The 55,956-nt window shown below is 59.6% G+C and carries 55 protein-coding genes and 3 pseudogenes (2 of these 58 cut by a window edge); 31 read left to right on the top strand and 27 right to left on the bottom strand.

Annotated features, from left to right (window positions below; all coding sequences use genetic code 11):
* The 4 genes from AC3CBN_RS18355 to AC3CBN_RS18340 form a co-directional block, all read right to left on the bottom strand.
* Positions 1-481: the 5' portion of an AsmA family protein gene (locus AC3CBN_RS18355; RefSeq protein ID WP_488634423.1), read on the bottom strand. It extends 1,679 nt beyond the left edge of the window; 481 of the gene's 2,160 nt are visible here — the first part of the coding sequence; its start codon is at positions 479-481; its stop codon lies off the left edge, out of view.
* A gap of 277 nt (positions 482-758) precedes the next feature.
* A complete protein-coding gene (locus AC3CBN_RS18350) occupies positions 759-1,697 on the bottom strand; it encodes a peptidylprolyl isomerase (RefSeq protein ID WP_488634422.1) in 939 nt (312 codons plus the stop codon).
* A 289-nt stretch (positions 1,698-1,986) separates the two neighbouring features.
* Positions 1,987-3,033, bottom strand: coding sequence for an MBL fold metallo-hydrolase (locus tag AC3CBN_RS18345; RefSeq protein ID WP_488634421.1), 1,047 nt, complete (start codon positions 3,031-3,033; stop codon positions 1,987-1,989).
* A gap of 358 nt (positions 3,034-3,391) precedes the next feature.
* Complete coding sequence (locus tag AC3CBN_RS18340; RefSeq protein WP_488634420.1) at positions 3,392-4,366, bottom strand: oxidoreductase; 975 nt, start codon at positions 4,364-4,366, stop codon at positions 3,392-3,394.
* Positions 4,367-4,467: 101 nt separating this feature from the next.
* Here AC3CBN_RS18340 and AC3CBN_RS18335 point away from each other — a divergent pair, with 101 nt between their 5' ends.
* On the top strand, positions 4,468-5,397 hold the full coding sequence (locus tag AC3CBN_RS18335; RefSeq protein WP_488634419.1) for an AraC family transcriptional regulator: 930 nt from the start codon (positions 4,468-4,470) through the stop codon (positions 5,395-5,397).
* Here the strand turns inward: AC3CBN_RS18335 and AC3CBN_RS18330 are convergent.
* Positions 5,375-6,895 carry a flavin-containing monooxygenase gene (locus AC3CBN_RS18330; protein WP_488634418.1) on the bottom strand — a complete coding sequence of 507 codons (1,521 nt, stop codon included), beginning with the start codon at positions 6,893-6,895 and terminating at the stop codon, positions 5,375-5,377. The genes AC3CBN_RS18335 and AC3CBN_RS18330 overlap by 23 nt on opposite strands.
* A 248-nt stretch (positions 6,896-7,143) precedes the next feature.
* Between AC3CBN_RS18330 and AC3CBN_RS18325 the strand changes: the two genes are divergently transcribed.
* The 8 genes from AC3CBN_RS18325 to AC3CBN_RS18290 all read left to right on the top strand — a co-directional run bounded on the left by AC3CBN_RS18325 (position 7,144) and on the right by AC3CBN_RS18290 (position 14,867).
* Positions 7,144-8,010 carry an oxidoreductase gene (locus tag AC3CBN_RS18325; RefSeq protein WP_488634417.1) on the top strand — a complete coding sequence of 289 codons (867 nt, stop codon included), beginning with the start codon at positions 7,144-7,146 and terminating at the stop codon, positions 8,008-8,010.
* A 165-nt stretch (positions 8,011-8,175) separates the two neighbouring features.
* The gene (locus AC3CBN_RS18320) at positions 8,176-8,382 is read left to right on the top strand and encodes a tautomerase family protein (RefSeq protein ID WP_488634416.1); all 207 of its coding nucleotides are present in this window, start codon (positions 8,176-8,178) and stop codon (positions 8,380-8,382) included.
* Positions 8,383-8,468: 86 nt separating this feature from the next.
* Complete coding sequence (locus AC3CBN_RS18315) at positions 8,469-8,606, top strand: tautomerase family protein (RefSeq protein ID WP_488634415.1); 138 nt, start codon at positions 8,469-8,471, stop codon at positions 8,604-8,606.
* 183 nt (positions 8,607-8,789) lie between these two features.
* Positions 8,790-9,761 carry a LysR family transcriptional regulator gene (locus AC3CBN_RS18310; protein ID WP_488634414.1) on the top strand — a complete coding sequence of 324 codons (972 nt, stop codon included), beginning with the start codon at positions 8,790-8,792 and terminating at the stop codon, positions 9,759-9,761.
* Between the two features lie 105 nt (positions 9,762-9,866).
* A complete protein-coding gene (locus tag AC3CBN_RS18305; protein WP_488634413.1) occupies positions 9,867-10,577 on the top strand; it encodes an SDR family NAD(P)-dependent oxidoreductase in 711 nt (236 codons plus the stop codon).
* A 51-nt stretch (positions 10,578-10,628) separates the two neighbouring features.
* Complete coding sequence (locus AC3CBN_RS18300; RefSeq protein WP_488634412.1) at positions 10,629-10,865, top strand: tautomerase family protein; 237 nt, start codon at positions 10,629-10,631, stop codon at positions 10,863-10,865.
* 120 nt (positions 10,866-10,985) lie between these two features.
* Positions 10,986-12,263 carry an MFS transporter gene (locus AC3CBN_RS18295; protein WP_488634411.1) on the top strand — a complete coding sequence of 426 codons (1,278 nt, stop codon included), beginning with the start codon at positions 10,986-10,988 and terminating at the stop codon, positions 12,261-12,263.
* Between the two features lie 912 nt (positions 12,264-13,175).
* Complete coding sequence (locus AC3CBN_RS18290) at positions 13,176-14,867, top strand: hypothetical protein (protein WP_488634410.1); 1,692 nt, start codon at positions 13,176-13,178, stop codon at positions 14,865-14,867.
* Positions 14,868-15,002: 135 nt separating this feature from the next.
* Here the strand turns inward: AC3CBN_RS18290 and ygiD are convergent, their stop codons facing one another.
* Positions 15,003-15,803, bottom strand: a complete 801-nt coding sequence (ygiD, locus tag AC3CBN_RS18285) for a 4,5-DOPA-extradiol-dioxygenase (RefSeq protein ID WP_488634409.1) — start codon at positions 15,801-15,803, stop codon at positions 15,003-15,005.
* 174 nt (positions 15,804-15,977) lie between these two features.
* On the bottom strand, positions 15,978-16,541 hold the full coding sequence (locus AC3CBN_RS18280) for an ester cyclase (RefSeq protein WP_488634408.1): 564 nt from the start codon (positions 16,539-16,541) through the stop codon (positions 15,978-15,980).
* 221 nt (positions 16,542-16,762) lie between these two features.
* Here AC3CBN_RS18280 and AC3CBN_RS18275 point away from each other — a divergent pair, with 221 nt between their 5' ends.
* The 4 genes from AC3CBN_RS18275 (at position 16,763) to AC3CBN_RS18260 (ending at position 19,443) form a co-directional block, all read left to right on the top strand.
* Complete coding sequence (locus AC3CBN_RS18275; protein WP_488634407.1) at positions 16,763-17,053, top strand: winged helix-turn-helix transcriptional regulator; 291 nt, start codon at positions 16,763-16,765, stop codon at positions 17,051-17,053.
* A 163-nt stretch (positions 17,054-17,216) separates the two neighbouring features.
* Positions 17,217-18,377: an IS30 family transposase gene (locus AC3CBN_RS18270; RefSeq protein WP_488634406.1), complete on the top strand. Its 1,161-nt coding sequence runs from the start codon at positions 17,217-17,219 to the stop codon at positions 18,375-18,377.
* Positions 18,378-18,461: 84 nt separating this feature from the next.
* Positions 18,462-18,908, top strand: a complete 447-nt coding sequence (locus AC3CBN_RS18265; protein ID WP_488634405.1) for a hypothetical protein — start codon at positions 18,462-18,464, stop codon at positions 18,906-18,908.
* 106 nt (positions 18,909-19,014) lie between these two features.
* On the top strand, positions 19,015-19,443 hold the full coding sequence (locus AC3CBN_RS18260) for a hypothetical protein (RefSeq protein ID WP_488634404.1): 429 nt from the start codon (positions 19,015-19,017) through the stop codon (positions 19,441-19,443).
* An 810-nt stretch (positions 19,444-20,253) separates the two neighbouring features.
* Here AC3CBN_RS18260 and AC3CBN_RS18255 read toward each other — a convergent pair.
* From AC3CBN_RS18255 to AC3CBN_RS18225, 7 genes are all read right to left on the bottom strand, one after another.
* Positions 20,254-21,072, bottom strand: coding sequence for an HvfC/BufC family peptide modification chaperone (locus AC3CBN_RS18255; protein ID WP_488634403.1), 819 nt, complete (start codon positions 21,070-21,072; stop codon positions 20,254-20,256).
* Positions 21,069-21,908, bottom strand: a complete 840-nt coding sequence (bufB, locus tag AC3CBN_RS18250) for an MNIO family bufferin maturase (protein ID WP_488634402.1) — start codon at positions 21,906-21,908, stop codon at positions 21,069-21,071. Before bufB ends, AC3CBN_RS18255 begins: the two co-directional genes overlap by 4 nt.
* A 63-nt stretch (positions 21,909-21,971) precedes the next feature.
* On the bottom strand, positions 21,972-22,271 hold the full coding sequence (gene bufA2, locus AC3CBN_RS18245; protein WP_488634401.1) for a BufA2 family periplasmic bufferin-type metallophore: 300 nt from the start codon (positions 22,269-22,271) through the stop codon (positions 21,972-21,974).
* Positions 22,272-22,321: 50 nt separating this feature from the next.
* The gene (locus tag AC3CBN_RS18240) at positions 22,322-23,077 is read right to left on the bottom strand and encodes an alpha/beta hydrolase (RefSeq protein WP_488634400.1); all 756 of its coding nucleotides are present in this window, start codon (positions 23,075-23,077) and stop codon (positions 22,322-22,324) included.
* A gap of 42 nt (positions 23,078-23,119) precedes the next feature.
* On the bottom strand, positions 23,120-23,608 hold the full coding sequence (locus AC3CBN_RS18235) for a DoxX family protein (RefSeq protein WP_488634399.1): 489 nt from the start codon (positions 23,606-23,608) through the stop codon (positions 23,120-23,122).
* Positions 23,605-23,880, bottom strand: a complete 276-nt coding sequence (locus tag AC3CBN_RS18230; RefSeq protein WP_488634398.1) for a BufA1 family periplasmic bufferin-type metallophore — start codon at positions 23,878-23,880, stop codon at positions 23,605-23,607. The genes AC3CBN_RS18235 and AC3CBN_RS18230 overlap by 4 nt, the downstream gene beginning before the upstream one ends.
* Before the next feature lie 41 nt (positions 23,881-23,921).
* Positions 23,922-24,338: an organic hydroperoxide resistance protein gene (locus AC3CBN_RS18225; protein ID WP_488634397.1), complete on the bottom strand. Its 417-nt coding sequence runs from the start codon at positions 24,336-24,338 to the stop codon at positions 23,922-23,924.
* A 323-nt stretch (positions 24,339-24,661) separates the two neighbouring features.
* On the opposite strand from AC3CBN_RS18225, the gene AC3CBN_RS18220 reads away from it, so the two are divergent.
* From AC3CBN_RS18220 to AC3CBN_RS18210, 3 genes are read left to right on the top strand one after another with little or no spacing between them, the layout of a single operon-like run.
* Entirely contained in the window at positions 24,662-25,204 is a 543-nt protein-coding gene (locus AC3CBN_RS18220; protein ID WP_488634396.1) for a redoxin domain-containing protein, read from the top strand.
* Positions 25,205-25,245: 41 nt separating this feature from the next.
* Positions 25,246-25,986, top strand: a complete 741-nt coding sequence (locus AC3CBN_RS18215; protein WP_488634395.1) for a response regulator — start codon at positions 25,246-25,248, stop codon at positions 25,984-25,986.
* Positions 25,983-27,302, top strand: coding sequence for a sensor histidine kinase (locus AC3CBN_RS18210; RefSeq protein ID WP_488634394.1), 1,320 nt, complete (start codon positions 25,983-25,985; stop codon positions 27,300-27,302). Before AC3CBN_RS18215 ends, AC3CBN_RS18210 begins: the two co-directional genes overlap by 4 nt.
* Before the next feature lie 121 nt (positions 27,303-27,423).
* Here the strand turns inward: AC3CBN_RS18210 and AC3CBN_RS18205 are convergent, their stop codons facing one another.
* Positions 27,424-28,236 carry an SDR family NAD(P)-dependent oxidoreductase gene (locus AC3CBN_RS18205; protein WP_488634393.1) on the bottom strand — a complete coding sequence of 271 codons (813 nt, stop codon included), beginning with the start codon at positions 28,234-28,236 and terminating at the stop codon, positions 27,424-27,426.
* A 119-nt stretch (positions 28,237-28,355) separates the two neighbouring features.
* On the opposite strand from AC3CBN_RS18205, the gene AC3CBN_RS18200 reads away from it, so the two are divergent.
* Entirely contained in the window at positions 28,356-29,300 is a 945-nt protein-coding gene (locus AC3CBN_RS18200) for a GlxA family transcriptional regulator (RefSeq protein ID WP_488634392.1), read from the top strand.
* A 384-nt stretch (positions 29,301-29,684) separates the two neighbouring features.
* Here the strand turns inward: AC3CBN_RS18200 and AC3CBN_RS18195 are convergent, their stop codons facing one another.
* On the bottom strand, positions 29,685-30,086 hold the full coding sequence (locus tag AC3CBN_RS18195) for a cupin domain-containing protein (protein WP_488634391.1): 402 nt from the start codon (positions 30,084-30,086) through the stop codon (positions 29,685-29,687).
* A gap of 68 nt (positions 30,087-30,154) precedes the next feature.
* Positions 30,155-31,207, bottom strand: coding sequence for an alpha/beta fold hydrolase (locus AC3CBN_RS18190; RefSeq protein ID WP_488634390.1), 1,053 nt, complete (start codon positions 31,205-31,207; stop codon positions 30,155-30,157).
* 799 nt (positions 31,208-32,006) lie between these two features.
* Between AC3CBN_RS18190 and AC3CBN_RS18185 the strand changes: the two genes are divergently transcribed.
* Positions 32,007-32,690, top strand: a complete 684-nt coding sequence (locus AC3CBN_RS18185) for a type 1 glutamine amidotransferase domain-containing protein (protein WP_488634389.1) — start codon at positions 32,007-32,009, stop codon at positions 32,688-32,690.
* A 309-nt stretch (positions 32,691-32,999) separates the two neighbouring features.
* The gene (locus tag AC3CBN_RS18180) at positions 33,000-33,710 is read left to right on the top strand and encodes an SDR family NAD(P)-dependent oxidoreductase (RefSeq protein ID WP_488634388.1); all 711 of its coding nucleotides are present in this window, start codon (positions 33,000-33,002) and stop codon (positions 33,708-33,710) included.
* Between the two features lie 186 nt (positions 33,711-33,896).
* Here the strand turns inward: AC3CBN_RS18180 and AC3CBN_RS18175 are convergent, their stop codons facing one another.
* Positions 33,897-34,553, bottom strand: coding sequence for an FMN-dependent NADH-azoreductase (locus AC3CBN_RS18175; RefSeq protein ID WP_488634387.1), 657 nt, complete (start codon positions 34,551-34,553; stop codon positions 33,897-33,899).
* Positions 34,554-34,873: 320 nt separating this feature from the next.
* On the opposite strand from AC3CBN_RS18175, the gene pdxR reads away from it, so the two are divergent.
* From pdxR to sugE, 3 genes are all read left to right on the top strand, one after another.
* Positions 34,874-36,295 carry a MocR-like pyridoxine biosynthesis transcription factor PdxR gene (pdxR, locus tag AC3CBN_RS18170; protein WP_488634386.1) on the top strand — a complete coding sequence of 474 codons (1,422 nt, stop codon included), beginning with the start codon at positions 34,874-34,876 and terminating at the stop codon, positions 36,293-36,295.
* Positions 36,296-36,558: 263 nt separating this feature from the next.
* Positions 36,559-37,014, top strand: coding sequence for a carboxymuconolactone decarboxylase family protein (locus AC3CBN_RS18165; RefSeq protein WP_488634385.1), 456 nt, complete (start codon positions 36,559-36,561; stop codon positions 37,012-37,014).
* A 207-nt stretch (positions 37,015-37,221) separates the two neighbouring features.
* Positions 37,222-37,542 (top strand): quaternary ammonium compound efflux SMR transporter SugE, encoded by a 321-nt coding sequence (gene sugE, locus AC3CBN_RS18160; RefSeq protein ID WP_488634384.1) that lies wholly within the window; start codon positions 37,222-37,224, stop codon positions 37,540-37,542.
* Positions 37,543-37,752: 210 nt separating this feature from the next.
* Here sugE and AC3CBN_RS18155 read toward each other — a convergent pair.
* Positions 37,753-38,007: pseudogene (locus AC3CBN_RS18155) on the bottom strand (BamA/TamA family outer membrane protein); the annotation flags it as partial.
* 265 nt (positions 38,008-38,272) lie between these two features.
* Here AC3CBN_RS18155 and AC3CBN_RS18150 point away from each other — a divergent pair.
* The gene (locus AC3CBN_RS18150) at positions 38,273-39,685 is read left to right on the top strand and encodes a DUF1254 domain-containing protein (RefSeq protein WP_488634383.1); all 1,413 of its coding nucleotides are present in this window, start codon (positions 38,273-38,275) and stop codon (positions 39,683-39,685) included.
* A 65-nt stretch (positions 39,686-39,750) separates the two neighbouring features.
* Here the strand turns inward: AC3CBN_RS18150 and AC3CBN_RS18145 are convergent, their stop codons facing one another.
* Positions 39,751-40,494 carry a 2OG-Fe dioxygenase family protein gene (locus tag AC3CBN_RS18145; protein WP_488634382.1) on the bottom strand — a complete coding sequence of 248 codons (744 nt, stop codon included), beginning with the start codon at positions 40,492-40,494 and terminating at the stop codon, positions 39,751-39,753.
* Between the two features lie 273 nt (positions 40,495-40,767).
* On the opposite strand from AC3CBN_RS18145, the gene AC3CBN_RS18140 reads away from it, so the two are divergent.
* Entirely contained in the window at positions 40,768-41,184 is a 417-nt protein-coding gene (locus AC3CBN_RS18140; protein WP_488634381.1) for a PaaI family thioesterase, read from the top strand.
* Between the two features lie 67 nt (positions 41,185-41,251).
* On the opposite strand, the gene AC3CBN_RS18135 is transcribed toward AC3CBN_RS18140, so the two are convergent.
* Both AC3CBN_RS18135 and AC3CBN_RS18130 read right to left on the bottom strand, forming a co-directional pair.
* On the bottom strand, positions 41,252-41,623 hold the full coding sequence (locus tag AC3CBN_RS18135; RefSeq protein WP_488636768.1) for a MerR family transcriptional regulator: 372 nt from the start codon (positions 41,621-41,623) through the stop codon (positions 41,252-41,254).
* A pseudogene (locus tag AC3CBN_RS18130) lies at positions 41,624-41,683 on the bottom strand (hypothetical protein); the annotation flags it as partial.
* A 464-nt stretch (positions 41,684-42,147) separates the two neighbouring features.
* On the opposite strand from AC3CBN_RS18130, the gene AC3CBN_RS18125 reads away from it, so the two are divergent.
* The 5 genes and pseudogenes from AC3CBN_RS18125 (at position 42,148) to AC3CBN_RS18105 (ending at position 45,516) form a co-directional block, all read left to right on the top strand.
* Positions 42,148-42,648, top strand: a complete 501-nt coding sequence (locus AC3CBN_RS18125; RefSeq protein WP_488634380.1) for an SRPBCC family protein — start codon at positions 42,148-42,150, stop codon at positions 42,646-42,648.
* Between the two features lie 154 nt (positions 42,649-42,802).
* Positions 42,803-43,321: a DUF4442 domain-containing protein gene (locus AC3CBN_RS18120; protein ID WP_488634379.1), complete on the top strand. Its 519-nt coding sequence runs from the start codon at positions 42,803-42,805 to the stop codon at positions 43,319-43,321.
* A 98-nt stretch (positions 43,322-43,419) separates the two neighbouring features.
* Positions 43,420-43,491: pseudogene (locus AC3CBN_RS18115) on the top strand (hypothetical protein); the annotation flags it as partial.
* A 69-nt stretch (positions 43,492-43,560) separates the two neighbouring features.
* Positions 43,561-44,337, top strand: coding sequence for an SMP-30/gluconolactonase/LRE family protein (locus tag AC3CBN_RS18110; RefSeq protein WP_488636767.1), 777 nt, complete (start codon positions 43,561-43,563; stop codon positions 44,335-44,337).
* A gap of 804 nt (positions 44,338-45,141) precedes the next feature.
* On the top strand, positions 45,142-45,516 hold the full coding sequence (locus tag AC3CBN_RS18105) for a carboxypeptidase regulatory-like domain-containing protein (RefSeq protein ID WP_488634378.1): 375 nt from the start codon (positions 45,142-45,144) through the stop codon (positions 45,514-45,516).
* A gap of 85 nt (positions 45,517-45,601) precedes the next feature.
* Here the strand turns inward: AC3CBN_RS18105 and AC3CBN_RS18100 are convergent, their stop codons facing one another.
* Positions 45,602-47,200 (bottom strand): hypothetical protein, encoded by a 1,599-nt coding sequence (locus tag AC3CBN_RS18100; protein ID WP_488634377.1) that lies wholly within the window; start codon positions 47,198-47,200, stop codon positions 45,602-45,604.
* Positions 47,201-48,176: 976 nt separating this feature from the next.
* On the opposite strand from AC3CBN_RS18100, the gene AC3CBN_RS18095 reads away from it, so the two are divergent.
* Positions 48,177-49,442 (top strand): IS110 family RNA-guided transposase, encoded by a 1,266-nt coding sequence (locus tag AC3CBN_RS18095; protein ID WP_488634376.1) that lies wholly within the window; start codon positions 48,177-48,179, stop codon positions 49,440-49,442.
* Positions 49,443-49,616: 174 nt separating this feature from the next.
* Here the strand turns inward: AC3CBN_RS18095 and AC3CBN_RS18090 are convergent, their stop codons facing one another.
* The 4 genes from AC3CBN_RS18090 to AC3CBN_RS18075 form a co-directional block, all read right to left on the bottom strand.
* The gene (locus AC3CBN_RS18090; protein ID WP_488634375.1) at positions 49,617-51,359 is read right to left on the bottom strand and encodes a M61 family metallopeptidase; all 1,743 of its coding nucleotides are present in this window, start codon (positions 51,357-51,359) and stop codon (positions 49,617-49,619) included.
* Positions 51,360-51,452: 93 nt separating this feature from the next.
* Positions 51,453-53,729: a TonB-dependent receptor gene (locus AC3CBN_RS18085; RefSeq protein ID WP_488634374.1), complete on the bottom strand. Its 2,277-nt coding sequence runs from the start codon at positions 53,727-53,729 to the stop codon at positions 51,453-51,455.
* 180 nt (positions 53,730-53,909) lie between these two features.
* Positions 53,910-55,154, bottom strand: a complete 1,245-nt coding sequence (locus AC3CBN_RS18080) for an aminotransferase class V-fold PLP-dependent enzyme (RefSeq protein WP_488634373.1) — start codon at positions 55,152-55,154, stop codon at positions 53,910-53,912.
* Positions 55,155-55,166: 12 nt separating this feature from the next.
* The gene (locus AC3CBN_RS18075) at positions 55,167-55,655 is read right to left on the bottom strand and encodes a RidA family protein (RefSeq protein WP_488634372.1); all 489 of its coding nucleotides are present in this window, start codon (positions 55,653-55,655) and stop codon (positions 55,167-55,169) included.
* 243 nt (positions 55,656-55,898) lie between these two features.
* Here AC3CBN_RS18075 and AC3CBN_RS18070 point away from each other — a divergent pair, with 243 nt between their 5' ends.
* Positions 55,899-55,956: the beginning of a helix-turn-helix transcriptional regulator gene (locus tag AC3CBN_RS18070; RefSeq protein ID WP_488634371.1), read on the top strand. 737 nt of this gene lie beyond the right edge of the window; only the first 58 of its 795 coding nucleotides appear in the window; it begins with the start codon at positions 55,899-55,901; its stop codon lies off the right edge, out of view.

Below are 55,956 nucleotides of genomic sequence, written 5' to 3'. Positions count from 1 at the left end.
CGATAGCTTGCAGGTCAAGCTGCCACGCCGATGGTTCCGAACTTGATGGCAGGTTGAAATCCCAGTTGGCCTGTCCCTGCGCATTGCGTTCCAGATCGATGGCCGGCTGTGTCAGGTACAACACCGGAATATCCACGCGATGCGCGATCAACGGGAGCGGCGCGAGGCGGAATCGAATGGAATCAAGCTGCGCGAAATGGGGCTGGCTGGCCCACTCAGGATTGGCGATGCTTACGTCCCTGGCAATGAACTGCGGCCACGGCACGAGAGCGGCCAGCCCGCCTTCGGTTTGCTCGCGCCGCCACTGCACGCTGAGATCACCCTGTATGGTGAATGGACGTCCGATCGCTTCGCTCACCCGCGCGTTGATCGTGGGCTTGAGGCGATTCCAGTCGAATGTTGAGGCCACCACCAGCAGCACCGCGATCAGCATTAGCCAGATGCCGATGATCCACGCCAGTATTTTCCAGCTGCGCCGCATCATCCACTCCTCTTGTGCCTACGCAGACTCCGGCTGCATCCTGCCGACCTGAGTGGTGAAGATGGCGTCGTTAGAGGGCAGTGTCGCTTAGGCAATATTCACTCTGGGCACGGCGATTTCGTGCACGAGGCAGGCTCTTCGGGGTTGTTGGTGGAACCCCAATGTCACCACCAAAGGCGCCCGTTCGTGAGATGGATGCGAGGGGGAATGCCTGGTTGAAGGGGCCGTGTTGACCAAAGCGGCGCCGCGTATTCCGCGGCACCGTGTGAAGCGTGAATCAGGGCGATGCCTTGGTTTCGCGAACCGGAATATTGATGCTGCACAGGTCGATCTTGCCTGCCGGATTGCTGTAGAAATCGTCGCGACGATTGCGCTTGGCGTCGACCAGTGCCGCGAAAGTGGCGCTGTCGGTGCGCAGCACTTCGATTGTGGGTCGTTTGGCTGGCGCCATCTCCGACGCAAGCTGCACTGAGCTGATCGTCTCGCGTTGGTCGGGTTTGTCATAGAAGCCAAGCGGACCGGTGCCGCGCGGCAGGCCGGAAAGAAATTCCATGCCCTGCAACACGCGCCCGACAACGGCCAGGTTACGGTCCAGGCCGCGAGGTGCCTGCCCGATGACAGCGTAGAGCGAGGTGCCGCTACCGGTTTGCGGGTCGGCATCACGTCCCACGCCTACCATGCCGTAGCAATGGGTCAGCCACTCTTGCCCGCTGGCCTTGTCGCGGCCGACGGGAAAGCCCTCGGAGAACCCCACCTCGGGCGCGTAGACGTCGCCGTCAGGCAGCCGCGTAAACGGCAGCTTCGCGTCGATGGTGCGCGTGTATTCCGGCGCCAACTTGGACTTGGCGCTACCTAGCGGCTTGAGCTTGTTCTTGTCGCCGTTGTCGTCGTCTTCCGGGTCGCCCCATTGAGTGACGAAGTTGTCCTGTACGCGAACGATGGCCAGGCCATCGAAATAATGCTCGTGCACGAGGGTGCGAATGTTGGCTGCATGCAGCGGAGTGAAATCCGGCGCCAGTTCGATCAACACCTGGCCTTGCGGCAGGCGCATGAGCAACAGGTTCTGCGGATCTGGGGTGCGCCACTCCTGCGACTGCGACTTGGCGAGCAACTCTTTTGGCGTCGGTGTGTGCTTCGGTTTGGAATCATCCGCTGCGGCGACGGACAGCGTGGCAGTGAGCGCAATGGCGGCGGCAAGGCAGTGGCGCAGCAGCATAGGATCCCCCCGATGTTGGAAAGGGATCACGTTAGCAGAGCGCGGATCGTCTCGGGCAGGAGTTGGCAACCACGGGCGCATTCGAGTGGAAGTGGGCGGCCAGCCAGGAATGACTGGACAAGTCGCCACCCCAGCATCTACTGGGGTGACATCCAAAGACTTGTTCAGAGCGTTGCTGGCGACGGAGCGAAGTGTGCGCGAGTTCGGCCCGTCATCGCGTCGAAGATGGCATCGCCGTGCCTGAAGAATTCGTGCTTACGATTGGCGGTCCGAGCCACGTCTCTTGTGGCTAGTCGTTTGCCGGCAACACCAGGAATTCGGCAGCTTCGAGAGCCGAGCCTTGCCAGTGCCCTGGGGCCACGTCGCGCCACCACGGTTGCACTTCTTCGAAGCGGGCCGGTTCGGCAGGCTCGCCCAAACGCGGCATCACCAGCCCTTCAGGTGCCCTTGCAAGCAACACCTCCGCCGGCTCTGCCCATGGATGCATGGCCAGGTTGAAGGTGCCCCAGTGAACCGGAAGGAGGCGTCCGCTGCCCAGTTGCTTCCATGCTTCCAGGGCGTTGTCCGGGCCCAGATGCACATTGCCCCAGGATGGATGAAACGCGCCGACTTCAATCATGGCCAGGTCGAAAGGTCCGAGTCGTTGGCCTATTTCTGCGAAGGCCGGCGACAAACCCGTATCGCCGCTGAAGAACACCGCGTGGCGCTCACCGCGAAGCGAAAACGAGGACCACAAGGTGGCATTGCGATCGTGCAGCCCTCGACCGGAAAAGTGATGTGACGGTGCTGCGGTAATCGTCAGCCCACCTGGCAGCACGGCTTGCTCCCACCAGTCGAGCTCGATGATGCGTTCGGCGGGCACGCCCCATGCTTCCAGATGCACGCCGACGCCGAGCGAGGTGACAAATGGCACCTGCAATGCTCTCAGTGCGCGGATGCTTGGATAGTCAAGATGATCGTAATGGTCATGCGAGATCAGCACCGCATCCAGTGGCGGCAAGGCGGAAATGTCGACGGGCACCGGCTGGAACCTCTTGGGCCCGAAGAAGGAGAGGGGCGAGGCGCGCGGGCCCCAAACGGGATCCGTCAACACGCGCCTCCCATCGATTTCCAGCAGCACCGTTGAATGACCGAGCCAGGTGGCGCGCAACCCGGTTTCGGTTGGTTGTGCCCAGCCGCCGCGCGGGTCCAGTGCGGGCAACGGTCGCCCCGGCGTGCGCCCTTCGCCGTGAAATACGAAGTCGATCAGCGACGGGCGTTCTTCCACCACGATCTTCGCAGTGGGCGAGTAGGTATTCACGAAGCCGGCGCCCGCGTACTGCGCGGAAGATCGCATGCGTTCAAGCCGCAGCCCAGTAGCATGTCGGGTAAACAAAGCCATCGCTGACCTCCCGGGATGCACCGGTACCGGTGCAGCCATATCACGTGAAATTTCGATCCGCAGCGCCAATCGCTGTCGACGTCGACGAAAGCTGCCTATTACTTATCGGGGCGGCTCGGCGATTTCCAACCCACCGGAGGTTGGTCGTGACGGAGTGCCATGGGTAACGTCGGCGAATCTCCTACGACTTGATGCGTTCGGTTCGCATGACGAAGGTGCAGGTCAGCTCCACTGGCTTCCTGAAAATGGGCGGAGCGGCGAGGAGACAACTGACCGCTATCGCCGGAAGCGGTCGTCGTCTGGACGGATATTTCTAGAAGGCGAGTGCCACGCCCGTCAGCTCTTCGCTCAGTGCGAGGAGCCGCGTTGCCAATGCCGGATCGATCGCCCATGGCGCCACTCCCTGTGCTGCGGCAGTAGATGCGGAGGTCGTCATCGCAGCGATATCAGCATGTTCGCAGTACGCACCACCCATGCCGCTCAACTGATCGCTCACGGCGCACCAGACCAGAGTCGCCGCGCCTTGCTCCACGGTCTTGAAGTGATCGGGCACGATGGGGCGTCCGTTCTCGAACGAGATACCAAAAGACAACAGTTCCTCTTCCGTCAGATGACGAATGAGATCGGTCGACAGAATCGAACCGGGGTGCGCCGAGAACGCACGGATGCCGTGCTCTTCGCCCAGCTTGTCCAGGCCTAGCGCAAACAGCGCATTGGCAGTCTTGGACTGCCCGTAGGCTTTCCATTTGTCATAGTCGCGCCGCTCGAAGTTCGGGTCGTCGAAATCGATGCCGCCGAAGCGATGCCCGGCGGAACTCACGGACACCACGCGTGCATGGGACGCCTTGCGCAGCGCGGGAGCGAGGCGTGCTACCAGCTGGTAGTGACCCAGGTGATTTGCGGAGAACTGCACCTCGTAGCCGCGCGCATCGCGCGTCAGCGGCGTGGCCATCATGCCTGCGGAGTTGATGAGGATATCCAACGGCCGACCTGAGGCGAGAAACGTGGCAGCGAAAGCGTCGATCGAGGCCGGATCGAGCAGATCCATGGCCTCCACCTCCACGCGTGGAATGCCTGCCAATGCCGCTTTCGCCTTGTCGAGTGTGCGCGCCGGTACGACCACGGTGGCACCGCCTTGCGCGAGCACGCGGGTGGCTTCAAGACCGAGCCCTGAATAGCCGCCGGTAATGATGGCCGTCTTGCCGGCGAGGTTCTTTCCCGCCAGCGCCTCGTGCGCCGTCGTACGAGGGCCGAAGCCCGAACGTAGGGGTGACTGTTTGCTTTGCATGGACGGTTTCCTGATTACCAAGACGCCACTTTAGGGCGGCCGTGCTAGACCATCCATGCACTCAGGTCCACAATACTTTTTCGATCGTCCAGGATTTGGCCATGGATACGTTATCCAGCGTGCTTTCGCTGCTCAATGTCCGCAGCGCCATCTCCACCGGTGTGAAGGCCGGCGGCGCGTGGTCGGTTCAGTTCTCCACGGTCGCCGGCATCAAGTTCAACGCGATGGTCGAAGGTCAGTGCTGGCTCGCGCTGGAGGGCGATCACGCTCCGGTCCGGCTTCAGGCGGGTGACTGCTTTCTGCTCAAGGGCGGCCACCGTTTCGTACTGGCGAGCGATCTTTCGTTGCCACCGGTCGACGCGGCCAGCCTGATTGGCAGCCCGGTCGAAGGCATGGCGCATCTGGGCCAGGGCACTGATATGTACGCGATCGGCGGTCGCTTCATCTTCGACCCCGCTGACGCATCCATGTTGATCGATGCCTTGCCACCGTTTGTGCACGTCGAAGGTCGTTCAGCGCATGCAGCCACCTTGCGTTGGGTGCTGACCAACCTGGCCGAGGAGTTGACCAGCACGCAACCCGGAGCACAGCTCATGGGAGAACACCTGAGTCACATCATGCTGGTTCAGGTGTTGCGCTCGTTTCTTGCATCCGACGCCAGGCCGACCACGGGCTGGCTCGCGGGTCTTTCCGATCCGAAGATCGGTCAGGCGATTCGCCTTATGCACGAGGAGCCCGCGCGACGCTGGACACTCAACGACCTGGCGCACGCCATCAATGTCTCCCGATCGGCTTTCGCATTGCGGTTCAAGACGATCGTTGGCGCGGCACCGCTGGACTATCTCCTGCAATGGCGCATGCGTCTGGCGCGTCACGCATTGCGCAACGACAACGCCAGCGTTTCGTCGATTGCATTGTCCTTGGGCTACACATCGGAAAGCGCGTTCAGCAACACCTTCAAGCGCGTCAATGGGCGGGCGCCGTTGCAATACCGGCGTGAACAACAGCTCATGCAGATGTCGCCTGGCTAGAGGAGCGCAAGGTTCCCTGCATGCCTTCCTTCGCGACAAATGCCAGTGCAGGGTCGTCGATCGGCTGCTTCAGCAAGATCCGGCGGTCCATCTCGTAGTTGTGCGTCACACGCCAGGGCAGGTTGCGGCCCTGGCGCGGCATCATTGTGTTGCCTCGGCGCACGTATCCCGACGTGAGCGAGTCCAGGATGGTTTCGTTCTGCATCTCATGGGCAGGCGCACGCGGCGTCACGGTGGCGAGGCGATGCGCATCCATGTAGTTGAGCAGGCGACAGACGTAACTCGCCGCCAGATCCACCTTCAGCGTCCACGATGCGTTGGTATAACCAAAGATCACGGCAAGGTTGGGCGTGTCCTGCAACAGGACACCTTTGTAGGTCATGAGGTCACCCGCTGAAAACTTCTGCCCATCAACGTCAAGTTGCATGCCACCCAGTGCCTGCAACTGAAAGCCCGTGGCCGTGATGACGATGTCGGCTTCGAGCTCCTTGCCGGAGGTGAGCTGGATTCCGCGCTCAGTGAAGGTGTCGATGGTATCGGTCACGATGGACGCTTTGCCTTCACGGATCACCTTGAACAGATCGCCGTCGGGCACTGCGCATAGGCGCTGGTCCCACGGATCGTACTTCGGGGAGAAGTTGCCTAGGTCTACGTCATCGCCAACATGTCGCCGCACACCCTTCAGAAGTAGCGCTCTTACTTGAGCAGGCCATCGCTTGGCTGCCCGGAAGATGAAACGCTGAAGATAGATGTTTCGCTTGCGCGCCATCGCGTAGACAAGGCGTTCGGGGAGAACATGCTGTAGCCACTCCGAAATCTTGTCATGAGCGGGCAGGGAGACAATGTAGCTCGGTGATCGCTGGAGCAACGTAATGTGCGCGGTTTGATCGGCCATGGCCGGAACGATCGTCACGGCAGTCGCGCCGCTGCCAATGACGACAACACGCTTGTCGCGATACTCAAGACCCTCGGGCCATTGCTGCGGGTGAATGAACTGGCCACGATAGCGCTCGATGCCGGGATAGCTGGGCAGGTAGCCGTTATCGTGATCGAAATACCCGGTGCAGGTAATCAGAAAGTCGCAGGTGAATCGACATGCCGTTTCACTGTCCGTATCCACGGCGTTGATCGTCCAGAACCCGTGCTCGCCCGACCAGGAAACCAGCGTTACGCGCGTGTTGAAATGGATCTTGCTGTCCACGCCATAGGCACGAGCCGTTTCCTCCACGTATGAGCGGATGGACGGGCCATCCGCAAGCACTTTCAACTCGTTCCACGGACGAAACTGGAAGCCAAAGCTGAACATGTCCGAGTCGGACCGAACGCCCGGATACCGAAAGAGATCCCAGGTGCCGCCGATGGCATGGCGACGCTCAAGAAGGCCCACCGATTTGCCCGGACATTCCTTGGTCAAATGACAGGCCGTGCCTATGCCGGATATCCCGGCACCGATGATCAAGACATCGTAGTGGACACCATGAGACTGGTCTGCGCGCATGTCGCTAGCCCTCCCACGTTGCGGATGCCGCAACCCCGATAGCGTACTGCGCTTTGCCGTCCCGCGTGCCTCGGCAGGGCTCACCGGTCGATACTTTCTCAGCAGGTGGGCCCGGCGATAGTCCGAGCGGGTGCTTTGCAGACCATTCTTTCACGCATCGGAAGACTGAATGCCGCCGGGCAGCTCTTCGCTGAGGCAGTTCGCGCCCATAGAGTGGATGGCATGAATCATCAGCCGTTCGGTGCGCAATGAGCCACGAAGGTAAAAAAGTCTTTCTGATAACAGGTGTAAGTTCGGGCTTTGGTCGCGCTTTTTCCGAAGCGGCCTTGGCGGCCGGTCATACGGTCGTGGGCACCGTGCGTCGAGATGGCGATCGCGCAGCCTTTGAGGCGATATGCCCCGAAAGGTCGCGGGCTGTGGTGCTTGATGTCACCGACTTCACGTCGATAGATGGCGTAGTGGCATCGATACTCGCGCAGTTCGGCCGGATCGACGTGCTCGTCAACAATGCCGGCTACGGTCACGAAGGTGTATTGGAAGAGTCTCCTCTGGAGGCCATGCGTCATCAGTTCGACGTCAACGTGTTTGGCGCCGTTGCCATGATGAAGGCGGTGTTGCCCAACATGCGTGAACGGCGGTCTGGTCACATCATCAATATGTCGTCGATGGCCGGATACGCGCCGCTTCCGGGCATTGCCTATTACGCCGGCAGCAAATTTGCGCTGGAGGGCATCACGGGTGTGCTGGCCAGGGAGGTCGAGCCATTCGGCATCAAGGTGACGGCGATTGCGCCAGGGTCGTTCCGCACCGACTGGGCGGGCCGCTCCATGGTTCGCAGCGAGCGGAGCATTGCCGACTACGATGCACTGTTCGCTCCCATCAGGGAGGCGCGCAAGGAGAAAAGTGGCAAGCAGTCTGGCGATCCGGTTCGCGCTGCACAGGCGCTTTTGACGTTGATCGAGACCGAGCAGCCACCCGTACACCTGCTTCTTGGCGTCGATGCGCTGACCATGGCGCGAAAGCATCTCACCAGGCTGCTGGCGCAGATCGATGCCTGGGAATTTCTGAGCAGGTCAACCGATTTCGCTTCGCCCTCGTCGCTGCAGGAGTCTTAGGTCAGGCTGACTTACCGATCCTTGCTAATGCTGGCACTGGCTTCGTCCTGAAGTGGCAACTCGGTCTGCTGCAAACGCCGGGCTCTTGTACAAATTCTCTTTCATGCGGACGCCTGCACGCACTGAAGTGCACAGGTTGGATCCCATAAATCATAGGAGGCCGCGATGGCCATACTCACCATAGACATGCGTAACGGTCGGACCGACGAGCAGAAGCGAAAGCTGGTGGCCGCCTTGCTGGATGTTGTCAGCAAAGCCACCGGCGAACCACGCGAAGGCGTGTTCCTGGTCATCCATGAAAGTCGGGGTATCGATTTCGTGGAGGACGGCCATCATCTTCCCGACTACGTTCCGCCATCCGTCAACAGTTGATTTTCACGCACATCCGAGGCCATCCCATGCCACTTATCCAGTGCCATATCACCCGAGGTTTGTCGTCCCGGCAGAAGCATGCGCTCATGCAAGACCTCACCGAGGCTATGCACCAGACGCTCGGAGCCGATCCGAAATTTGTCACCGTCATCATTCACGAGCACGACGCGCCAAACATCAAGGAAATCGACTACGTGCCTCCCCCTGATGACGAGGGGAGCTAGGCCGCCAGGCACTATGGGCGGCCATCCAGCGTTGATGGTCGCCTGGCCCCGAAAGGGGCCTGATCCGTGGCGTTTCCCCTGACTATCGACGTGGTTCGGTCATAGTGCTCAAATCGATACGAGACAAAGGCCTGAAGGGCGACACTCATTCGCCCTTTGGAGCACATTTACGGAGTGCTTCTTATGGATCGTATCGATGCCATGAAAGTCTTCATCGCGGCGCTCGATGAAGGCAGTCTCGCCGGTGCCAGTCGCAAAACTGGCCGTTCCGCTGCGGCGGTGAGCAGGGCAGTCGCCTTCCTCGAGGCGCATGTGGGGGTGCCATTGCTCCACCGAACCACCCGGTCGATCAAGTTGAGCGAAGCAGGCGAGCGATACGCATTGGCCTGCAGAAAGGTTCTGGCGGAATTGGAAGAGGCCGATCGACAGGCAGCGGGCGAACGATCGGTACCCCGTGGCACCCTGACGATTACCTCAACCGTTTTCGCTGGCGCCGAGATTCTGCGTCCCATCGTCGATGCATTCATGGAGGAATTTCCGACCGTCAGCGTGCGCATGTATTTGCTGGAAAGGCCGGTAAATCTGATTGACGAAGGCATGGATCTGGCCTTGCGACTTTCGCATCTGGCCGACTCGACGCTGGTCGCGCATCGCATCGGGGATGTTCGAAGGGTTGTCGTTGCATCGCCGCGATATCTGGCAACACACCCCCGCATCGCCGAGCCCGCTGATCTGGCAAAGCACCAGATTATCGCCAATGCACATATGGGCATGGATTCGTGGAGTTTTCCGGCACTGGAAGGGTCAACGATTCCTCGCTCCGTCTCGTTCACGCCTCGCCTGGTGGTCAATAACGTGCGCGCCGCCATTGCATCGGCCGTTGACGGACATGGTGTGACGCGCCTTCTTTCCTACCACGTGGCGCCGGAGATCAAGCAGGGCTTGCTGCGGATCGTGCTTGCCGATGCGGAGCCCGTGCCATACCCGGTTCACATCGTATCGCCGTATGGGCGTCTGTCCGTGCCAAAGGTACGCGCCTTTGTCGACTTCGCACTGCCTCGCCTGCGTTCGCGCTTCGCGTCCCTGGCGAAGGAGGCGGAATCGCCGCCCGAAACGCCGATTCCACCGCGGCGTGGAAGGGTGTCTACCGAATAGCAGGGATTCGCTAATGGTCTGCGCACTCCTAGATTAGGGTCATCGGCGCCGCAAGCCCGATCGGCATCACGCTGAACCCCCCAACATCTACGAGAGCACTTATTTATGAACAGCCAACAGAAAGTCGTCATCATTACCGGCGCATCGCAAGGCATCGGCGCTGGCCTGGTCAAGGCCTTCCGCGACCGCAACTATCGCGTCATCGCCAATTCCCGTTCCATCAAGCCGTCCAACGATCCCGATGTGATCGCCGTGGCGGGCGACATTGCGGATCGCGCCGTGGCGGAACGCATTGTGAAGGAGGCGGTGTCGCGCTTTGGCCGCGTTGACACGTTGGTCAACAACGCCGGCATCTTTACCATGAAGCCCTTTACCGAGTTTACGGCGCAAGACTACGCCGACAACATTTCGGTGAATCTCACGGGCTTCTTCCACATCACTCAGCTGGCCATCGCCGAGATGGAGAAGCAGAGCAGCGGCCACATCGTCAACATCTCCACCGGCCTTGTCGATCACGCCGTCGAAGGTGTTCCGTCGGTGTTGGCCTCCCTGACCAAGGGCGGTCTGAATTCGGCCACGAAGTCGCTGGCCATTGAGTATGCCAAGCGCGGTATTCGCGTCAACGCAGTGGCTCCGGGCGTGATCAAGACGCCGATGCACGCGCCGGAACATCACGGTGTGCTCGCAGGTCTGCACCCGGTGGGTCGTATGGGTGAAATTTCCGACGTCACTGGCGCTGTGCTCTACCTCGATGGGGCCAGTTTCGTGACGGGTGAGATCCTGCACGTCGACGGTGGCCAGAGCGCCGGCCACTAAGGCGAAACGGGGTGGGCGCGAAGCCCACCCCATGTCACTGAGGAAACGATCATGCCTTTCGTGAATATCAAGATTACCCGTGAGGGTTCAGGCCCGGGCCGCAGTGCAGCGACGCAGGAAGAGAAGGCTGCATTGATCAAAGGTGTCAGTCAGTTGCTGCTCGACGTGCTGAACAAGCCGCTGGAATCCACCTTCGTCGTGATCGATGAAGTGGAGTTGGAAGATTGGGGCTGGGGCGGCCTGCCGGTTCCGGAATACCGCCGGCTGCAAGAGTCAAAGAAGAAGTAACGGTTTCGGCTGCGCGGGCCCACCGCGCAGCCGTTGTTTTATTCATCGTGGAAGTGGATCGCCACGTGTTTGGCGGAAGCTCTGGCGCTTCGCCAGGAAGGTGAGAGGATGTCAGCGCAGATGAATTCGGCGACCCATCGCACCAGCTTGGGTGCTGACCGTGCCAGTTACGCAGAGCGCAACGCAGCGTACTGGAAGCGGAATCTCGCGATCTGCGTGTTCGGTTCGTTCACCACACTGGTGAGCCTCAGCATGCTGTTGCCTTTTCTGCCGCTCTACGTAGAGCAGCTGGGTGTGCAGTCGGCGTCATCTATCGTTCAATGGTCAGGCGTCGCATTTGGTGCGACCTTTCTCGGCACAGCCGTCACGGCGCCGCTATGGGGCCATCTGGCGGATCGTTTCGGTCGCAAACCCATGCTTGTGCGCGCGGCCATTGGCATGGCCGTGGTGATGTCGTTGATCGGCATGGCACATAGCGTGGTCGAACTCGTCACACTGCGTCTGGTGGCGGGTCTGGTTGGCGGCTACGCCTCCGCTTCGACGGTCATGATCGGCACTCAGGCACCTCGGGACAAAGCAGGTTGGGCGCTCGGTGTACTTTCCACCGGTGCACTTTCGGGGAGTCTGATCGGGCCGCTCGTGGGTGGTTTTCTCCCCGGCCTGGTAGGAATCCGCGGCACGTTCTTTGTCGGTGGTGCAGTGATCGCGCTGGCTGCAGTGGCGACCATTCTCTTCGTCCGGGAAGATTTCGATCGCGCACTGGATGCCAAGGCGCGCGTCGCGGCAAATACTGCGTCGTCGATCCGTACGGATCGCTGGCTTCTCGTTGCCTTGCTCGCCACGGCGATGATGGTGTTGCTGGCCAACATGTCCATCGAGCCGATTATCACCGTATACATCGGGCAGCTCGGCGTGGCACGCGATCACCTGGCACGCACAGCCGGCTTTGTCATGGCTGCCTCGGCATTCGGCAGCATGCTGACCTCTGCTCGGCTGGGTGCGCTGGCCGATCGTGTCGGTAGCAGCAAGGTCATTGTTGGTTGCCTGCTTGCAACGGGTGCCGTGTTGTTGCCGCAGGCCTTCGTGACGCAATGGTGGCAGCTGGCACTACTGCGCGGGCTCATGGGCATGACCATCGCCGGGCTGCTGCCCGCGGTCGCCAAACTGGTGCGTCACGCAGTGGATGAAAGCCAGGCCGGCAAGACACTTGGATACTTGCAGTCGGCGCAATTTTCGGGGCAGGTGATCGGTCCGCTGATGGGCGGCCAGATTGGTGCATATGCAGGACTGCGGGAAGTGTTCTTTATGACCTCCGCGTTGTTGATCCTGTGTGCGGGCCTCAATGTGTGGGTCCACTTCCGCAATACACATCAGCGTGTGGATTCCGGTCAGGCTTAACATCGATTCCGGCGACCGCTGAACATCCTGCTGGTGCTGACCAGGGGCCGGTAGCCTGCTGCTATCGGACACCACCGGTTATATTCTGAAAAGGTCCGGTTCCGGCCCGAAGCGGACACGCATAAAGACAGAGTCGCAGTGTCAGCAGTGGTCACTTCTCAGATCGAGGCGTCTTATATGGGCGATGCGCGAAGCAGATTGGGGGCTATACATGTGTCTTCATGCTGGCTAGTTGCGCAGCGCAGAACGCTCTGGAGCGGACGTTCGCGGCCTATCGAGGGAGGCCGCTTGAAGTGGTCGAATCCCACTTCGGAACACCTGTCCAGGATCAGGATCTTGGTGGCGGGACTCATCAACTGACCCGGGACAGCGAAGAGATCGACATGCTTCCTTCCGGCGTGTCGATCCCTGACAGAAGTGCGGTTTCCGTTCAGAGCGCGGGCTACGCTATTCCCCTAACTGGCCGAGCAAGCTCATGTCATCCTAAGGCCTGTATTTTTAAGGCTTTTTAGGCAGATTGCGATTCAAGAATTGCGACCCATTTTGGTCCGGAAAGTTTAGGTATTACCCCTTTTAGGAACGAAGCGACCCCCGTCCTAAGGACCAATGGCGACCTTTTGCGAACGCGCGTATCGTGTGCGGGCGCGTATGTCAAATATGCGTACTTGCGCGGACGCTCATCGGCGCGACCGATATCAGCGTTTTACTGGGGGCGCGGTCACCTAACGAAACAAACGGGAGACCAGTGATATGAAGACTCGACTGCTTATCGCAGTGGCTGCTATGGCGTTCGCCACGTGCGCCTTGGGTGCGTCCCCAACCACACTGACACTGCAACGAGGGGGCACCACGGTACCAACGACCACGCCCCTTGGGGGCGCTCCGCTGACAAGCCTGGAATTGGATCCGGCGATGACCGCCGGGGATGCCGATTCGGGCGATGGCGACGACCTCGGATCGAAGCCTGTGGTGAATCGCAGCATTTCCCACGGACATGCCGGCAGCAACAAGATGGGGAATGCCAGCCGTGCCAAGTCGAGCCCCGAACTCCTTGGCGGCTTCGATGGCCTCAATTTCCACGACCAGCGTTACTCCAATGGCGGTAATCAGTTCTCGGTGGAGCCGCCCGATCAAGGGCTGTGCTCCGGCAACGGATTCGTCATGGAAAGCGTCAACGACGTATTGGCGATCTATGCCAGCTCCGGCAACAAACTTGTCGGACCTGTCGATCTCAACACTTTCTACGGCTACCCTGCTGCGATCAATCGCAGCACCGGTGCGTACGGACCCAGTATCACCGACCCTTCCTGTTACTACGATGCAAGCACGCAGCGTTGGTTCCAGGTCGTGTTGACGCTCGATCGTATTGGCACGACGTCGGCCCTGGCCGGCACCAATCACTTGGACATCGCGGTCAGTCAGACCTCCGACCCCACCGGCGCCTGGAACATCTACCACTTGCCAGTGCAGAACAACGGCACGCAGGGCACCCCGGATCACGGCTGCGCGGACGGATTCTGTCTGGGCGACTATCCCCACATCGGTGCTGACGCCAATGCGATCTTCCTGACCACCAATGAGTTCTCGTTGTTCGGCCCTGGCTTTTACGGCGCGCAGATTTACGCCATCTCCAAGCAGGCACTGGCGTCGGGCGCAGCATCACCGAACGTGGTGCTGTTCAACGGTGGTGATCCGAGCATTCCGGCGCCCGCGTTCACGGTCTGGCCGGCCACCTCGTCCGGTGGGCAGTATGCCGGTGCGCATGGTGGAACCGAATACCTCCTCAGTTCGGACGCCGTGTTCTACGACTCGGGTACGTCGAACACCATCTGGCTGTGGTCGGTGTCGAACACGCAGGCTATCGATACCACGCCCGCGGCCTTGACGCTGAATGTGTCTCCGCTGACCGTGCAGCAATATGCCGTGCCGAGCAGTCTGGCCCACCAGAAGCCGGGCAGTACGCCCTTGCGTGACTGTTTTGCCCTGCCCAGCTGCGCATCGATCCTCGGCTACCCGAGTTTCGTCTACCCCGCGCCGCGCGACTTGGCGGTGAATGATTCGCGCATGCAGCAGGTGAGCTACGCCAACGGCAAGCTTTGGGGGACGCTGGATACCGACGTCTTGCTGGGCGACGGCAGCCATGGCTCGGGCATCAACTACTTCGTAATCAATCCGAACTCCGGCGGCGTCTTTGCCAACGGCACGCTAGCCCTGCCCGATGCGAATCTGACCTACGGCGCGGCGGCCGTCACGCAAAGCGGACGCGGCGTCATCGCGTTCACCGTGGTTGGCCCCAACGACTATCCAAGCGCTGGCTACGCCAGCCTGGATGCGAAGATTGGTGCTGGCGAGGTACATATCGCCGCGGCGGGCGCAGGTCCCTGGGATGGCTTTACGGGCATCCCCTACCTCGGCGGTGATCGGCCGCGCTGGGGCGACTATGGTGCGGCTTCGGCCGACGGCAACACCATCTGGGTCGCATCCGAGTACATCGCGCATACGTGCACCCTGGCCGAATACTTGACCGTTCCGCTGTTCCAGTGCGGTGGTACACGCGGTGCTCTAGGCAACTGGGCGACGCGTATCTCGGCTATCAAACTCTGAGTCCTCGGCAAAGCGCCAGGCAACGGGCGTGGTGGGCAGTGTTCCATCGCGCCCGTTTTGTTTTTGAAACGGAAGAATGGCGTCAAGGGCAATTTGAAGGTTTGGCATAAGCATGACTGCTGACTGTTGCGCAGGTCAGAGTCCATCGGGACCAAGCTTCCCGCCGATCAACACAGACGTCATGGACAGCGAACTGATGATCTGATCATTGAAGATCTTGACCAGATCTCCTTCCCGTTGAAGCGCTAGTGCGTACAACAATGGCAAGTAATGTTCTGCTGTTGGTATGGCCAGGCGCGCGTCCGAGCCGAGATTTTCGTAATCGCACAACGCGGAATGGTCCCGTCGTTCGATGCGGCGGTTCACTAGTTCACGAAAGCGGCAAGCCCAATCGGGCTGCTCCTGGCTGTGAAAGCGGAACAGCGCCAAGTTGTGAACGATGTTGCCGCTTGCGATGACGAGAATGCCTTGGTCCCGCAGTGCTCCAAGGCGGGCGGCAAGTTCGTAGTGCTTTTGTCCTGTCTTTTGACTATCCAGACTCAGTTGAAGTACGGGAACGTCGGCCGCTGGATACATTGCCCGCAGCACGCTCCACGCGCCGTGATCCAGGCCGCGGCCTTCGTCAACTCGAATGCGTTCATCGCGCAATGAGTCCGAAATGGCATGGGCGAGTAGCGGATCCCCGGGCGCGGGATACCGCACGCCGAACAGGGCCGCCGGGAACCCATAGAAATCATGAATCGTCTCCGGCGTCTGACTGCCGGTTATGTACGTGCCGCGTGTTTCCCAGTGTGCGGAAACACACAAGATGGCGCGTGGCGTTGGAAGGATGCCGCCAAGCTTGCTCCAGCTTCGATGAAAGTCGTTGTCTTCGATTGCATTCATCGGCGAGCCGTGACCAATGAACAGCACTGGCATTGTTGATGGATTGTCCATGCGTGTTTGCCATCGTTATGGTTGTGGACGAGTTGGTCAGCCCTGCAGAACGACCACGCGCCGCGCAGGGAAGTGGCAATCTGACGTCTGATAACGCCAACTGACAGCTCCAATGCCCGCAAGCGAAACCAGGCTCGCCTCAGAGCGAAATCTTGAGGCGAGCTTGGTTCGTAGCTACTTGCCAACCCCGATTTGCTGCATGAGCGTGGCGTTATCCCAGAACAGATATTCCTCGTCCATGACACCCTGCTTGTTCCAATGGCCCAGAGTCGCCATCGGGAGGTGGTACGCCTTGCCGGTGGGCTGAATCACGGTGCTGTCTGCCATAACCATGGGCTTGGTAAAGGTGCCGTCGAGAAATCCCATGACGGCCGTCCACTGGGCATCCGCCGTGCCAAACCTAACGGGATGCTGAGTGATGCGGTTGTCGGGCGCGAAGGTCCACATAAACTCTAGTGCTTTGATGTGATCTGGGATGCCCTTAGTGGTGTGGCCATCCGGGTAATGGACAAGGATGTTTTGGCCGTGACTTTTGTGCAGGTTTTCCCACTGCTGGCCGGTGTAGACGTGGAAGTCGAGATCGTCGAAGTTGGCCAGATTCTTCGCAAGCTCAGGTGGCATGCCCTCTACCTTCGGAGTGGGCTCGGCGACCTTTGTCGCAGGCCACTGGCTTGAATCGGCGGCAATAACCGGGCCGGCGAGTAGCAGAAACGCAGTTGCGAGACTGGCACCAAACATGGATATGCCTCTTTGGTTCCCCATGGTTCCGTCCTCTTGGTCAAGTATGGAATGTTGCGCACGCTCATTTGAGGCCGGCGTAAGGATGGAACGGGCGCATTGCGCCTCGATCGTCGGGCCGTTGAGCTTCCGCTATTCTCCGCCTCAGTCGAAAGGCCGTAAATCAGTTACTTTTTGGTAACCGAGAGATACTTATGAGTGCCCGCAGCAAGAGCATATGTATGGCGGACGTGGTCCTTCGCGTTCTTCGTGGACGTTGGGCCACCCACGTGCTCACCGTTGTCGCCGAGCACAAGACCATTCACTTCAATGGTCTCAAGCGAGCCATACCTGGCGTTTCCGCCAAAGTCCTGGCCGAACAGCTTCGCTACCTGGAAGCGTCCGGGGTCCTGGAGCGCCGGCTCACCGAAAACCCACGGGGCGAGGTCGTCTATAGCTACACCACTCGCGGGAAGGAGCTCAAACAGGTACTCGATAGTTTTGACGCGCTGGCTGCGCGCTGGTCAGAGTAGGGGCCTGACGGGCACATTTCGATCGGGTAAACCCGGTCGCCTGGAGTTGTCGGTGAGAGGAAGGGCGTACTCTGGCGCGACAACTGAAATGTCCGCTTCCGACTGCGGATTCAACCGGTCGTTGCAACACCCATAGACTGCGACAGCAGGAGGTGTGTTGCCAATGGCCCAGCGACCGCGGATCCATTACACAGACACCCACAAGGCCCTGATGTGGGACCGCTGGCAGCGTGGCGAGTCGTTGCACGAGATTGCCAAGCTGTTTGATCGGCACCACTCGGCGGTGCGTCGGATACTTGCCGAGACCGGCGGCATACGACCGGTGCCCCGTCGCCGTGCCGAGCGCGCGTTGACCCTCGCCGAGCGCGAGGAGATATCGCGAGCGATGGTGGCGGGCCGTTCGATCCGCGCGGTTGCCTTGCAACTGCGGCGAGCACCGTCGACCATCAGTCGCGAGATTCAGCGTAGCGGTGGTCGGGACGGTTACCGCGCCAACCAGGCTGACCAGCAAGCCTGGGATCGCGCGCGTCGCCCCAAGGTCTGCAAGCTAGCCAGGTACCGGAAGCTTGCGACCCGGGTGACGAAGAAGCTGCAAGGACGATGGGCGCCGGAGCAAATCGCCGGCTGGCTCAAGCGCACGTCTAAGGGCAACGAGGACGATCAGGTGTCACACGAGACCATCTACCGCAGCCTCTACGTCCAGGCCCGTGGCGCCTTAAAAAAAGAACTATTGGCGCACTTGCGGCGCACCCGAACGATGCGCCGGTCGCGGCAGCACACCCAAAAGACGCCCGGTCACGGCCAGCTCCGCGACACGGTATCCATCAGCGAACGCCCAGCCAGCATCGAGGACCGGGCCGTACCCGGTCATTGGGAGGGCGATCTGCTCTGCGGCAGCGGCAACAGCCAGATCGTCACGCTCGTCGAACGGTACACACGCTTTGTCATGCTGATCCAAGTCGCGCGCAAGGACACGGAGACGGTCATCGATGCGTTGATCAAGCACGCACGCACCTTGCCCAAGGAACTCTATCGATCGCTGACGTGGGATCGCGGTAGCGAGATGGCCGACCACAAGCGCTTCACGCTGGCGACCCATATCCAGGTCTACTTCTGTGATCCGCAGCATCCGTGGCAGCGCGGCTCGAACGAGAACACCAATGGATTGCTTCGGCAGTATTTCCCCAAGGGCACCGATGTGTCCGTGCACTCCCAAGCCAAGCTCAACGCCGTCGCGCGGGAGTTGAACGGACGTCCAAGAAAGACCTTAAACTTCGAGACGCCGGCCGAACGATTTCATCAAACTGTTGCAACGACCGGTTGAATCCGCAACCCGAAGCGGACGCTGTCTTTTCGAGTATGCGGACGGCTCTTCAAGTAGTCCGATTGGTGTTTAAGGGGAGGCTTGATGTCAGAAAGAAAGCGCGCAGTGAGGCGAATCGCACTGTCATCAGTGTTTTTACTGGCAATGGTTGGGTTGGCGATGTCGGTCGATCAGTCTTTGGCCGGGGTATTTGTCGCACTTATATTTCTTCTCGGCATTCCCTGCTTGCTGCTTTCCCTCATTGATCTCGGGAAGGCCCTCCGGTCGGGCCACATCGAAGGTTTCCGGGCAAGCAAGACAACCTGGTGGCTGTCTCAGCTCCAAGCTGCATTCGGAGCGCTGTGCGCTGCTGTTGGAGGCTTTGTCGTCTATGCAACGCTAGCAGAGCGAGCTACTGGTGCGGCACCAAACCATTGGCCAGTAGTTGCGACCAAAGTCATCATCGCTGTCATGTTGATGGCCATAGGCATCCATTACATCTATGACGCCTTCGCTTCTGGCCCACGGCGACCGCCAAGCGATCAAGCGTAGGAACGTCCGCTTGCGACCCAGAATGGACATTCCGCAGCCCTGACAAGGTCAGGTTGCAGACGCACAATCTGTCGATCCACCGAAAGACCAGCAAAATGGAGAAACAATGCGTGGCGCCGTGTTCGGAGTAGCCATTCTCTGGGTCGTGATCGCACTGGCCCTGTTTGCGCGCGTTTCGTTCGCCTCAGTCGGGGCCAATGTGCTGGCAGTGTTTATCGCCATGACCGTCGGCATCTTTCTGGCGCTTGCCTGGTCACGGCGTATCCCGCACCGCTCTTTGGTGGTTCTCGCAACGCTTGCCCTGTCGGGCATATACCTGTTCGGACTGTTGGTCCTCGGCTGGGGTCTGGCGCTTGACCCCTGGGTCAAACCGGACTTGGAAGTGCGCCAAAATGGCATGGCTTGTCGGGCGGTTTATTTTGGGGAATGGAGTGAGGTAAGGGTGTTCAAGACGTACCCTTTGGGGCTTGAATATTTACAGTCCGATTACCTTATCGATGGTTCGCCCAATCACATCAGTTGCGAGTCGGGTTGAACGAACGGCGGCCGGACGCTCGAAAACGAACTATCTAAGGTCCGCTTCCGACCCAGAGCGGACGTCTCGAAAATCCGAAAACTGAGTCAGTCGAGCGACGAATTTACTTCAGGGGTGGCAATGGTCTGTTTCCTGCTGGCTGATCACAAGTGGGTGCTTGGCAGTTTCCTTCTGGCCGTTTCTACGGCCGCATTGGCATGCTCCTATCCTGAACCACCGTTGTTCCGTACGTCGCTGGAACGCGCGACATCCGTGTTTGTGTTCCGACTTGAGTCAGCGAGAGTCAGCCGCATTTCTCTCGCGGGTGGCACGCATAGCGAGGGCATCGTTGGAAGCATTCGTGTAACGGACGTCCTCAAGGGAAAGAGGCCAACGTTCGCTCAAATTGCCTTCACCACAGAAATGTGCGGCGGAATACGCCTTGATGTCGGTCACGATTTCGTTGTTGCTACGAGCCAGAGTGGTCGGACCATAAACCTCGCCCCGGAAGATAGGTCCGTTCTTGACGTGACCATCGATGGAAGCGTTGTGCCGGCGCTGCGTAGGTACGTGGCGGGTCAACCGCTTCCAGACCAATTTCCGGCGCAAGAGACGATCAATTACTCGTCTGTTGTTCCACCGCTTCCCTTGATCGCACCCATGAAATAGGGCAAACACTGAAGTGCGAGCACTCTGCATCTTTCGAATGTCCGCTATCGACTGCGGATTCAGCCGGTCGTTGCAACACCCATAGACTGCGTCAGCAGGAGGCGTGTTGCTAATGACCCAACGACCCCAAAACCTCACCCGGGGTCGTACTTGTTTCAGTGATCACGCGATGGCGGTTTCATGGCTCGCGCGAATCGGGACGAGGGTGGGAGCATAGTCGCCGGGCTCATCGCCGTGCTCGACACCGGTGATGATGCCGGTGGCGAGCCAGTCGGCGAGCAGGGCGCCGGCTCTGGCGATTCCCGCGTCCTCGCCCAGGTGCTCGACCAGGTCATCACACAGTGAGGTGAAACGGTCGTCGTCACGCAGGGACAGAAGTGCCGCGTGTTCGACGATATCGACATGTTTCAGGTGGCAGGTGAATCCGCGACGCCACACGATGAGTCCACTGGGTGCCTCGAGCATTTCGCTTTCCGGCGGGGTCTCGTCATGCTGGAAGGCGGTCCATATCGCCTCGGCATTAGTCGTTGCAGCGTGCTGGCGCAAACTGGGGCTGAGGCGTAGGCGCGCGGTATCCCAATCGACGTTCGCCAGTTCATCGCTCGGCATGGGCTCTGCGTCGTCAGCGACGAACGCCTCCGACAACGACCACTCGATCCAGGCCAATTCCTGAATGTCCGGGTTGTGCGGAAACATCGCCTGCAAGGTATCGCCGAAATCAGCACCGTATGCGTCAAGCGTCCAGGCGTGCGGTGGATGGGCATCGATATGGCTGATGGCGGCCTGGAGAAAAACGTCTTCGCCAAGCCATGTACGCAGCTGCGGATAGCTCACCTGGAGGCAGCCGACCAGTTGGGCGCGATAGTTGTTCTGATAAACCGCCAGTCCCGGTGTCGCCTTGTTATCGAGGTGACGCGGGAGCGCGCCAGATGACGAGACCAGCCATTGGCGGAAGTCCCGCTGCAGTTCGGCGAGTTTCATGCAGCCTCCGACATGCTGCGGTTGTGTTGGCCAATGTCGCGTGCAATGTCCAATTCATCGAGCAATTCAGAGAGCGGCGGAATGGCGTCATCGCGCTCGATCATGGTTGCCACCGGCCCGAGCATTGACGTCGCTTCGGCGTACAGCGACCAGACGTCGGCACAAACCGGGTGGTCGTGGGTGTCGATGAGTAGCTCAGGACCTTCCGTGTGTCCCGCCAGGTGGATCTGGCGGACGCGATCAGCGGGTATGCCACGAAGGAAGGCGTGCGCATCCATGCCGTGATTGCGAGAGCTGACATACACGTTGTTGACGTCCAGCAGCAGGCCGCATCCCGTGCGGCGTGTCATTTCGGCGAGGAACTCCCACTCGCGCATGGCATGCGGCACGAAACTCACGTAGCTCGAAGGATTTTCGAACAGCATCGGCCGGCCAAGCGCGTCCTGTGCCACGTCGATGTTGCGACAGACGATATCCAGCGCTTCCTCGGTATAGGGCAGCGGTAGGAGATCGTGCGAGTTGAAACGGTCGATGCGCGACCAGCTGAGGTGGTCCGATACAAACAGCGGATCGATGTCGTCCACCAGCGTGCGCAAACGACGCAGGTAATCCCGGCGCAACCCGTCCGCCGATCCAATGGACATCGACACGCCGTGCAGCGCGACAGGGTGCCGCTCACGCACGCGGTGAAGGATGTGCAGCGGCTGGCCACCGTCAACCATGAAGTTCTCCGAGATCACCTCCACAAAGTCGACGGGTACGTCGGTTTCGAGGAAGTCGCGGTAGTGCTCACGGCGCAAACCGAGCCCGTAACCTGCGAAGGTGGGTAACGACATCACAGTGCTCCTGAAGGGGACGGGCGGGAGCTGGACCCGCATCATGCGGGTCCAGCAGTGCGATCACTTCTGCTCGGTCAGCGTGCCGCCGGCGGCAGCGCACTCGCTGGGGGTCTTCACGACGACGCCCTGGCCCTTGCAGTCGTTCAGGCCCTTGCAGTCGTGCTTGGCGGTGGCGCAGAGACTTTCGCCCTTGCAGGAATTGACGCCGTAGCAGCGGGTCACTTCTTCCTTCTGGACTCCGTGGTCGGCTGCCTGCACTGGCGCATGGAACGAGGCGAGTGCGATAGCGACGGCGGCGGCTGCGGCGGCGAAGCCGCTGCGGGACTTGGTTGCGATGGTGGTCGTGGCGATGGTGGTCATAGTGTTACTCCTGGAATTTGGTCCGGCGGACCGTGGGGTTCGGTGTGGTGTTACTTCAGGCTCTTCGCTGCGTCTTCGATGACTTGCGCCACCTTTTCCGGTTGCGACATGTAGACGAGGTGGCTGCCCTTGATCTCGGTGACCTTGGAGCCGGCACGCTCGTACATCGAGCGCTGAAGCTCGGGGCTGTACACGCGGTCTTCGGTCGCAACCACGGCCCAGCTGGGCTTGTTGCGCCATGCAGCTACCTCGGAGACGGTGCGCAGCGCGCCAACCGTTGCTGGCACCTGCGAAACGGCCATGAAGTCAGTGCGGTTCTTGGTCAGGTCGGCACCAAAATCGGCGCCAAACTTCTTCTCGTTGATGTAGATGTAACCGTCCCAGGAGGCCTGGTAATCGTCACTCGGCTCGGTCACGGAATTGACGAGGATGGACGTGCTTTCGCCAACGGTCGGTGCCACTGCGGCTACGTAAACCAGCCCCTTGACCTTGTCGCGGTTGCCGGCCTGGCTGATCACGGCGCCGCCGTAGTCACTGCCGACCAGCAGAGTCGGGCCGTCTTCCTTGCGCAGCTGCCTGTAGACCACCTCGGCGTCGTTGGCCAGCGTGTCGATGCGGGGCTGCACGACGTTCACGGTGTAGCCCTTGTGGATCAGGATGTCGTGCACGACGTGCCAGCCAGAAGCATCGACGAAGGCACCGGGGACGATGATGATGTTCTTGACGCCGGTGGGTGCCGCATCTGCCGCGTGCGCCAGACCGCTGGCTGCCATGAGGGCAATGGTGAGGCTCAATAATTTGCGCATGGTGTGTTCACTGAGGTGAGGGGAGTTGGAGCGGGAAAGCGGTCAGACGCGTTGTTCGCGACTGCGGTGCAAGACGTGGTCTAACGACCACTTGCCACCACCACGGGCGATGATCGGCAGAAGCAAACCCGCCCAGGTCAGGTGCGTCGGCCAAGCGTCCGGATAGACGAAGATCTCGATCACCGTCGTCATGCCAAACAGTGCGAGCGCGGACACCCGGGAGAACAAACCCAGTGCCAGCAACACCGGGAAGAAGTGTTCCGCGCCCGTGGCCAGACGTGCCGCCCATTCCGGCGAAAGCAGCGGCAGGTGGTACTCCGATGCGAACAGGTCGTAGGTCGAAGGCTTGATCGTCAAAATGCCTTCGACCTTCGTGCGACCGGACAGGAAGAACACCGAAGCGATACCCCACCGGGCGACCAACAGCAGCAAGGCTTCCGGTAAAACCCGCGACCACCGCGACAGGAACGTCGAACGCTCCTCGCGCGGTCGCGTCGCGGAAACGGCAACCAGCTGTGTCGTGGAAATCACGATTTGGATTCCAGGGAGCCGTAGCCCTTGGGAGTCTTGATCGTGGTGCAGGTCCCTTTGTCGACGAGCACCCAGGCATTGCCCTGGTAGTCGACTTTCGAGGTGCCGGCGCAGCTCGTGCCGGGGCCGGCAGCGCAATCGTTCTTGCCTGCCTGCGCGACGCCGAAGCACTTTTCCATAGGCTTCCTGGCTCCGTCCGCATGGACACTGGAGGCGAGCGCGGCCAGGCTGAAAGCAAAGGTGGCGGCGAGGGTCGAGTACTTGCGATTCATGGAAGTCTCCTTGGGGATAGGAAGGCGGCAGTCGCGGGGTGTCAGACCAGAGTGAAGGTGACGTCGATGTTTCCGCGCGTCGCCTTGGAGTAAGGACAGGTCTGGTGGCCGGCATCGATCAGGGCCTGAGCGACCTTGCGGTCAAGGCCGGGCAGCGACACGGCGAGACGGGCCTGAAGAAAGTAACCGTCCTCACCGTTACCAAGATCGATCTCTGTTGACACGGCAGCATCGGAGGGGAAGTCAACCTTGAGCGCCTGGGCAGCATGGTTCATGGCGCCGATGAAGCAGGCAGACCAGCCCGCACCAAACAGTTGTTCCGGATTGGTGCCGGGGAGGGCAGAACCGGGCCGTGAAAGCTTCACGTGGAGGCGGTCATCGCTGCTGCGCGATTCGCCGTCACGACCGCCCGTCGTGTGGGTCTTGCCGGTATAGAGGATGGTGCCGTTCTGAGACATGGTTGGTTTCCTGATTGAGATGAGGGGCGGCAGGGCATGGCGCGAAGGCTGTGGCCGGCCGGTGTGCATAGGAAACCGCTCCCGCGTATCCCCGATGTGTCGCGCGGGGCGCCAAAAAGCATCGAAATGTGTAGTGATGGCCGGGCGATACATTCCGATACAAACCCGTGCCTGAGGGGCCGTGCATCGACAGGCGCCACTTGTACAAAGCGATACAAAAAGGCGGGAAAGAGGACACGCCCGGGACAACTGCCGCGCGTTAAATACGCTCATTCCCCGCGCGCACCTGGCGCTGCCCTGCTCAGATACGGAGTCCAAACCTCATGATTTCCCTACGCCTCGTGGTCGCCACCGTGGCCTTGTGTGTTGCGCTTGTCGCCGCGTGGCCTGGCGGCTGGACGGACGTCAGCGCCGAAGAATCGCCTTCCACAGCGCTTGCCCCGGACATCACGGGTGCCAGCAACTGGCTCAACTCGCCGCCGCTTTCGCTGGAGAAACTCCGCGGGAAGGTGGTGCTCGTTGAGTTCTGGGCCCGCGAATGCATCAATTGCGTGCACGTGCTGCCGCATACCAAGGCCTTGTACGACACGTACAACAAGGACGGCCTGGTCGTCGTCGGGGTCCATACGCCCGAATACGACGAAGAGCGCAGCCTGGCGGAGCTGAAAACCGCCATCCGTGAATTTGGCATCACCTGGCCGGTGGCGGTAGATAACGACTACCGAATCTGGAACGCTTACAACAATCGCTTCTGGCCGGCCATCTACTTGATCGACCGGGACGGCCACGTGGTTTATCGTCACTTCGGCGAGGGAAACTACGATGTCACGGAGCAGCGCATCCGCCAGCTCCTGGGCAAGGCGTGAAACACTTCGAACGTGAAGTAAGCATTGAATCGGAGGCCAACATGGAACACATCGACCACATCCTCGTCGTCGATGACGATCACGGCATCCGTACGGGTATCGTGGATTACCTGCGCAAGAACGGCCTGCGCGCGAGCGCTGCCAGCGAAGGTCGCGACATGTTCGCCCAGCTCGAGACGTCGGCATTCGATCTGATCGTGCTCGATATCATGATGCCCGGTGATGATGGCCTCGTGCTGTGCCGCAACCTGCGTGGCGGCAAATACCGCAACGTGCCGATCGTTCTGCTCACTGCACGCGACGATGAAACCGACCGCATTATTGGCCTGGAGATGGGCGCGGACGACTATGTCGTCAAACCGTTCTCGGCGCGAGAGCTGCTCGCTCGCATCAAGGCTGTCATACGCCGCACCCGGATGCTGCCACCCAACCTGCGTGTCACCGAGGCCAGCGACACCATCTCGTTCGGTCGCTGGCGTCTGGATACCACGGCGCGACATCTTCTGGACGAGGAAGGCACGGTCGTTTCACTCAGTGGCGCCGAGTTTCGGTTGCTGCGGGTTTTCCTCGACCATCCCCAGCGCATCCTGTCGCGCGATCAACTGCTCAACCTGACCCAGGGCCGGGATGCGGAGTTGTTCGACCGTTCCATCGACTTGCTGGTGAGCCGCTTGCGCCAGCGCCTGCTCGACGACGCGAAGGATCAGACTTACATCAAGACCGTGCGCAGTGAGGGTTATGTGTTCACCATGCCGGTGACCGTGCACGGTGAAGGATCATGAGCGCGACCGCATCACCGATGGAGTGGCGCTGGCTGCCGCGAAGCATGGCCTCGCGCCTTTACCTGATCATTTTCGCCGGGCTGATGCTGGCGCAAGGGCTCTCTTTCGGGTTGTCATACGTGGAGCGCTACCAGAGCGCGACGAACGTGATGCTCAACACGCTTGAGCACGACGTGGGTACATCGGTTGCCGTGCTGGACCGGTTGCCTGCCGCGGAGCGACCCGCGTGGCTGGGCCGCTTGGAGCGCGATAATTACCACTACATTCTAGGTGGTGGTCAACCGGGCACCGCGTTGATCTCTGACCGTTCGCGCGCCGTGATGCGCATGATCGCCCGAGAAGTGGGGCCCGACTTTGGCGTGCATGGCGAGACGACATCCGTGCAACCCGAGCGCTTTCAGGTTCACTTCACGCTGCACGACGGCTCCCCGCTCACGCTGGAGATCACGCCGCGCATGAAACCCGTGGCAAGCTGGCTGCCATTCGTTCTTGTTTTGCAGGTGAGCCTGTTGCTCTTGTGCACATGGCTCGCCGTGCGGCTGGCGACGCGGCCACTAACGACGCTGGCCAGGGCCGCCGAAGCGATGACGCCGGCGGCCGATGGCCCGCGAATGGCGCAGGACGGCCCCACCGAAGTGGCACATGCAGCAACCGCCTTCAATGCCATGCAAGACCGTATAGGCCGCCATCTCAAGGAACGGCTGCATATCCTCGCCTCCATCTCTCACGACTTGCAGACACCGATCACTCGCATGCGTCTGCGCGTGGAGGCGCTGGAGGAATCTGCCGAGCAGCAGAAGATCCTCGACGATCTGCGCGAGATGGAGCATTTGGTTCGCGAAGGCGTGGCCTACGCGCGCAGCGCCCACGGCGGATCGGAAGCACCGGTGCGCGTAGACCTTGCAGCGTTCCTGGAAAGTCTCGCTTTCGACTACCAGGACGTGGGGCAGGCGGTGACGCTTTCCAGCAACATCAGCGGCACCGCCGTGGTTCGTCCGCAAGCGTTGCGGCGAGTGCTTGGCAACCTGATAGACAACGCTATCAAGTACGGCGGCTCGGCGGAAATTGGCATGAAACTGGGTGCACGCAACGCCTTGTGCATCACCGTATCCGATCGCGGCCCGGGCATTCCGGGTGAGGAGCTTGAACAGGTGCTGCAGCCGTTCTATCGACTGGAAGCGTCACGCAATCGCGACACCGGAGGCGCGGGTCTCGGGCTCGCCATCGCATCGCAGTTGGCCAGCTCGATTGGTGGAAGCCTGAACCTGGCCAACCGCGACGGCGGTGGTCTGACGGCGACCATCACGCTGCCATAAAGGAAACGGAGCGGGCGCCGGGATATCAGCCGTTTCGCTGTGCGAATCGCGCCGCCGAATGGAGGCTAGGGCAACCCCGGGCGCGGCGTCATTGCGCTGCGCCCGGACTCGCCATCAGATTTCAAGCCACCGCTTTCCGCCTAACGCCGTAACGAGGCGCCGGTTGCGCATGCGACAGGTTCGGAGCGAGCTTGCGTCGTGCGCTCTCGAAGTCAGCCCAGTCGGCTGCTTCGGGAAGCGCTGGGATGGTAACGAGTTCACCCTGATCCAGCCCTGCGAGTGATGCATCCACCATGTCTTGCGTGGTCATCACGATGTGCGAAGGCAAGTGCTCGATCGCCACACCTGCGACACCCCAAAAATCGGTAGCCGTCGCACCGGGAAGCACGGCCTGGACACGCACACCTTTATCCGCCAGCTCGTGATGCAGCGATTGGCTGAACGCAAGTACGAAAGCCTTCGAGCCGCCATAAACGCCATTGAGTACTTCTGGCGCGATCGCCACGATCGAGGCGATATTGATGATGGTGCCACCGCCGCGAGCGACAAAACCCGGTGCCGCAGCATACGTAAGTCGGGTCAGCGCCGTGACGTTGAGCGAGATCATCTCGTCCATCTTGTCGATGTCCGATTGCAGGAGCGGCGCAGCGCCACCAAAGCCCGCGTTATTGATTAATGTCGTGATGCTCTGGTCCGTGCGCAGCAGGTTCTCGACGCTTGCGAGATCGGCTTTGTTATTCAGGTCGGCCGGGAATACCTGGATAGACCGGCCGGTGGCATCAGTCAGGGTTCGTGCGAGTTGATCCATGCGTTCGCGATTGCGCGCGACAAGTATCAGGTCATAGCCGCGGTGCGCGAGGCGCTCGGCGTACACAGCGCCGATGCCGGAGGATGCCCCGGTGATCAGGGCGGTGCCCTTGTGAAGGGTGGTCATGGTGATGACTCCGTGATCGCCGACGGTATGTCAGCGTCTGCGGAATAGTTGTACGCTTGGGCGGACGTGTCTTAAATGTCACATATGCAACGTTTTAGGCCATTCCCCGGGAGGCCGCCATGCAGCGTATCGGTTTTGTGGTTTTTCCTGGCTTTCAGGTGATGAGCCTGGCGGCTGCCTCGGTCTTTGAATTTGCCAACATCACCCTCGGCAAGGCTGCCTATGAGGTTGGTTATTTCTCCGAGGAGGGCGGCCTGATCGTCAGCTCCATCGGCATGGCGGTTCAGACCAAGGCATTTTCGCGGCCAAAGTTCGACACCCTGCTGGTGTGCGGTGGCACAGGCATTCCGGAGTCGACACCGGGCTTGCTGGGTTTTGTGCGCAAGGCACCACGCTCATCACGCCGTGTAGCAGCGATTTGCACGGGCGCCTTCGTTCTTGCCGAGGCGGGCATGCTCGATGGCCGGCGAGCGACCACGCACTGGTTGTTTGCGCGCGAACTGCAGCAGCGATTTTCCAAGGTGAAGATCGAGGAAGACCGCATCTTCGTCATCGATGGTCCGATCTGGACGTCCGCCGGTATGAGCGCAGGCATCGATCTCGCGTTGGCCATGCTGGAGAAAGATCACGGCGTCGACGTAGCGCGGAGTGTTGCCCAGCTATTGGTGGTGTATCACCGCCGCTCTGGCGGGCAATCGCAATTCTCCGCCCTGTTGGAGCTGGAGCCGAAGTCGGACCGTATACAGAGCGCGTTGTCATATGCGAAAAGCCATCTGCAATCACCACTCTCCGTTGAAGAACTGGCGGCAGCGGCGAATCTCAGCCCGCGCCAGTTCAGTCGCACATTTCGCGCCGAAACCGGCCAGTCGCCCGCAAAGGCCGTCGAGCGCCTGCGCGTCGAGGCAGCCCGTTTGATGATGGAACAAAGCCGTCACCCGATCGATGTCGTGGCAAGGGAAACAGGTTTTGCCGATCGCGAGCGCATGCGGCGCGCGTTCCTGCGTGCCTTCGGGCAGCCACCGCAAACCATTCGACGCCAAGCGTCCGTGGCCGCATACAACTAAGTCTTCCGATTCATGCGGTGGAACTGCTAAACGCCAACGAAGTGCACAGCAAAAGGCAACCTCACTGCGCACGGACGCCAGCTGGATTTCACGCGTTCGCCAACGACCTTGCTCGCGTGTACCGATCGGTACGACCACGCCAAGTTACACAACGGGCGTCGACGGTTGATGGCCCTGTTTGAGCTTGCGCACGGACTCCCCCTTCAAAGTCAGCTTTACGAGTGCCATGGATCAGCCGGTCCAGGATCGCGTCGGCCATTCGAGCGGGTGCGCGGGCGATTGCCGCGCCTTGAATGCCACAGCGCGTACTTATGGACGTAGTGCCTTTACCCGGGGCTTTCAGTCACGCTTGCGTGCCGCGGTAATGACTGCGATCACGCTTGCTCATTTAACCACCTCAACCAGCGGCTTTCCTTTTTCGACGACATACGTCGCAAGCTCTGACCCATTGTCGTGACCGACATTCTTCGCGCTGTGCACGACTCCGGCGGGAACGAACAGCACATCGCCAGCCTTGAGTGTCACGGGTGGCTTACCCTCGAGTTGATACTCCAGCGAACCCGCAAGGACGTAGATGATCTCTTCACCGGGATGCTTGTGCCGTGGGGCGACCATGCCCGGGTCGATGTCGACGCGCGCCTGGATAGTCTCCCATCCAGGCATGCTGAGGTCGTGCCGTTGAAGATCGGTGCGATGGACGCCTGACTGCTGCGCGTGTGCCACGTGAAGTACCATCGCGCTTGCGATCGTCAGTACTGCCGTGGTCGCCATTGTCGATGCTTTCATGTGGTTATCCTCGGTAGCGCGCTTGTGAAAAATTTCCTGCATGCGATGCAGACGGGCTATGCGGCATTTCAGAAGCTGTCGACATCGACGATGGCTTTCACAAAGGCTGCTGGCGCTTCCTGTGGCAGGTTGTGACCGATGCCACCATCGATAATTCGATGCGCATACTTGCCGGAGAATTTCTTGGCGTAAGCGGTACTGTCGGGATGCGGTGCTCCGTTGGCGTCTCCCTCCAAAGTGATGGAGGGCACGCTGATAACGGGGCCTTCCGCCAGCCGCTTTTCCAACGCGTCGTATGTCGGCTCGCCTTCGACCAGCGCCAGACGCCACCGGTAATTGTGGATGACGACGGCGACGTGATCGGGATTGTCCAAGGCGCGCGCTGAGCGATCGAACGTGGCATCGTCAAACGTCCACTTTGGCGAAGCGATCTGCCAGATAAGTTTCGCGAAATCGTGCCGGTATTTGTCATAGCCGACTCGGCCACGCTCCGTCGCGAAGTAGTACTGGTACCACCACTGGAGCTCTGCCTTTGGCGGCAGCGGGTTTTTCCCGGCCTCCTGGTTGCCGATCAGATAACCGCTGACGGAAACCATGGCCTTGCAGCGCTCCGGCCACAGCGCAGCGATGATATTTGCGGTTCGCGCGCCCCAGTCAAAACCACCGATGACGGCACTTTTGATCTTCAGTGCATCCATGAGCGCGATGACGTCAACCGCAACAACGGACTGTTGGCCATTTCGAACCGTTTCGCTCGAAATGAAGCGGGTCGTTCCGTAGCCGCGAAGATAGGGAACGATTACCCGATAGCCTTTCGATGCCAAAGCGGGGGCAACTTCGGCGAAGCTGTGAATGTCATAGGGCCAGCCGTGCAGGAGAACGACCACCGGCCTATTCGCCGCGCCCATCTCGACATATCCGACATCAAGAAGGCCGGCGTTGATCTGCTTGATCGGACCCAATGAGGCGCCAGCACCCGAATCCGGCGCAGACGACGCCACGGACAATTCTGCATGACCCTCAAAAATTGCCGCAGTCGTCGCCGTCAATGGAGCGGCCGCCATGGTGGCCGCCGCCATGGCGAGAAATTTACGTCGCTGTGGATCGGTTTCGATAGGCATGGCTTCATTCCTTATTTGAGAGTGCTTGCGCGGAGCCGAGGTATGTACTGCGGACTTCTTGCGATGGTTGAGAAGCGGCTCGAACCTTGCGTCGCATCGTCAGATAAAGAACCGGAAGGAAACGTGCAGGGCGATGACTGGCCAAAAATCGAGGGCCTTTCGGCAGCCATGGCTTGGACCGCTTGGAATTTTCACCGGTACGAAGCCGCTCGATGATTATCACTCGACGATGCGGCGTCCTTGAACCAGAAAAGCGTACGCCTCATCACGGTTTTCGACTATCGGGATAAGCAACTGCACTCATCGTTGATGCAACCGATAATTTTCGACTTGAATCTAGGCTCCAGCTCGACACGATGTAACCAGGAAATGGAACAACATGCGTATCTATACCTCGATATTTTCACGTTCGCGTGACAGGTCGTGGCGCAAAAATCGACGGCATTCACTACTGCGGCTTTCCCCTCAGGTCTGTAGCGAAAGGTGCGGCGCGTGCGGAGTGAAGTGCACTGAGCGAACCCGAAGCAGTCGAGAGAGAAGGAGCTTGCCTGCGGATCTTCGTATGCCTAAGCATGCGGTCTTCTCAGCAAAGTTCATGGGTTCCTGTCGACGAAATCGATGAATCCGACTTCTTGGCGTAAGCAAGGCGGCCGGAGTGTTCGCCTGTTGTTGCATGTGGCGCGGTCACTTTCTCGAGCTCAAATTGACGATGCATCCCCACTACCTTGCCACTCGATCATTCAACTTGAGCGGGTGACATGTCGTCTGTGACTTCGAGAATGGCTTCAGGAGGCCTCTCATGAAAATTCTCATGGTCCTGACATCCCACGATACGCTGGGAAATACTGGCAAAAAAACCGGCTTCTGGCTGGAAGAGTTTGCAGCTCCCTATTTCGTTTTTACCGATGCGGGAGCACAAGTGACGGTTGCCTCGCCCAAGGGCGGACAACCACCGATAGATCCGAAAAGCGACGATCCGGATAACCAGACTCCGGCGCAGGATCGATTCAAGGCCGACAAGAAAGCGCAGGATGTGCTGGCTCATACCGTACGCTTAAACACGGTGTCCGCCGATGACTACGACACCGTGTTCTATCCTGGCGGCCATGGTCCCATGTGGGATCTGGCGGAAGATCCAATCTCGATCAAACTGATCGAGAGCTTCTACAACAGTGGCAAGCCCGTCGCCGCTGTTTGCCACGCTCCCGGAGTACTTCATCACGTTCAATACAAGGGCGAGTCCATCGTCAAGGGAAAACGTGTAACAGGGTTTACCAACACAGAGGAGGAGGCGGTGGGCCTGACCAAGGTCGTGCCGTTTCTCGTCGAGGATGAACTCAAGCGTCTCGGAGGAGTTTTTGAAAAGGTAGCCGATTGGCAAAGCTTTGCCATCGTGGATGGACACCTGATCACTGGACAGAACCCAGCATCGTCGGAAGCTACCGCCAAAGCGCTGTTGGGGGTAATGAAATCTGTCGCCTGAGCATCGCATGGGATGTGAAGGATCGCTTGCTGCAATCCCCTATGGGTGGGGTCCGCGATCATATGGATCGACGCCAAAGACATCCATGAACATCGGCTATGGAGCGGCATCTACGTCAAAGAAGCGAAGGGCGGCGAGGACATTTGTGTCGCAGCCGTAAGCGGACGCCACCGCATTGAATCCGGGCGCGTAAGGATGTCTTGCGAACGGCAGGACTCGTACAATCACGTTGCAATGCTGGATTGAGGCAAGCGGAGCCGTGCATCGAATTCGACGGCATTCCGATTTCCTTATCCTGGGCCAAACATGATGAGCAATATACGCAAAGTTGCTGTTGTTACTGGCGCATCCCAGGGCATTGGTGCAGCGCTGGTCGAGGCATTCCGTGATCGCGATTACCGGGTCATCGCCAACTCTCGATCGATCAAGCCATCGAACGATGCCGATGTCCTGGCGATTACGGGCGATATCTCAGATCGGGCTGTCGCGGACCGAATCGTCCGAGACGGTCTGGCGGCGTTCGGTCGCATCGACACCCTGGTCAATAACGCGGGAATCTTCATAGCCAAACCATTCACGGACTATACCGGCGAGGACTACGCAAACATGCTTGCGGTCAATCTGTCCGGATTCTTCCATATCACCCAGGCCGTGGTGGCGGAGATGGTGAAGCAGGGAAGTGGTCACATCGTTAGCATCACCACGTCCCTCGTCGATCACGCGATAGATGGTGTGCCTTCTGTGTTGGCCTCGTTGACCAAGGGTGGCGTCAATGCCGCCACCAAGTCGCTGGCCATCGAGTACGCAAAGCGCGGCATTCGGGTGAACGTCGTATCGCCAGGCATCATCAAAACTCCCATGCATTCTCCCGAGACGTACGGTGGGCTCGCGGGACTGCATCCGATGGGTCGCATGGGTGAGATCAGCGATATTGTCCAAGCGGTCCTTTATCTCGAGTCTGCCGCTTTTGTCACCGGTGAAATCCTTCACGTCGATGGCGGTCAAAGTGCGGGGCACTAACGCGACGCGAGTCATCGCGTTTGTGGCCTAGGAGCTCGATCATGTCTATCGTTACCATTCAACCTACTTGCGAAGGATCTGCTTCAGGCCGCATTTCGGTGTAGTAAAGAGAGGGTCGCGCTGATTAAAGGTGCAAGCAAGTTGTTTCTCAACGCACTGAAGCGAGCGCATATCTTCATCCTCATGTCACGTGGAAGCCGCCAATGCGGGGACATCATGCCGCTTGCCGTTGAAGCGAAGGGATGCCGAGAAGTACTCTTCTAGCGCCTGATCTGTCCTGGTCCTCGCCTCAGCGACCGCCTCCGGGCCAAAGGCCGTTCCTTGGACGGAGAAGAAAGTCAGATCGTGCAACCCGATCATGCCGAGGATGGCTTTTAGATACGGGGTAAGAAAATCTGGCTGACGCGCACCTTCTCCAGAAAATCTCCCGCCTGAAGACACGGCGACGAAGACTGGACGGTCGCGGAGCAAGCCCACTTTACCGTTCCTGCTCACATTGAACGTCCTGCGGACTCGAACGACGTGATCTATCCACGCCTTCAGCGCGGCGGGCACGGTGAAGTTATGCACGGGAGTCGCAATGACAACAACATCTGAACTCTGCAACTCCTGAATGAGTTCGCTGGACTGGGAGGCAGAGCCGTCCTGGGATACATCTGCAGTCGAGTGTTGAGAGATCGCGTAATTTTCGTCCATAGGCAAGATGGCGCCGCCGCCGACCACCCTGTTCACCGCCGCCGCCGTTGGCTCGCTTTTGATCAGGAATGCGACAATTTTTTGAGAGAGCTTGTAACTCTCTGCGGCTTGCCCGCGAGGGCTGCAACTGACATGGAGAATTTTCATCATCTAGCCGGCTAAAGGTGATTGATTGACTAACATCCTATAAACCGCATGACCCGTGTCCAAGGTCCATGAATGGAAACTTGAACTGGTCCATGATGATGGTCGGCCGGGTGCCCCATTGACGCATCTGCGCAAGTAGATGGAGTCGCGCGTTCCCGCAGATGCCTAGTGACGCGATCGCTTCCGGATACTGATGTAAGCGCTGCGGAGGGACCAAAAAATGCGCGTCGCACACATGCAGTTCCAAATGACCGTGGGGCCGTCACTCTGGGTCAGAGTGGTACACTCATTTTCAAATAAACTGCCAAACGTGCTAGGCCATGAGCGTCGCGAAAAGCAGCCAAATTTTGCCATTGGATCCGATGGCGGCTGGGCCCTTCTATCGACAGATTTACGATCGGTTTCGCAGCGCCATTGCCAGCGGATTATTGAAGCCGGGTGACCGCATTCCCTCGGCGCGCGCGCTGACCAAGGAATTAGGTCTGGCAAGAGGAACGATTGAGGCTGCCTATTCTTTGCTTGCCGCTGAGGGATACATTCAGGCCCGCGGCCAGGCGGGAACGATTGTGACGCCGGGTATCAAGCCACGTGCACCCGCCGCAAGCACGAGCACGCGAACCTATAGCGGCGTTGCTCCCGCTGGTTTTCATCCCGATCCGATTCTGCCATTCCAGATGGGTTTGCCTGCCCTGGATGCGTTTCCTCGAAAGATCTGGGCACGCCTTGGCGCGCGATGCGTGCGTGCCATGCAGCCCGCCGACATGGCTTATCCATCGGTATACGGTTTGCAGGCGCTGCGCACCGAGATCGCTGCCTATCTCCATGTGTCGCGCGGGATCAACTGCTCTCCATCCCAGGTTTTCGTGACGTCGGGATACCGTCACACGATGGAGTTGATTGGTCATGCATTGTTGAACGATGGGGATCGCGTTTGGCTCGAAGACCCAGGATACCCGCCCACGCGAAACTTGCTGCGACATATGCATATGACCATCGTCCCGGTGCCAGTCGATCGGGATGGCATGATCATCTCCGATGGAATCAAGCTGGCGCCACGGGCTCGAGCTGCGGTGGTCACGCCTGCACACCAGAGTCCGCTGTGCGTGTCTTTGTCCTTGCCCCGGCGCCTCGCGCTGTTGGACTGGGCAACGCGAACCAACGCATGGGTCATTGAGGACGACTACGACGGTGAGTACCGGTATGTCAGTCGTCCTCTCCCTGCACTAAAGAGTCTGGATCGTGATGGGCGAGTGCTCTACGCGGGAACCTTCAGCAAGGTGCTTCTGCCCAGCATTCGACTTGCCTATGTGGTGGTGCCGGAAGCACAGGTCGAACGCTTTGAGCAGATCAGTCAGGCTTTTGCGGGAGGCAGTCCCCGGCTGACGCAAGCCATCGTCACAGCGTTCATCACGGAAGGACACTTTGCGCGCCATATTCAACGGATGCGCAAGCTATATGCCGAGCGTCGGGAAGCGGCAGTCGCAGGCTTGGAGAGCGTACTTGGGAAACACATGCGAATTGACTCGCAGCCAGGAGGCATGCACGTGATCATGCGGTTGCAAGGCTCATTGTCTGATCGCGAGCTTGTTGCGCGGATGCGAGAAGATGGCATGTACGCGGAAGCGTTGACGGACTGCACACTGGGCGGTGATGGACCAGCGGCCTTGCTTCTCAATTTCACGAATATCGATTCTCAGGGCATGGCCGAGAATCTCGGAAGGCGCATCTTGAAGCTGATTTGACGGGGACCACGGTTCGCGCCGCGTTGAGCAACGACCGGCATTGGTGCCTGGGTTTTAGCGCAGCGATTCTCTCAGTCGGCTGTTCTACGCAGATGGCGAGCATGTGCCTGCTCACAAATTTTTCGGCTGCCGCTCGTATGCGAGCCGGGCTCTGAAATCGGGATGGATCATGGCCTAGCGCTCAAGACGGATCATGGACCTTCTAAGGTGGGCCATGGTGCAGCACGATGGGGTCACTCCATTAGCAAGCACAAGGATTCATCATGATTAGTCGCATCAACTACGCAAAGGCATCTCCCGAGGGTTACAAGGCTTTCGGGGATGTGTACGTTTCCATTCTCAAGAGTGGTCTTCCGCAGGAGTTGGTCAATCTTGTGTATCTGCGGGTTTCCCAGATAAATGGCTGCGCGTATTGCATCGATATGCATTCCCGCGATTTGCTCAAGGCGGGCGTTACGATCGACAAGCTAGTGCTCGTCGCAGTCTGGCGCGATGCGGGCAAACTATTCAGCACCCGCGAGCGCATTGCGCTCTCTTGGGCGGAAACCGTAACGCGCGTCGCTGAAACCGGCGTGCCCGATGCCGACTACGAAGCCGCTGCCGCCGAATTCAGCGATAAGGAACTTGCTGACCTTACCTACGCCATCGGGCTTATGAACGCCTTCAATCGGTTCGGGATTACGTTCCGCACCACGCCTGCCGCTGCAGCCAAAGCTTGAAATGGCGCATATACAAGTAATTCGCGCATAGGCATGTCTGTTCCCTGGTTGTCACTGCTTTATGGAATGGCCGGTTTTGAAGCTTCGCGGATCCACCGTTACATCAGTGGGTGGAGCCGCGCACGGTTTCCTCAGTAAGCCATAGAGTTCCCACCAAACTTCGCCGGGACGAGTCGCCTGGCGAATCAACGAACAGGTCAATTACTTATGGCATGGGCACTACTCAGCATCGCTGGCATCTTCGAAATAGCGTTCGCCTTCGGCATGAAGTGGTCCGAAAGCTTTACGCGATTGATGCCTGCAATTTTTACCGTCGTCACCGGTTTGGCGAGCATCTTCCTTCTTTCATATTCACTCCGCACGCTGCCGGTTGGCACTGCCTACGCGGTCTGGACCGGCATCGGCGCGGCGGGCACAGCGATTCTTGGAATGGTGGTGCTGGGTGATTCTGCCGCACCGATGAGGATGCTCTGCATCGTTCTCATTCTGGCGGGCGTCATTGGGCTCAAGTTGGTTTCGGGTCACTGAGCAGGATTGCAACGAAGGCGGATGACAGCACGGGCACACGATATTCTGCGCGCGCTCGATGCTGGGGTGGATCAGCGCTCGGTAGAATCCCTTGCGCACCTGGAACCAGAAATGCGTATACCTGCTCGCATTGGTTCCGAACAGCTCGGGCATATTGCCGATGGGAGTGGCTACACTCGCGCTGATTATCCAGGTATCCGCGCCCGACCAATGGAAGCCAATCCCGGCGCTATTCATTCGCGCGCTGTTGGGGCCCGGAAAGAAGGTGGACTTGTAAGGCTGCACGCGACCACTGTCCGCGAAGACAGCAAACTGCCAGGCACCGGGAAACAACGCGAAAGTCGTGTCGTGGCGGTACTCGATAGTGGCGAGGTTGCCTTCCGCACCGGCAAGTATGCCCACGTCGTAGCCATGCACACTGTCCGGGCCACCGAGATAGAACTGTTCGGAGATTTGTCTGTGCATCAACGCCAGGCCAGACCAAGGCAGGCGAGAGGATGGACATCAGAAGGGAATGCGGGATTTCCTGAAAGAATGTAGCGAAGTGGAAACTGGTGCATCCGAAAAAAGCACGGGTCGATGACCCCACATTTCTACAGGGATTTCCACTAGTAATATTTTGCTAGCGAATGTCCGCTTGCGACCCGAGGCGGATATCACTTAGGTAGAACTACGGTTGGTGCCCGACAGACTCTGCGGCAAGCTTTCTTCCTACTTGGAGGAAGGCACAATGTTCAAGCGCACTTTCAGCAGGCTCGCCATTTCTGCATCCGTTGCCGTGACATGGCTTGTGGCGATGCCGACGGCCATCGCAGCGACCGGCGTTACGCCAGCAGAGGCAAGATCGATCGCGCGCGACGCCTACGTCTATGGTGTACCGCTGCTTGGCGAGTACAAGACCATGTACGCCTTTTCGATTGCCAAGGACAATCCGCAATACAAGGGGCCGTTCAATGCCATACTGAATATCGCGAGGGTATTCACACCGGAAGACACCGCCTTCGTCACGCCCAATTCCGACACCCCTTATTCCTTCGCAGGGCTGGATCTGCGCGCCGAGCCGATTGTCATTACGATTCCGAAGATCGACAAGGGCCGCTACTTCGTCTTCCAGTTGCTGGATCTCTATACGTTTAACTTTGACTATATTGGCAGTCGAACTACTGGCAACGACGGCGGTAACTACATGATTGCTGGCCCAGACTGGAAGGGCGCTCCGCCGAAGGGCATCACGAAGACGTTTCATGCGGAGACGCAGTTCGTCAGCGTGGTAGGACGTACCCAGTTGTTCAATCCGGGCGACCTCGACAACGTCAAGAGGATTCAGTCGGGCTACAAGGTGCAACCACTCTCCGCGTTCGAGGGAACGCAGCCCCCGCCAGCGGCGCCAGAGGTTTCGTGGATTAAGCCGTTATCCGATGAACAGGAGCGGGACCCGGCCGCGTTCTTCAATGAACTTGGCTTCCTGCTGCAGTTTGCCGAGCCGCCGCATCCAAGCGAAGCGGCCTTGCGCAAACGCTTCGAAAGCATCGGCATCGTATCCGGCAAGCCGTTTGATGCTTCCAATTTTTCACCCGCGTTGCAGGCTGCATTGAAGGAAGGCATGGCCGATGGGCAGAAGCAGATCGACGCACGTCGCGCTGCGCTCGGAGGCAAGACCGACCAGCTGTTCGGTGATCGGGCATTCCTCAAGAATGACTATGTGGCTCGTGCTACAGGCACGCAGGTGGGTATCGGAGCCAACTCGCGCGACGAAGCGCTCTATCCGATCCTGGACAAAGATGCGCAGGGTCAGCCGTTGGATGGCAGCAAGTACAGCTATACGTTGCACTTCGCCAAGGGCAAGCTGCCGCCGGTAAACGCTTTCTGGTCGATTACCATGTATGACCTGCCCGAGCAGCTGCTGGTGAAGAACCCCATCAATCGCTACTTGATCAACTCGCCGATGCTCCCGGGCCTCAAGACCGATGCGGACGGCGGACTAACGATCTACATTCAGGCCGACTCGCCTGGCAAGGACAAGGAAGCGAATTGGCTACCCGCACCGAAGGGGCCATTCGTGGCATTCATGCGCTACTACTGGCCCAAGCAGCAGCTGCTCGATGGTCAATGGACGATGCCGCCGATCGAACGCGCCAAGTAATCCGCACAGCGTTACTGCGAGCATGCACAAAGGGCCGGCAACGCTGGCCCTTTCATTTGGCGACTTCAGCCCGCAATTGCAGACGCCCTGAACGTCACGACGAGTACGTCGCGAAATGCAGGTTTGTCGGCCACTAAAGGCCTTACGGGAGTCACGCCGTGGTAGACGCTAGGGTCGTGGATTAACGCCGCATCCAGTGGGTCGGTGAGTGTGAAATCACCAAGAAGTTGCCCATCTGCCGTATGGATGGTCGTCGTGCCGCTCGCTATGTTTTGGCGATCCACGAGCAGCACAAGAACGTAGTCCACGCCGTCGCGATGACTGCCCTCAGGCGTCGGCTCCCCAGCGGCATCTGCTGTTGCTTCGATGCGAAACTGATGCACTTCGATATGCCAGCGAAGCACCGATGGCGCCATGCTTCCAAAAAGCTCGTGGCAGAACTGAAGGATGGTGTGCAATGTGGCGCCCGTCATAACGGACGGGACGACTGGCTCGAACCAGCGCTCGATATCGCCCTGAAGCGCGTTGTACTTCAAACCTTGAAAGTGCGCCTGATGAGATTCGGGCACCACGGGGCCGGCAGCTTCCGCAGAGAATGTCGCATGGCGCCGCCGGCGAAACCGGCCTTTCGCTGCCAGGTACTGATCGGGCTCCAGGTGGTGCCAACTCTCCACAAAGTCCATCCAGTCCGTTAGCTCCCCAAGCGACGTCAGGAGTGGTCTCATCCTGTTGCCTTCCACGAAGGCGAATCCAGGGGACCTCAGCTGGTCAAGTAATGTCGAAGCGAGCGAGTCAGTGTGGTTGATCATGATTCCAATCATGGGCAGTTAGGGTCATCGAATCCGCAGACTAGACGTCAAGGCCTGCGGTCAGGTTTCTGGCTGATCCAACGGGCCATTGTCCAACAAGCTTTGTGCCGCTGCTCAGTTTGGCTCCAGATGGCTTGTGGGTGATCTCCTGGGCGTACGATCTCCGCTTGGAGGGTAATGGCATCAATTTCGAAAGTGTCCGCTTCCGATTGCTATCTCAACCGATCGATGCGGCACACTATAGTGTCGCTATCCATGCCATGGAGAACGTCGGTGTCTGACTTACAAGAGCACATCGCAGCGAGTTTCTCTGCGCAGGGGCTAATGGCTACCTTGGGTGCGGAGCTCGTTCGAGTTGCCCCTGGTGAGGTACAGATTGCTCTTCTCCCTCGTCCGGAGCTGTCGCAACAGAACGGCTACATTCATGCCGGCGCCATCACTAGTGTGCTTGACAGTGCTTGTGGCTACGCCGCCCTGACCGTCGCGCCGGCTGGCCTCGATGTCCTTACCGTTGAGTTCAAGATCAACTTCATCCGCCCTGCAGTTGCAGACCGGTTTGTGGCCATAGGCAAGGTTATAAAGGCGGGCAAGACTCTTACGGTGTGCCAGGGTGAGGTGATCGGCGAGCGAGGCTCGCGTCGAGAGGCTATCGCGGTCATGCAGGCCACGATCATCAATGTCTCGGCGTAGCACCTAACCATTCATTCAAGCCGACGCTGCTTCGCGGCGCGGTTAACCTCAGCAAGGACGAGAGGCGCTATTTGGCCAATCCGGCGCAACCCATCGACTCGCCTGAGAACAGCTCGGGCTCAGTACCGTCCCGCCCACACTCGACCCAAGTTCTTTTCCGTCGCAGATAGTCAGCCATCAACGCGAGTTCAGCGGACTTCTGCTCAATGCGGCCGATCTGCTCATCGATCATCTTGACGTGTCGCTCACGCGCAAGCGCCTCATTGAGATCGTCAGCGCGGGCCTGGCTGATGAGATTGCCGATCTCCTTCAATGGAAGGCCAAGCAGCTGGCCCAGACGGATCAGCTTCGAGTCGATAACGTGCTGGGCGTTGAAGATCATGTAGGGATTACGGCCTCCCTTGTCGGTGATCCTGGGCGCCAGCAGGCCCTTGCGCACATAGAAGCGAATCGTATCGGGTGTGAGGCCCGAGACTCGGGAAAACTCGCTAATCAACATAAGAAAAACCATTGACCATGAATTTTAGTCAATGGTTACGGTACCACTTTCAATTCCCATACCGGATAGCGACAAGCCTGGATAGCTTGCGCAGGCACGCGCTTGCCTGTGACAGACGCAATGTCGACAGAGTCAGGCAGCACGAGTTTGTAGATGCACCGGCGTCTGGCTTGGCCTGAGCTGATGAATCATGGAAAGCATGCAGGCCTGCCCATTGACCATGGACCATTGTCCACGGTTAGGGTGCCATTCCAGCATTACCCGGCAGCCCAAAAATGTATCGGTTCGCGCTGTTAATACCCGGCCGATGGCGGGTTAGCTGCGATATGCCGTTTCTTTACAAAGGAGCGGAGTTACGGGCGGATGCAGCGATATCACCTGGCCGTGCTGCTGCCTGAAACATCGATCTACTCATCTACTTCAAGAGAAATGCGCCAATGCTTACGCCACAGCAAGTTCGGAAAATGTCCGCCGATCTTCCCGCCGACCCCTCCTACATCGTCACCAACACCATGATCATCGACGCCCCGGTTGGTTTCGTGTGGGAAAACCTGCCCAAGAACCTCGACATCAGCAAGGTCATGCGGCCGTACCGCGGCCTGCCCGGCGCTGCAAGCTGGAAGGTCACGCCGACATTCAACGAAGGGGGCTCCAGCATCATCTACACGATGACGGACAGCAGCGAGGTCGTTGAAACGATCCTCAAGCGCGACAGCTACCACTATGTCTATGGGTATCTGCCGCCGATGCCGATCTTCGATTTCTGGCAGGGTAACTTGTTCTACTCTCCCACCTCCGACGGCAAGACCAAGGTTGTCTGGCGTTACTGGCTCAAGCCCAAGGGCAGCCTCATCAGCAAGCTCGGTGCGCGCCTGGTGAAGCGATTCATCTGGAAGGGCTACACCGCTCGGGCCGCAGCAGCCATGAAGGCTGAGGTCGAGCACCTGTATCGCGGCAACCTCTGATTCGCACTCGAGTCAAACGCCGCATCATGGAGAGCAAGGTCGTGGCGGAGAAGCGATCGATCGTGAACCGGCCAGGTCCTATAAGCCTTGGTGACCATGGGCTCCGCAGGGTTACCTTATCGCTGTCCTCGGTTGCCAGGCTGAACTGACGGCCATGACGATCTCCATCTCAAATGCCGGCCCCAGCAACCAACTTAACGGTCTGCTCGGCAAGCTGAGACGGCTGCCGCAGAAGTTGCAACTCCCTGTTTTCGACATCGTGTTCGGGCGCTTCACGCCGTTCTATCGCAGTGTCGGAGTCAAGGCAGTAGAGCTGGGGCCACAACGAGTTGTATTGGCGCTGAGTGATCGTCCGCGCTTACGCAATCACCTGGGCGACATCCATGCGGTGGCGATCACGTTGCCGGCTGAATATGCGGCAGGTCTGTTGGTGGGACAGCATGTTCCCAAAGGAGTGGTCGTGGTGGTCAAGGCCATGCACATGGAGTTGAACAAGGCTATCCGAGGCTCGATTCGAGCTGCAGCCATACTCGATACCGAGCAGTGCGAAGTTCTTCGCGAGCGACCCAAGGGAGAGATCAGTATCCCTGTGACGATTGAGGATCAATCCGGGCAAATACCCATGTCGGGCACCATGCAGATAGCCTGGTTCACGCCTAGGACGAAAATCTAGTTCGGATACTCGATCAGCACCTCAAGGCGTCCTCATGACAAATCTAGACGGCCACGACACGCCCGCATTCATTGCAGAACAGAACAGAGGTCAATTCCGTGCCTAACCCCAAGACGAGGCTAATTTCCCTACCAGGGCATGCTCCGGAAGACATCGTGGTCGATCATGAGGGGCGACTTATTGTCGGCGTGGACGATGGCCGGATTTTGCGCATAGATCGAGATACAAGTGAGATATGCATGCTGGCGCGCACCGGCGGACGTCCTCTGGGGTTGGAAGTCCTTCCTGATGGTCGCATCTTGGTCTGTGACAGCCCTTGCGGCCTGCTGGAGATCGATCCGCGAAGTGGTTTAGTGCGGACGCTTGCGGACAGTTTTCGTGGCGAACGGCTATCGTTCTGTAGCAACGTGGTGGCGGCGAAGGATGGCACTCTATATTTCAGTGCTTCCAGTACGCGTCACACGATTCATCGGTGGCGCCATGACATTGTGGAAGGTATTCCAACTGGACGGCTATATCGCCGTCATGTGAATGGGAAGATCGACCTCATGCTGGACGGGCTGTTCTTTGCGAACGGCCTGGCGCTGGCGTTGGACGAATCGTCGATTATCGTCGCCGAAACCGGGGCGTGTCGCCTGCGAAGGCTTTGGCTCACCGGTCCCTTGGCAGGGGCGAATGAGGTTTTCTCCGACTTACCTGGCTTTCCAGACAATTTGTCGATGAGCTCGTCGGGTCTCATTTGGGTGGCCATGCCGAGCCCGCCGAATCCAGCGCTGGCACGGCTGCACCAACTTCCCTTGATGCTTCGCAAGTTTGTTGCTCGAATGCCCGACGCTTTACAACCCAAACCTGCGCGCGTCGCCTGGGCGATGGCTATCGCTGACGATGCTCGGGTAGTACACGACTATCGGTGGGATGACGGCTCTTACAGCATGGCCACCGGAGTTTGTGAGTATGAGGGCAGGGTGTACCTAAGCAGTCTTACTGAGAATGCCATTCTCTGCATTGAGCCCTAAGGTGAGGCACAAGATTTGTACCGCTGACTTTTGCATTCTTGGCATCCACTGACTTCGTTGCCCTGCCGGAACGTTTGTGTCAGTGGGGTCTATGCGAAACGGGGCGAAGATCTGCCCTTGCGCAGTCCCGATTGGCTCGGCGCTGCGCTTCAGCACTGCTTAGTTACATCCATCGCGATCTCCTCTTGCGGCCTCCTCACGCGGAGTGGCGCGAGGTCGCGTTTCGGAAAAATATGGCAACACCGCCTTGCTATGAGTGGATCCGGATCAGGTTGAATACCAAGTCCGATGGGCGCCATGGCGAATCCTGATCCGGGTTAGCTAGTAAGCCAGGTATCCAAGCGCTTGCTGGACTCTGTCAAATACTTACCGATTCCTTTCATTCGGACGGCCACTAGCTTGCAGATCGCGTTTGCTTCTCTGGAATGGATATGGGAGGAGACGTCGCGCAGGGACCTGGCCGGTCCAGAGTCGGCTGACACCAATGTTTGTACACACCGCGTGACACCAATGTGCGTGCGGGTTTGGTAACCAAAGTCTGTGCCGCTCAGCTGGGCGATGTACGTGCTTCGATTGGTGTTGGAGGGCAAAGTGTGTGCGTCGTCAGACGAATCAATGGCTTAGTTTGGCTGCCTTTAAGCGAGCAGTGACGATTTGATAACCAAAGTGCGTGCCCACAAGCGGCACTTCGCTTTACAGTGAGGTCCGCTTTCGACTGCGACTTCAGCCGATGAAAGGGACCAGGGGATTTCAATGGACAGCCTCGTGACGGTTACGTAAGCCACTGCCAGAAGGAGACGCACCATGATGCGGATCGCTGTCTCACTGATCATCGCACTGATGATTTGTACAAACGCTTCGGCGGCTCCCATCTCGACTGGAGTAGACGGCACTGTAAGCTCGTCCCCAGCACGCCCTGGTCCACAACGTGCCGGCGAATCGGACGGCACGCCGATGGTTGGCGTCGCCGTGCAGTTACGCAAAGCGAACGGCCAAGTGGTAGCACGTGCAGTCACCGATGCGCAGGGACACTTCAGGGTACAGGTGCCTGCCGGCCAATATTGGGTGGAGGTCGATGTCCAAGGCGCGGCGCTGCCGCGATGCGAGATAGCCCGCGCCCTCGTGCACGACGGTCGACTCGCGCGCGTACGCTTGGACTGCGATTCCGGAATACGTTAGGGCGCGGCGCTGTTCCGCTGGTTCCAGGCGCGACGGGACTCAGGCACCCTCGCCCCGTTGCCGGGATGAGGGTGCCCTTCAACGGTTACTGGCAGGTCGAGAACTTGAACGATTCCAGACGCGTGCTCCAATTGAACGCACCGGTGGTCTTCAGATATTCGTTCGTGTACCAGAACGTGCAGTCATCGGTGGGATCGATGGTCATCGCGCTATAGTCACCCCAACGCGACAGGTTGCTACCGCTCTGCGAGCCAAGTCCCTCGATGATGCTGTTTTCGACCTGCATGGTGCTCAACACATCGGTCGCCAGTCTACCGGTATAGCGGATAGCCGGATGGATGGTGCTGCTGGATGCGCTATAGCCCAGCGCCATGTTGCCCTGTTTGTCCATCGCCACTGAACCCATCCAACGATACGTAGTATCGGGCGAGAAGGTTGACTGCTGGTACACCACGGGTGTCGTGCCCGGACTGCGAACCTCGTACCAACGTACGCCGGTATACGGGTTCTGCTTGGTCGTACCGACCTTTACCGAGTGAGTGACAACGAGCGACTCGTGATCGGTGAAGTTCCGATAGGCCAAGCGGAACATCAGGCGATCGGCCAGCGAATCGAGCTTCTGCCTCGTGCCGGTCTGCGGAACGCAGGTGCCGCCACCGCACGCCGCGGCAAACGAGGCGACCGGAATCGACGTAGGACCGGTTAGCGTCGTATTGGCGGTATTGGTCCAGTCCACGTGGAACTTCCACAGGTTCAGCTTGTTGGTACCGAAGTTCATCAGGTAGTTCGGCGAGCCAGCCGGCGGTGCGGTGGAACCATCGAGGTCAGCCGGCAGAACACCGCCATAACTGGTGGACAGCTGGAAGCATTGCTGCGTCGCGGCCGCGCCGCTCAGCATTGCATTGCGGTCATAGGCACACAGTTTGGCGCCGGCGAAGGTGTTGCCGTTGAACATGTTGAAGGTTTCGTAATACGCATCCGGCCACACGCCCATTTTCGGATAGTCGGGAAAGACGCTGCCATAGGGAAACGCGTAGCGGTAGTAGGCGCCGGTGGCGTCACTCGTCGCGGACACGGCCACGCATTCGAAGTACGGCGCAGCAGTCACCGCGAACTGTGAGATCACCCAGCGCCCGGCAGCCTTGTCGTAAACCACCGTGGCATCGCCGTCGTTGTCGGTTTCACACGGACCGCCGAAACCTGACCACACGGTATTGGTTTGCACCGGACCGTAGGTCACGGTTTTGGTGGCTTTGTCGAACACCGCAAAGCCGGTATTGACGAGTTGCACGTACTGCGTGGCACCCACTGCGCCATTGGTATCCGGTGGTGCGCTGTTGACGGTAAACGTCCCCTGTGGGCCGCTGAAACCGTTGCCCACGCCATCGACGCCGGAACCCGCCGTCGGGGCGAACACACCGGTGGTCGCCCCCTGTACGGCGCCGTCGGTTGGGTTACCCGGACCATCGAGCCACGGCAGCGGATGCTGCGGATGCTGGTGCGGACTCTTGGAGAAATCGTCGGGTCGCGGCATCACGCCGCGCAAGGAATGTAAGACATCGTGCTGTACGGCTGGACTGACATCGGGGCCGCTTAGGGTATCGGCGTACGCGCTGCCCGCGAGGACAAGGCCGATGGCGACGCAAAGCGCAACACCTCGGCTACCCGGCTTGTTCAATGACATGACTCCCTCCAGTGCGATGATGCGTGACCTCATGAAAGGCCCGATTGCGCATACGACGCATATGGCCGTGGTGAAGACCACAGCGAAACACGCAGACCGGAATTCCCCCGTCGAAACGCTGCATCCTGCGGCGTCTCCCCACGACGATGGGCGACGGGACGTTGGAAGGTATACCTTACGGTTGGCTTCCGCGCGTGATGCTCATCACAGAAGGCAAGGGGCCCACGTCGTCGCTATCCATGGTCTGGCCTACATGGTTGTTGCTTTGGCTGCAGAAAGGCTTCCAGTGCTGCGGAGCCATGCGCACCAATAGCCGCGAACGTATTAAGCACGCTTCCCGCCGCCTTTCGAATCAGATCGTAGACCTCTGGACTGCCCCAGGAAGTAAGTCACTCGCCAGCCTCGCACTAGGGCCTGCTCAAAGGCTTCTGAACTGACGCCACTTAGGTGACTGTAGCTGCGGGAGCCATTGTAAAAGGCATCGATGCAGTCGACAAAGTCGGTGCGGGTCAGATCATGGGTTTCCTTCCCGTATCGGGCTGATGTAGCCGATAGTCGAGTGGCGTCGTTTACATTCTGACACCAAGCAAAGTACGTGCGCCGTAAAACAAATCAATGGATTAGCCTGACTGGCTTTAAGTGAGCAGCGGCGGCTTGATAACCAAAGTACGTGCCGACAAGCGGTGCGTTGATTTACAGTGATGTCCGCTTCCGACCCGATATAGGTATTCCGTTCCGTTCTCGGTGACCATGTCACGGCTGCCAGGTAGCTGGCAGCGAGGGCGGGACTTGCACCGGCCGGCTACGAATATTCCGACCCAAACATCCGATGTTCGCCGCTTTGGTTTCGAGCCGGCCGGTGCGCTTGAGTTCCCTAACGAATACTCAGGGCTCGCCGAGTGATCGGCTCTCTATATTGGCTTCGCCGAGCTTAAGCACGCAGGTCTCGTATCGTGATCACGCCACGAGGTGACGTATGCGCACACATCGGGATGACGATTTTACGGCGTTCATCGGTTTGGATTGGGCGGATGCGAAGCACGACGTCTGCCTGCAACCGGCTGGCAGCGACGCGTATGAGTTCGGCACATTCGCCCATCAGCCCGATGCCATCGATGCGTGGGCGCGTGGATTGCATCAGCGCTTCGGTGGGCGCATTGCCATCGCGTTGGAGCTGGCCAAAGGGCCCGTGGTGTATGCACTGCAGAAGTACGATTTCATCGTTCTGTTTTCGATCGATACCAGCCTGCTGGCCATGTATCGCAGGGCGTTCAAACCCAGCCGGGCGAAGGACGATCCGACCGATGCACAGCTGGCATTGGAGCTGATGCAACGCTATCCCGACCGAGTTACGCCGCTCAAACCCCAAAGTGTGGAGATGCGCACCTTGAGTTTCCTCGTCGAGCAGCGACGATTGCTGGTCGACGACAAGAAGCGCTTGGTCAATCGCTTGGGCAACACACTCAAGCAGTATTACCCCCAGCTACTGGACTGGTTTGAGCAGCACGATACCGTGGTGTTCTTCGATTTCTTGCGACGTTGGCCCACGCTCAAGCAGGCCAAGCGGGCGCGCAAGGCCACGCTTGAAGCGTTCTTCCGTGCCCACAACGTACGCTTTGCCACGGTCATTGCCGACCGCGTGGAGGCGATCCGCACAGCCATGCCGTTGACCGAGGATCCGGCCGTGATCACCACGCATCAGCTGCTGGCTGAGGCCCTGGTCGAGCAGTTGCAGGTGGCACTGCGTGCGATCGAACGATTCGACGAAGAGATTGCCGTGCTCGCTCCCACGCTTCCGGACTACGCGCTCTTCGAAGCCTTGCCGGGTAGTGGGCCGATCCTGACGCCACGGCTGTTGGCTGCCTTCGGCGAGCAACGCGAACGCTTCGCCAGCGCCGAGCAACTGCAGCGCTATTCCGGTGTGGCGCCGGTGACGGAGCGAAGCGGCAAGAAAAGCTGGGTGCACTGGCGTTGGCAATGCCCTACGTTCGTCCGCCAGACCTTCATCGAGTGGGCTGCCCAAACGATCAACAAGTCCTTCTGGGCCGGAGCCTTCTATCGCCAACAGCGCGCCAAGGGCAGCCCGCACCAAGTGGCCGTGCGTGCGCTAGCCTTCAAGTGGATCCGCATCCTGCATCGCTGTTGGCAGTCCCACACACCCTACGACGAGTCGCGCTACCTTATGGCCCTGCAGCGCCGTGGCTCGCCCTTGCTCGCTGGCCTGGCTTCGTCAGATAGTTGACGGAACGGCTCAGGGCATGAAGCGGACAGGCATCAAGACAGAATTGCAGGGTCAGCAGTGATCACTTTTCAAATGGGGCGTCTTGTAGTCGACGGAACGGCTCAGGGCGTAAAGCGCCAATTTGTCCGAGCCTGCGATGAGCAAGGCGAAGGGCAGGAGCGATCCCGGCCAGTATCAGTTTGTGGCGGGGCAAGATCCAATGGCGGTCGGCGTCCATTGCCACGCCGGAATGGTTTCGCCGCGCGGTCGATAGCTCACGTCGAAGACGCCACCATTACGCCGGATCTGCAATTTCAGCGTGGCCGTCTGGTCTGCCTGAATCCCATCCTGTGGGATGGGTTTCAGGATTTCGTCACCATCCTTTAGGCCTGCTCCTGCCGCGGCTGATCCGGGGACGAGGCCGTGGATGATGCGTGGGGAATGCACCAGAACTTCCGGGGCGAAGCCAAGCTCGTAGCGGCGCATGGGTTTCTGTACGCGCTGGAAGCATGGGCCGAAGGCATCCGAGTCGAGCACGATCGGCTTGCCGCTCAACATATCGTCAAACTGCTGTTTGCCTCGTTGGCCCAATTCACGCGCCACAACCTCAACCCATGCTGCTTGCGTGAGGGGCTCACCAGCGCGGCGTCTCTTGAGAAACGCCTGAACCAGGTCGTCCAGCGACCGTTTACCGTGCGAAGCCTTGCTGATCTCTGCGTTCAGCTGTGCAAAGTAGAGCGCACCGCGGTCATATGGCAGTACGCGCACCCGCGTGTCAGCCCAGAAACGGTCGGGGATGTCACGATTGGGCGTTGTGTTGAGAAGGTCGGTGTAGTACCGGGTCGCCGTGTTGTTGATGTCTTTGAGATATGCATCGCGAGTGATCTGTCCGGCCCGGTACGGCAGCAATCGCTGGTAGTACACGGCCAGACCTTCAGAGAACCATGACGCGGCCAGCTCGTCCTTCTCATCCAGCGCGCCGACAAAGGTGTGCACCATTTCGTGGGCGAGCGTCAGCTTGAAGTCCTCCACCGACGTGCCATCGTCAAACGTGCCGACGAACGAGTTGGCCACCTCGACGCCGCCACCCGGATTGACCTTGTTACGCCTGAGGAAAACGTTGTAGGTCACGCCATGGGCGTCGAAGAACTTCAGGTACGAACCGTAAAGTCGGTGCGTCCACTGCATGAGGGTGCGCGCGTCGAATGGCGGCTTACCCTGCCAGGCCGAGAAGAAGCCGTCGACCGCAGGCGTTGCCGGCTCGTGTTCGACGCGGCCACCCATGGTAAACGTGGACTCCAATTCTTCCGGTGTCTTAGCTGCACTCGACTGCGCGCCCACACCAAGAGTGGAAACGCCAAGCGAATCGCTGCCGAGTGAAGAGAAATCCCAGTCGAGACGCAGGCGATAGGTCTTGTCGGTATCGGGCAGCATCACGTAGGTGCCTGCGAGTCCGGAAAAGCCGCCTGATTCGCTGCGAAGTTCCAGCGGTGGTGCCGCGCCGAGTGGGTTGGGTACGTCGGTGATAGCAGCGCGATAGCTGATCGTCAGCGGCCCATGGATGGCTCGGGAGGCCTTCCAGTGGCGGTATGGCTTCGCTTCGACGGTGTCATCCCGAAAACTCAGGATGACGAGGCCATCGGCGTCGATTGCCTTCAGGTTCTCAAGCGAAGATGCGACCGTCTTCACGTTGCTGCTTACGAGAGGCAGGCGGACCAGTGAGTCGCCCGGCGCGACGTCAAGTGATGTCCTGAAGGTGACATCGACGAATGGAATCCGTTGCGACGTATCCATGGCGCCTGGCCGAAGTATCACGTCGACCGTGTTGTCGGTTGCAGCCAGGACGGGGGACTGGGTCGTCAGCAACAACGCAGCGGCAACCAAGGTCAGTGCGTGCTGTCTGCCACGGTAGCCATGTCCCATCCTGTGTTTCGCCATGATTGCGGTCGTCCTGATGTGGTGGATCGAAAAATACCCCGGCACCGGCGGGTCACGGCCGATGCCAGGGTGCGGGGTAAAGCGTATGCGCGATCAGAAGTTATAGGTCGCCGAGATGCCGTACGTTCGTGGTTGGATGAGCAGCAGGCCGTACGAACTGATGCCGGTGGTGTTGTTCTGCGGGGTGGCGCTGAGGTAGCCCCGTGCGTCGGAGAGGTTCTTCACGTACAGGCTGACGTTCCAGCTCGTCGACTGGACGCCGGCATGAAGCTCGCCTGTGGTGTATGAGCGGAGCGCAAAACGTTGCGCGTCGGCCGAGGTGGTGAAGTTGCTCTCGCGATCGCCGACATAGCTCACACCGCCGCCAATGTTGCCGTCCAGGCCACTGCTGAGCGGAAAGGTGTAATCGGCTGATACATTGCCCGACCACTTTGGCGAGTAGGGAAGGCGGTCACCGGACTTGCCGTAAGTGCCGTCGGGCGTGTCCTTGGTAAGCACCGCATCGGTGTACGCAGTATTGGCGGCAATGGTGAGGCCGCGTACCGGGCGCCAGCTCAGGCTCAGTTCCGCACCCTGGCTCTTCGCGCTGCCGGCGTTCACGAAATAGGTGTTGCCGGAGTCCTGCGATATCTCGCTAAGCTGGATGTCCGTCCAGTCAATGTAGAACAGCGATCCGGTGAGCGTGAGCGTGTGATCGGCAAAGTCGCCCTTCAGGCCCCACTCGTAGCTAGTGAGCGAGTCGGACTTGTACTGGGACGGGAACTTGCCTTGATCATCGAGCAACAGCGAGTTGGCACCGCCGGCGCGATAACCTGTGGCCACGCGGAAGTAGGTCATCACATCGTTGTTGATGTGATAGCGCGGGCTGAAGCTATAGGTCCAGACGTGGTCGCTGGCGTCGTCGCTGCTGGTAGAGTCGCCGCCGTTGAGCGGGCCGGAGAAAGCGCTGGAAAAGTGCTGGTCCACTGAGCTGAATCGACCGCCGAGCTGCACGTCAAAGGCATCGGTGAACCGATAGGTCACGTTGCCGAAGGCCGCGATCTCCTTGAACGTGGACGGCGACGTACCGTCGTACATCGAACCCAGCCCTTCGTCCGCGCCCGTGGTTCCGTTCACTGCCAGCACTTGCTGGAAGCCGGTGGTGTGTTCGCGCGTGAAGAATCCGCCGACAAGCCAGCTCAACGGGCGACCGTCATCGGGTGATGACAGCCGCAGTTCCTGCGAGAACTTTCCGGTGTCGTTGTTGTTGACGATTTTGACGCCCAGTCCCGGAACGCCATAGATCATCTCGGCGATACCGCCAAAGGTGCCGGACACGTCCTGCGGACCAATCAGCCTGTACTGGTTGTAGCTGCTGACGGAGGTCAGGTCCGCCCAGCCGAGCTTGCCGTCCATCTGCACGGTGTACATGCGGGTCTTGATGTCGCCCATGTCCGTGCCAGGCAGGCGCGCGTGCTCGTACGGGCCAAACACCGGCGTATAGCTATTCTGTTCCATGTCCACGCGCGCTGTGCTGTCAGTGTGCGTGTTTTGGGCCAGCGCCGACGCGCGGATGCTGAAAGCATCGGAAACCTGCCACAAGTAGGAGAGACGACCACCCTTGCCATCGCCGCTGTTGACGTTGTGCCTGTGCTGTAACGGGTCGTCGACATAGCCGGCGTCCTGGCGGTCGAACGCACTCACGCGCACGGCCATGTCGGCACGCAGCGGAATGTTCAGCGACGCGCGTGCGGCATAACCCATGTCACCGTGCTCCGTGCTGGACACGTCGGACTGTACGCGACCATGGAAGCTGTCGGGATCGGGCTCGGCCATGACGAACTTGATCAGGCCGCCCATGCTGCTGGCGCCGTAGAGCGTGCCCTGCGGACCGCGCAGCACCTCGATGTGATCGATATCGAACGGATCGATGTCGGAAATGGAGTAATCGGTGGTGGACGAGCCAAATGGCGCGTCGTCGATGGATACGCCCACCGTGGGGTTGTTCTCGCTGCCGGCGGAAATGCCGCGTATCACCAACGTCGTGCGTCCTGAGCCGCGGTCATTCAGGCTCAGGCCCGGGACTGTCGCGTAATAGTCGTCCAGTTGCGACATGCCGGTGTTGAGCATGGAGGCAGCTTCCACCACCGTCATCGAGATCGGCACGTTCAGTTCGGACTCGGCCTTCTTTTCGGCAGTGACGGTTACGCCCTGCAGCGTCTTAGCCTTCTGACTGACGCCGGCTTCCTTCGACGCGTCGCCTTGTTGCACATCCTGGGCAAACACCGGCTGGGCAATTGCCAGCAGGGCGAATGCGGTGGTTCCGAACAGCGCCTTGTGCAACGCGCTGGTCAGGGCTTTCGCCTTCGGCTGGTGAATGGTTGGCTTCATCATGGCACTCCCCCACGAAACAATTCTGGTTGGACTGGGCCGCCGGTCATTTCGGCGACTTGTACTTTTTCAAACGACAGCAATCCCCTATCCGGAACGGGCCCGGATACCTCTCCATCACCTGTTGGAAGACGCGCTTGCGCCGTCAGCCGGGAGGGTCGGCCGCGAAACTGCTGACGATCAACTCAGTGATTCCAGCAGCTTCTCCACATCGCTTTGCGTGTTGTAGATCGACGGCGATACACGCATGCGCCCGCCTTGCACCGACACATCCACGTTGGCCTGGCGAAGCTTCGCTTTGGTTATTTCCGGGTCTTTCGCTATGTAGGTGGCAATCGGTGAGGCGGCATCTGCCGGTGTCATGGATGCATAGCCAAGCCTCGGCAGTTCACGCTGAAGATGCGCGATCAAGGTTTGGGCGTGTTGCTGGATCTTGTCCGTGCCTAGGTTGAGGATCTGCGGCAACGAATAGGAGAGCGCGGCGAGCGTTGCGTTGGAGTACGTGCCGATCTCGAAGTAGCCGGCGGCGTCTTCGTGCTGCGACCACGAGGCGGGGTAGGTGCCAGGTGTGTCGCCGGGAAACGCGTGATAGTCGAAGCTGTCGAGCTGGCGATAGCCGTACACCATGCGACGCAAGCGCGGTATCAGGCGCTGGTTCACATAGAGAAATCCCAACCCGAAGTCGCCCATCAGCCACTTGTAGCTGGCGCTACCCAGCGCATCGACGCCCAGTGCGCGCACGTCTACCGGAATGGCGCCCACGGCCTGCACTGCGTCCACGTACACCACGGCGCCACGCGAGTGGGCCAACTCGCACAACGCCTTCATGTCATGCTGAAAACCATTGATGAAGGAGACCAGCGACACCGCCACTAGGCGGGTCTCGCCGTCGATGACGCGCTCCATATCCTTTAGATCGATGCGCCAGTCCCGCGTGGGGCGCACGCAGCGCACGTCCATGCCTTGCTTCTGCAGGGCACCGTACATATAGAGCGAGCCCTCGAAGTGCAACGCATCGGTGACGATGTTGCCCCCCTTCTCAGGCAGGCCAAGGCTACCCACCAACATGGTTTCACCAGCCGTGGTGCTGTTGACGTAGGCAATCTCCTGGACGTCGGCGTTGACCAGCTTTGCGAAGTTCTGCCGGACCGAGCTCTGCAGGTGGTCGATCAGGTCCGGCGGCCGCCAGACACCGCGTTCCTTGTAGGTCAGGTACGCGTCGACCTGTGCACGCGCGCCGCGACTCATCGGGTGCCAGCGCGCGTTGTTGAGGCACGTCTGCTGGCGCACGACCTCGAAGTCGTTGGCGAGATCTTTCGGCACCAGCGTAGCTAGGCGTTGCGATGCGGCCATCGTCCGTCCCGCCAGTGTGAGTGCAGGCGCGAGGGCGAGACCCTTCAGTAGTTGTCGCCGGGTGATCGTCATGCGCACGGCTCGTCAGTCGTCATGGATCTCGACCTCGCCTTCAACTTCCACCGGGATATTGAAGGGGAGTTGCGCCATGCCCACGGCGGAACGCACGTGCGCACCGCGCTCCGGACCGTAGAGCGAAAGGATCAGATCAGAGAAGCCGTTGATCACCGCCGGTTGTTCGCAGAACGTCGGCGCCGAATTGACCATGCCGAGCACCTTCACCCAGCGCGCGATGCGATCGAGGCTGCCGAGCTCGCGCTGGATGCTGCCGAGCACGGAAAGCGCCACCTGGCGCGCTGCCACATACCCATCTTCGACACTCAGTTCGACGCCCAGCTTTCCCCTCATGGGATGGATCTCGCCGTTGGGCGCCTGTGGGCCGTGGCCGGAGAAGAGCAGGCGCGGACCGTGGCGTTGCACGAGCGAGAACGGCAGCCGTACGCCCGGCAGGCTCGGCATGGCCGGCGGTAGTGCCAGTCCCGCAGCCGCAAGTCGACGTTCGATCTCACCCATTCCCAGCTCCCCGTACAGAACTCCCACGCCCGTCATCCTGGCGTTGAGTGTCCATGGCCATGATTCAACTAATTGTTGAATCGATCAACAGGTTGTTGAATATCAGTATGAGGATGCCGTGTCAAGCGGCCCCTGGATCGACGCTCCAATGCCTGCCGATCGCTCTGGCCGAATGAGCAGTCACCACGTAATGTGTCCTTGCGCTGCAGCGCAGCTCACCTTCGCGAAGGGAAACACCGACGTATGGCAGTTAAGTCCCCCCGTACCAGTGTCATCGACGCAGGGTCACCAGGCGGTAATG

The organism is Dyella sp. OK584 (assembly GCF_057787755.1).
Note: the sequence above shows the minus strand (reverse complement) of the source record. Positions and strands in the feature narration are given on the sequence as shown.

Coding starts and splice junctions, on each gene's coding strand:
- AC3CBN_RS18085 (WP_488634374.1), bottom strand. CDS start 53,729: ATGAAGCCAACCATTCACCAGCCGAAGGCGAAAGCCCTGACCAGCGCG.
- AC3CBN_RS18345 (WP_488634421.1), bottom strand. CDS start 3,033: ATGCGATCTTCCGCGCAGTACGCGGGCGCCGGCTTCGTGAATACCTAC.
- AC3CBN_RS18090 (WP_488634375.1), bottom strand. CDS start 51,359: ATGGCGAAACACAGGATGGGACATGGCTACCGTGGCAGACAGCACGCA.
- AC3CBN_RS18150 (WP_488634383.1), top strand. CDS start 38,273: ATGTTCAAGCGCACTTTCAGCAGGCTCGCCATTTCTGCATCCGTTGCC.
- AC3CBN_RS18255 (WP_488634403.1), bottom strand. CDS start 21,072: ATGAAACTCGCCGAACTGCAGCGGGACTTCCGCCAATGGCTGGTCTCG.
- AC3CBN_RS18210 (WP_488634394.1), top strand. CDS start 25,983: ATGAGCGCGACCGCATCACCGATGGAGTGGCGCTGGCTGCCGCGAAGC.
- AC3CBN_RS18120 (WP_488634379.1), top strand. CDS start 42,803: ATGACGATCTCCATCTCAAATGCCGGCCCCAGCAACCAACTTAACGGT.
- AC3CBN_RS18095 (WP_488634376.1), top strand. CDS start 48,177: ATGCGCACACATCGGGATGACGATTTTACGGCGTTCATCGGTTTGGAT.
- AC3CBN_RS18265 (WP_488634405.1), top strand. CDS start 18,462: ATGTCAGAAAGAAAGCGCGCAGTGAGGCGAATCGCACTGTCATCAGTG.
- AC3CBN_RS18270 (WP_488634406.1), top strand. CDS start 17,217: ATGGCCCAGCGACCGCGGATCCATTACACAGACACCCACAAGGCCCTG.
- AC3CBN_RS18100 (WP_488634377.1), bottom strand. CDS start 47,200: ATGTCATTGAACAAGCCGGGTAGCCGAGGTGTTGCGCTTTGCGTCGCC.
- AC3CBN_RS18220 (WP_488634396.1), top strand. CDS start 24,662: ATGATTTCCCTACGCCTCGTGGTCGCCACCGTGGCCTTGTGTGTTGCG.
- AC3CBN_RS18185 (WP_488634389.1), top strand. CDS start 32,007: ATGAAAATTCTCATGGTCCTGACATCCCACGATACGCTGGGAAATACT.
- AC3CBN_RS18315 (WP_488634415.1), top strand. CDS start 8,469: ATGCAAGACCTCACCGAGGCTATGCACCAGACGCTCGGAGCCGATCCG.
- AC3CBN_RS18190 (WP_488634390.1), bottom strand. CDS start 31,207: ATGCCTATCGAAACCGATCCACAGCGACGTAAATTTCTCGCCATGGCG.
- AC3CBN_RS18180 (WP_488634388.1), top strand. CDS start 33,000: ATGAGCAATATACGCAAAGTTGCTGTTGTTACTGGCGCATCCCAGGGC.
- AC3CBN_RS18200 (WP_488634392.1), top strand. CDS start 28,356: ATGCAGCGTATCGGTTTTGTGGTTTTTCCTGGCTTTCAGGTGATGAGC.
- AC3CBN_RS18165 (WP_488634385.1), top strand. CDS start 36,559: ATGATTAGTCGCATCAACTACGCAAAGGCATCTCCCGAGGGTTACAAG.
- bufB (WP_488634402.1), bottom strand. CDS start 21,908: ATGTCGTTACCCACCTTCGCAGGTTACGGGCTCGGTTTGCGCCGTGAG.
- ygiD (WP_488634409.1), bottom strand. CDS start 15,803: ATGGACAATCCATCAACAATGCCAGTGCTGTTCATTGGTCACGGCTCG.
- AC3CBN_RS18225 (WP_488634397.1), bottom strand. CDS start 24,338: ATGTCTCAGAACGGCACCATCCTCTATACCGGCAAGACCCACACGACG.
- AC3CBN_RS18305 (WP_488634413.1), top strand. CDS start 9,867: ATGAACAGCCAACAGAAAGTCGTCATCATTACCGGCGCATCGCAAGGC.
- AC3CBN_RS18260 (WP_488634404.1), top strand. CDS start 19,015: ATGCGTGGCGCCGTGTTCGGAGTAGCCATTCTCTGGGTCGTGATCGCA.
- AC3CBN_RS18205 (WP_488634393.1), bottom strand. CDS start 28,236: ATGACCACCCTTCACAAGGGCACCGCCCTGATCACCGGGGCATCCTCC.
- AC3CBN_RS18300 (WP_488634412.1), top strand. CDS start 10,629: ATGCCTTTCGTGAATATCAAGATTACCCGTGAGGGTTCAGGCCCGGGC.
- AC3CBN_RS18230 (WP_488634398.1), bottom strand. CDS start 23,880: ATGAATCGCAAGTACTCGACCCTCGCCGCCACCTTTGCTTTCAGCCTG.
- AC3CBN_RS18075 (WP_488634372.1), bottom strand. CDS start 55,655: ATGGGTGAGATCGAACGTCGACTTGCGGCTGCGGGACTGGCACTACCG.
- AC3CBN_RS18240 (WP_488634400.1), bottom strand. CDS start 23,077: ATGCGCAAATTATTGAGCCTCACCATTGCCCTCATGGCAGCCAGCGGT.
- AC3CBN_RS18310 (WP_488634414.1), top strand. CDS start 8,790: ATGGATCGTATCGATGCCATGAAAGTCTTCATCGCGGCGCTCGATGAA.
- AC3CBN_RS18330 (WP_488634418.1), bottom strand. CDS start 6,895: ATGCGCGCAGACCAGTCTCATGGTGTCCACTACGATGTCTTGATCATC.
- AC3CBN_RS18145 (WP_488634382.1), bottom strand. CDS start 40,494: ATGATCAACCACACTGACTCGCTCGCTTCGACATTACTTGACCAGCTG.
- AC3CBN_RS18275 (WP_488634407.1), top strand. CDS start 16,763: ATGGCGGACGTGGTCCTTCGCGTTCTTCGTGGACGTTGGGCCACCCAC.
- AC3CBN_RS18110 (WP_488636767.1), top strand. CDS start 43,561: ATGCTGGCGCGCACCGGCGGACGTCCTCTGGGGTTGGAAGTCCTTCCT.
- sugE (WP_488634384.1), top strand. CDS start 37,222: ATGGCATGGGCACTACTCAGCATCGCTGGCATCTTCGAAATAGCGTTC.
- AC3CBN_RS18350 (WP_488634422.1), bottom strand. CDS start 1,697: ATGCTGCTGCGCCACTGCCTTGCCGCCGCCATTGCGCTCACTGCCACG.
- bufA2 (WP_488634401.1), bottom strand. CDS start 22,271: ATGACCACCATCGCCACGACCACCATCGCAACCAAGTCCCGCAGCGGC.
- AC3CBN_RS18215 (WP_488634395.1), top strand. CDS start 25,246: ATGGAACACATCGACCACATCCTCGTCGTCGATGACGATCACGGCATC.
- AC3CBN_RS18295 (WP_488634411.1), top strand. CDS start 10,986: ATGAATTCGGCGACCCATCGCACCAGCTTGGGTGCTGACCGTGCCAGT.
- pdxR (WP_488634386.1), top strand. CDS start 34,874: ATGAGCGTCGCGAAAAGCAGCCAAATTTTGCCATTGGATCCGATGGCG.
- AC3CBN_RS18125 (WP_488634380.1), top strand. CDS start 42,148: ATGTCCGCCGATCTTCCCGCCGACCCCTCCTACATCGTCACCAACACC.
- AC3CBN_RS18325 (WP_488634417.1), top strand. CDS start 7,144: ATGAGCCACGAAGGTAAAAAAGTCTTTCTGATAACAGGTGTAAGTTCG.
- AC3CBN_RS18080 (WP_488634373.1), bottom strand. CDS start 55,154: ATGACGATCACCCGGCGACAACTACTGAAGGGTCTCGCCCTCGCGCCT.
- AC3CBN_RS18280 (WP_488634408.1), bottom strand. CDS start 16,541: ATGTTTGGTGCCAGTCTCGCAACTGCGTTTCTGCTACTCGCCGGCCCG.
- AC3CBN_RS18340 (WP_488634420.1), bottom strand. CDS start 4,366: ATGCAAAGCAAACAGTCACCCCTACGTTCGGGCTTCGGCCCTCGTACG.
- AC3CBN_RS18105 (WP_488634378.1), top strand. CDS start 45,142: ATGATGCGGATCGCTGTCTCACTGATCATCGCACTGATGATTTGTACA.
- AC3CBN_RS18290 (WP_488634410.1), top strand. CDS start 13,176: ATGACCGCCGGGGATGCCGATTCGGGCGATGGCGACGACCTCGGATCG.
- AC3CBN_RS18195 (WP_488634391.1), bottom strand. CDS start 30,086: ATGAAAGCATCGACAATGGCGACCACGGCAGTACTGACGATCGCAAGC.
- AC3CBN_RS18335 (WP_488634419.1), top strand. CDS start 4,468: ATGGATACGTTATCCAGCGTGCTTTCGCTGCTCAATGTCCGCAGCGCC.
- AC3CBN_RS18175 (WP_488634387.1), bottom strand. CDS start 34,553: ATGAAAATTCTCCATGTCAGTTGCAGCCCTCGCGGGCAAGCCGCAGAG.
- AC3CBN_RS18320 (WP_488634416.1), top strand. CDS start 8,176: ATGGCCATACTCACCATAGACATGCGTAACGGTCGGACCGACGAGCAG.